Below are 46,273 nucleotides of genomic sequence, written 5' to 3'. Positions count from 1 at the left end.
CTTGAATCAATCCTCTCGCGCCTCGTCAATCGTTCTCAGCGTAAGGCGTTGCCGGGACTGGCCAATATTGCAATTATGCCTGCACGGAGGACTTTATGGCTTTGGTGGAAGTGTTTGAGGGCGAGGATCCGGAAAAGCTACTATTCGTAGCCGACTTCGACTTCCTGCCGCGCGTTGGCGAACACCTTGCCCGAGATACGGAAGGCTTTTTCGAGTATTATAACGTCGTCAAAATCTGGCACCGGCAGGACACTGCGGAAGGCACCTTTCGGGCGTGCCTGCTTGTGACGCTCGATGATTGAGAACCCCAAATTTGTCCACGCCGCCTAGTCATTGACAAAGTTGATTGTCAAGTTTGCGTGTAAAGAGTAAATATTGATAAATGCAGATCGTATGTCGAACATATATTTCGTAAATTGAAATTACGTATTTGCACTTAATATTGCATGGGGCGATTATACGCCGGATTACTGGCTGGGCCGGCGTGGGCCGGCGTGGGCCGCTTGGCGTCACCTCGATTGCCGGCCCCGCTGATGCGGTTCCACGTGTTGCGATGATGGCGCAGCACAGACCGCGGCGGTTATCGCGATTGCCACACCCGCCTTGCCGTAACGGCAGGGCCGGCCGGCATGTTTTGTGCACTTGACGCTGACCCGCAACGCTGCACGATGGGCGCGGTGTGGTGGCGCGAAAAGGGTGCAGGGGATGACTTTCAACGGGGCAGAGGCGTTTGTCGCCACGCTGGGCGCGTGCGGGGTCGACACCTGCTTTGCCAACCCCGGAACATCCGAAATGCAGTTGGTGGCCGCGATCGATCGCCAGCCCGGGATGCGCGCGGTGCTCGGCCTGTTTGAAGGCGTGGTGACGGGCGCGGCCGACGGCTATGCCCGGATGGCCGACAAGCCGGCGGTGACGTTGCTGCATCTGGGGCCGGGGCTGGGCAATGGACTGGCCAATCTGCACAATGCGCGCCGTGCGGCATCGCCGGTGATCAACATGGTGGGCGATCATGCGACGTATCACCTGCATTTCAACGCCCCGCTCACCTCGGACGCGGCAGGGGTGGCGCGGCCGATGTCCGACTGGGTGCGGATGGCGCAATCGCCGCGCGATCTGGCGCAGGCCGGCGCCGAAGCCTATCTGGCGGCGATGGAATGGCCGGGCAAAGTTGCCACGGTGATCGTGCCCGCCGACCATGCCTGGAACGGCGGCGCGGCGCCGGTTGCGCCGCGCCCTTTGCCGCCTGCGCCCCGCGTGCCCGATGCCGCGATTGCCGCTGCCGCACGGGCGCTGCGATCGACCCAGCGCCCGGTGCTGCTGCTGCTGGGCGGGCGGGCCTTGCGCGAAGAGGCGCTGGTTGCCGCCGGGCGGATTGCTGCGGTGACCGGTGCGCGCCTGGCATGCGAAACATTTGCCGCGCGGTTGCAACGCGGCGCAGGCCGGATGGCGATCGACAAATTGCCCTATTTCGGGGAACAGGCGGCCGATTATCTGGCGCCGTATCGCACGATCGTGGTCTGCGGCACCGAGCCGCCGGTGGCGTTCTTCGCCTATCCGGGAAAGCCCGGCGCGCTGTCGCCGCCCGATGCACAGATTGTGCGGCTGGCGGGTCTGCGTGAAGATGCGCTCCACGCGCTGACCGCGCTGGCCGATGCGCTGGGCGCCCCGGCGGACCCGGTGGGCATTCAGGCGCGCGATAACCCGCCGGCCGGAGACCGGTTGGACGCGCAGGCCATCGGCGCGGTGCTCGCCGAACTGATGCCCGCAGATGCGATCGTATCGGACGAAGGGCTGACCGCGGCTGCGGCGCTGTTTGACGCCACAAAAGGTGCGGCGCGGCATGACTGGCTGATGGTGACGGGCGGTGCGATCGGGCAGGGGCTGCCGGTCGCGGTGGGCGCGGCGGTGGCGGCCCCTTTGCGCCAGGTCATCGCGTTGCAGGCCGACGGATCGGGCATGTACACGCTGCAGGCGCTGTGGACGATGGCGCGCGAGCGGCTGAACATTGTTACGGTGATCTTCAACAATGCATCCTATGCCATTCTCAACATTGAACTTTCGCGTGTCGGCGTACAAAACGCGGGGCCCAAGGCGCTGTCGATGCTCAGCCTGGATCATCCGCGGCTCGACTGGTGTGCGATGGCCGCCGGGATGGGTGTGCCGGCGCAGCGGGTCGTGACGGTCGCCGAATTTCGCGATGCGCTGGAACACGCACTGGCCGCCACGGGCCCGGTGCTGATCGAGGCGATGCTGTAACCCGGATTACCGGGATCGGTTTGGGAGAAAACGATGACTCTGGATGAAGCCCGCGCCATGCTGTGCGCCCCGGGCGCGCCGTTTGAAATGGTCGAGGTGGCCGCGCACGGCCGTACGTTCCGCGCGTGGAAGAATGCGCCTGCGCATTTGCGCGCGCTGGCACAAATCGGGCGTGGCCACGGCGATCGCACGTTCCTGGTGTTCGAGGATGAACGCGTGACGTTCGCAGGCTGGTTTCGCGCGGTGGCGGCGCTGGCACAGCATCTGCGCGATCTGGGCGTGGGGCCAGGCGACCGGGTGGCGCTGGCGATGCGCAATCTGCCCGAATGGCCGGTGGCGTTCTTTGCGGTAACCACGCTCGGCGCAATCTGCGTGCCGCTCAACGCGTGGTGGACGACAGGTGAACTGGCCTATGGCCTGAACACCGCAGGCTGTAGCGTGCTGATTGCCGATGGCGAACGTATCGATCGGGTGCTGCCTTTGCGCGGCGACATTCCCGCGCTGGCGCATGTGCTGGGCGCGCGGCTGGGTACGGTGCCGACGGGCGTGGTCGCGTTGGAAAGCGTGATCGGCACGCCGCACGGCTATGGCGCGTTGCCCGATCGCGATCTGCCCGCGGCGGATCTGGCGCCGGATGACGAGGCGACGATTTTTTATACCTCGGGCACCACCGGCCATCCCAAAGGCGCGTTGGGCACGCATCGCAATCTGACCACCAATATCCTGTCGAGCGCCTATGTCGCGGCCTCGGCCGTTCTGCGCCGCGGCGAGGTGCCGCCACCGCCCAGCCCCAAGACCGCGCTGGTTTCGATCCCGCTGTTCCATGTCACCGCGTGCAGCGCGGTGCTGATGGGATCGGTCTATGCCGGCAACACGCTGGTGTTCATGCGCCGCTGGGACGCGGGCGCCGCCCTGGCGCTGATCGAGCGCGAACGTATCAATCTGGCCGGTGGCGTGCCGACGATCGCCTGGCAATTGCTCGAACATCCCGATCGCGAAAAATACGATCTGTCGTCGCTTGAAACCGTGTCTTACGGCGGCGCGCCCTCGGCGCCCGATCTGGTGCGCAAAATCAGCGCGGTGTTCGGCGCCAGGCCGGGAAATGGCTGGGGCATGACCGAAACGATGGCCACGGTGACCAACATCGTGGGCGAAGACTATCTGGCGCGGCCCGACAGCTGCGGCCCGGCGGTGGCGGTGGCCGATCTGCGCGTGGTCTGTCCCGATCGGCTGGTCGATATGGCGCCGGGCGAAGTGGGTGAACTGTGGGCCCGGGGGCCGATGATCGTCAAAGGGTACTGGAACAATCCCGACGCCACGCAGGCCACGTTCGTCGATGGCTGGGTGCGCACCGGCGATCTGGCCCGGCTCGATCCCGAAGGGTTCTGCTATATCGTCGATCGCGCCAAGGACATCGTGATCCGGGGCGGCGAAAACATCTATTCGGCCGAAGTGGAAAACGCACTTTATGACCATCCGGCGGTGATGGATGCGGCGGTGATCGGCATTCCCCACCATACGCTGGGCGAAGAACCGGCGGCGATTGTGCATCTGGCGCCTGGCCATCACGCCAGCGAAGCCGAATTGCGCGCCTGGGTCGGCGAACGGCTGGCCGCGTTCAAGGTGCCGGTGGCAATCCGTTTCCACCCCGAAACGCTGCCGCGCAACGCCAATGGCAAGATCCTCAAACGCGAACTCAAGGCGCTGTTCGCCGATCGATCCTGATGCGTGCAAATTGCGCAACTGTGAAAGCTTAACGTGCATTTGCCACGAATCGATGGCGTGGGCACACAGGGCGGGCCTTTCAGGCATCCTCTCCCAAACTTTTTTCAGGCCGGCGTTTTCGCCGGCCTTTTTTTTGACCGGCGTGCCCTTGCGCCGGAAATTGCCCCATGCGCAAAGCATGGGGCGGCCTTCAGTGGCCTTTACTGATAATGGTACGACAGCTTGATGCCGAAAAACTGCGGCCGGATTGTGAATGTGCGCGATGAATTGGCGCAGAAGGTGATCGAACAGAACGTGTTCTTGGTCAGCGCGCCGCGTTCGTCAAAGGCGTTTTCGATGAACAGTTCCAGACGGTACGGGCCCTTTGACGCGCCGGCCGAAAAATCGAAACTGGCAAAGCCCGACGTATCGCCCAGCAGCGCATCGAGCGATGTGTTGAGGTTCTGCGTAGCGCCTGTCTGGTACAGCGCGGCGCCCTGGACGAAGGCCTTGTATGCGCCGATCGTGGTATCATAGCGGATCGTGGTGGTGCCCTTGAACATCGGCTGACGCGGCAGACGGGTGCCACCGTTGGCCGCAACCTGCGAAACCAGCGGCATCTGCAGCGATCCGTCGGCATTGTGCACGTATTGTCCTTCGGTGCAGGTGGGCAATTGCCCGATCGACAAATTCGACGAATTGAACGCAAAGTTGCAGAAATCTCGCGCCAGCCGCGCATCGTTGTACGCGCCCGAAGTCGACAGCGTGACGTTGCCCAGTTTCAGGTCGGCATCGTATTCCACGCCTTTCACATGGGCGGTGCCGGCGTTTCCGGTGATGCCTGCACCCTGCGTTCCGGCCACGACAACGCTGTACTGGATATTGTTCCAGGTTTCGTAATAGGCGGCCGCGTTGAACCGGAAGATATTGTTCCACTTGGTTTTTACGCCGAATTCAAAATTCGAGAGCTTTTCCGATTCAAACGGACTGACCGTGGCCAGGCCATAGCCGCGAATGCGCAACGGCCGGTTGAAACCGCCGGGGCGGAACCCGGTCGAATAGTTGGCATAGATGTTTTTGTCGGGATCGACTTGCCAGTCGACCACCAGCTTGTGCGTTTCACCCTTTTCCTTGTAGCGGCCCACTTCATCGGGCGCCGCGGGATTGGTGTTGAGGCACGTCAGCCGCGCATCGGTGGGCAACGGCGTGGGGCAGCCATACGTCCCGGTCGGCAGATAAAGCGAACTCGATGTGCTGTGTGCCGAGGCCATGACGCCCGCCAGACCCAGTGTTTCGTAATCGGTCCAGAAATAGCGGATCCCGCCAGTCACTTTCAGATTGGGCGTGATCTTGTAATGCCCTTCGGCAAACACCGCTTCATCATGGTAATATTGATTGTTTTCATTGATATAGAACGTATCGCCTTTGACCGCCGGGGTGCCCAGCACCATGGTGCCGCCGGCCGTTGTGGGAATGCCGAAACCGCCGGGGTTGGCCTCTTGCCCGCCAGCCGCCGTATAGCCGGCGATGTTGTCCAGGCCGTGGATCGCATAGTTGCTGTTGTTTTCGTTGAACTGGCTTTGGAAAAAGCCGCCGATCGTGGCATCGAATGGCCAGCTTACCGGGGTTTTCAGCCGCACTTCCTGCGTAAACTTGCTCTGTGTGGTCCACGAATGATAATATTGCGTGGGGTTGATCAGGGTGCTGCATTTCATCGTGGCGCCCGAGCCGGTGCAGCCATTCTTGTCAAAGAACTGCAGATAGTTTTCGTAGCCCGGGCCGAACCGGTCATAGGTGACCGTGTAATACGTGTAATCGTTGTTGAGATAGGTCCGGCGATAGAAATACCCGGTGGCCGACGTCAGATCGAAATCGCCGATATGCCCGTGGATCGACAGTTCGGCCTGGTACCAGCGGTCGTCCTGGCGGGTCAGGTCGTAATCGTGAACCTGCAGATCGCCGACGCGCGGGTCATAGCCGAAATAACCATAGGCGGTCTGGCGCTGCGCGGTCACCTCGGGCATGATCTCCCAGTCGGGCGCGGGTTCCCACAGCGCCTGCAACCGCGTGCCGTATTCATAGATCGGGTTATAGTTGTTTTTGGCAATATTGGCGTTATTCAGCGTATAGGTGGTTGATGGCACATTATCGCCCAGATTGAGCGTCGACGAGCTGCCATCGTTAAATGTGCCGTTGTTGGGGGTGTTGTTGATAAACCCGCCATCTTTGCGATAATAGGCGATCACGCGCACGGCGAAATTGTTGCTGACCGGCAGATTGAGATAGCTTTCGATCAGGCCGCCTTCGCCATGGCCGCCATATTTGTTGGCCTCGATGTCGATGCCATATTCCAGCTTGCCGATCTTGGGCTTGTTGGTGACGAAACGGATTGTCCCCGCCAGCGATCCCGCGCCATACAGCGTGCCCTGCGGGCCCGACAGCGCCTCGACGCGATCAATGTCATAAATGTGGATGTCGGGCACACCGGTGCCGGTGATCGGAATGTCATCCAGGTAATAGCCGACCGAGGCATAGTTGCCACCGGCCGGCACGATCCCGCGGAAATAGGGTGTGACGCGGCCCGGCCCAAGCCCTGCAAACGACACCGAAGGCAGCAATGCCGCCAGATCCGACAGGCCCTGAACCTGTCGTTCGTCAAGCGAAGCGCTGCTGAGCGCCAGCATCGAGATCGGCACTTTCTGCACGCTTTGTTTTTCGTGAGTCGCGGTCACGACGATTTCGGTCAGGCCATCGCCCGCGGGTGCGGACGGCGGTGCGGGGGCAGGGGTCTGTTGCGCCCGCGCGATCCCCGGCAGTGCCGCTCCGGCCAGAATGGTTGTGGCCCCCAACATGCCCAGAAACCGTGACCGCCGATCAGATTGTCGTGCCATCGCTTGCGCTCCCCTGCGGTAAACAAACCCCCTGGCCCCGCGCGGCCATCGCCCGGGCGCCTTGTTGCAAAAGATGCGAGTCATCGCGGCCATGCTGCAATGCGGCATGGTGCGCCGTGCTAAGGCAGGGGAGGCGAAAGGCGGCACGGCCTGTGCGTCGCCAAAAACCGGTTTCCCGCTTTAGCGCCGTGCACCAAAGTGCACGCCAATGACTCGTCGTATAGGTCCCATGAAGGCGCCTGTTCATTCAACATTCATGACAAGCGTCCGGGATTGATAATGCGTCATAGCCAAAGTGAGTCAACACCCTTGTCACACGCCTGTAAAAAGGGGGTTCGAAGCCGCCGAATCGTTGCGCACGATTCCGTTGACGCCCGTGTTCATCACGGCCAGCTGCAATGTGCGAAAGCCGGATCGGCGGGGGCACCACATTGGTCAGCCTGGCCCCGTAATGCATTGTGCGCTGCGGCATAACGCTGACGCGCGTGTAAAAAAAGGGGCTGTTAAGGCCCCTTTCTGACAGTTGGCGTGTGGCGTGGCTGATCAATATTTGAACGCCGCCTTCAGGCCGAAGAACTGTGGTTTGGTGGGATAGCTGCGCGACGATCCGGAACAGTACTGGATCGAACAGAACGTGTTCTTTGACAAAATCCCGCGTGAGTCGAAGGCGTTTTCGATAAACGCCTCGATTGACACACCCCTGATCGTGGTGCCCGCCGAAAAGTTGAACGTGGTAAAGCCCTCGGTATCACCCAGCAGCGCATCGTTCGACACGTCGAGGTCGGACGTGCTGCCCGACTGGTGCAGGATCTGGCCCTGGAGGAAGGCCCTGGTTGCGCCCGCGGGGAAATCATAGCGTGCGGTGGCATTGGTTTTGAAGCGGGGCTGGCGCGGCAGGCGGGTGCCCTTGGCGGCGGCAAGGTCCACCCCGTAGGTCGAACAGGTCGGCAACAGTTCCAGATCCTTGTTCGACACCAGATCGCAGAAGTTCGACGTCAGCCTGGCATCGTTATAGGCGCCATTGGCCGACAGGGTCAGGCCGTTGACCGGTTTCCATTCCACATCGGTTTCGATGCCATAGACGCGCGCATCGCCGGCATTCACCGTAACCCCGGCGCCCTGGGTACCGGCGGGGATCACGACATACTGGATGCCTTTCCATTTTTCGTAATAGACCGCGCCGTTCCAGCGCAAGGTGTTGCCCCAGGTGGTTTTCCAGCCCAGTTCGAAATTGGCCAGCGTGTCCGCCTTGTACGGTCCGGCATTGGCCAGCCGGTTGCCACCGCCGGGGCGGAACCCGGTCGAATACGTGGCATAAACCATTTTGGACGGCTCGAACTGCCAGGTCAGGCTGAGTTTGTGGGTTTGGCCGGTCTGGTGGTACTGCGTGTTGGTGTTGATGCAGCTTAACCGCGTGGGGTGGATGAACTTGCCATAAAGGACGCCGGGATCTTCGTTCCAGCAGCCCGGTGTGCCGTTGGCCTGCGTCGCCTTGGCCGCATTGTCGGCGCTGCTCCACGTGCCGGCAAACCCGTAGGTGCCGTTGTCCGACACGAAATAGCGGATGCCGCCGGTCGCCTTGAGCGTGGGCGTGATGGTGACATTGCCTTCGGCAAACGCGGCCCCGTCCTTGAAGTGACGGTTTTCTTCGACCAGGTAATAGACGTCGGTCGAATAGACCCCGTTCAGCGCGGGCGAAAACGGCGGATACGTGTCGGGCACGCCCGTGTTCAACGCCGTGCTAAGCCCCGGTATATAATAATCATCGTCATAGGCCAGGCCCTGGTATTGATAGAACCCGCCCAGCGTTACCTGGACCGGCCAGGATCTGGGGGTGCTCAGCCGGGTTTCCTGGGTAAACTTGGTGTCGTGCTCGTGGCCGAAATACTGCTGCGTCGGGTTGATGAAATTGCCGTTCTTGTCGGTGAAATTGGAATAGTAGTTGCCCACTTTGCCCGCAGCGACAAGCTGGTCATAAGTGACCGAATAATAGGTATAATCATTCGCGTTGGAATTGGTCCGCGAAAAATAGCCGGTGGCCGAGACCACGTCGAAATCCCCAATGTGCCCATGGATGGCAAGTTCGGCCTGATACCAATGGTCTTTGAGATACGTCGGGCTGTAATCGTGCACCGCCAGATCGCCGACGCGCGGGTCAAAGTTGTAGCTGCCTTGCGCGTTCAGGTATTGATAGGTGATCTCGGGCGTGATGGTCCAGTCGGGTGCCACTTCCCAACTGAGCGATGCACGGCCGCCATATTCCTCGTCGGGGTTGTAGGCGTTCTGCACCAGCGCGGCGTTGTCGATGGTGATCGGCACCGATTGGTAATGGTACACGCCGTGGGTGTTGTTGATATAGCCGCCGGTCTTGTCATAAAATGCCATCAGGCGGATCGCCAGGTTCGACGTGATCGGCAGGTTGACAAAACCTTCAACGGTGCCGCCGGCATGGCCTTTGCCGAATTTGTCGACCTGCACGTCCATGCCCGCCTCGATCTTGTCGAATTTGGGCTTGGCGGTGATGATGCGGATCGTGCCGGCGAGCGAACTGGCCCCAAACAGCGTGCCCTGCGGCCCCGACAGCGCTTCGACGCGTTCGACATCATAGATGTGCACTTCGGGATTGTTGCCGGTCGAGGTGATCGGCATATCATCCAGATACATGCCAACCGTCGAGGCCTGCCCGCCGCTGACCGAAATGCCGCGGAAAAAGGGTTCGCTGCGGCCGGGGCCCAGCGTTTCAAACGAGACCGAGGGCAGCATATTGGCATAGTCGGCGAAACTGGCGACGTGGTTCTGTTCCAGCTTGGCCGCATCGAAGGCCTGCAGGCTGATCGGAACCTTCTGCAGGCTTTCAGACTTGTGCGTGGCGGTTACCACGATTTCGCCCAGCGCCGTATTCCCGGCGGGCTGCGGCGCGGGCTCGGGCGCCGCCTGATCGGCGTGCGCCAGGCCCGGGATCAGTGCAAACGTGCCCGACAGCATGGTCGACGCCAGTATGGCGGCAAGGCCGCGCCGAGCGCTGCGGGCCGGCGCGTGCGACGAAATTGCGGCCTGTGTCATGTCGGTCCCCTGTTCCTTGTGTGCGACCCCGGGGCAGTTTTTCACCCGCTTGCACGCACAAACGCGCCCGCCCGCCGGCGATACCCGGCGACCGTTGCCCCGCACGGGGCGGCAATCTGGCAAAACAAAATCCCCATCGGATTGGCGCCCGACGTCGGTGCGCGTGTCCGGCTGCGAATGTGTCAAAGCCGGAAAAAGTGTCAACGGCCTTGCGCCCGGGCGCGCAAAAAGGGTGGCCCGCGGGGCAATCGGGCGCGGGCGCAGGACTCGACAATCGGGGGCGGTTGGCGCAGGTGTTGGCGCATAATTGACCCCCGGGCAGGAGCGTACGGACCATGGCAGACCCCCATGCAGCACAGGAAAGGACCGTTTCCCTTGATGCTGCACTGGCCCATGCCGCCGCGATGCTGGGTCGTGATCCCCGCCTGGCGCTGGCGCAAACGCGCGAGATCCTGAATGCCGTACCCGGGCATCCGCAGGCCATCCTGATCGAAGGCCAGGCGCTGCACACGCTGGGCGATCTGCCCGCAGCGCGCGCGGTGCTGACCCGGTTGAGCGCCGAACAGCCGCGATCGGCGCTGACCGCGTTCGAACTGGCGATGGTCCACGGTGGCCTTGGCGAACATGATCTTGCGGTGATCGCGCTGGAACGGGCGGTGGCGCTGAAGCCCGATCTGCTGGCGGCGTGGCATGCGTTGCCGGTGGCGCTGCGTGCGGCGGGGCGCGAACGCGATGCGCGGCGGGCCGAATTGCGCGGCGTGGCGGCCTCTGCCCGCGATCCGATCCTGGTCAAGGCGGCGATGGCGATGCACGCCAAGGACTTTGCCGCGGCCGAGGCGCTGCTCGACGAACGCATGCGGCTGATGCCGCGCGACGCGGCGGCGATGCGGCTGCGCGGCGAAGTGGCATGGCGGCAGGGCCAGATGAGCGAAGCGGTCGAGCTGTTGAAGCGCACACTGGATATTGCACCGGGGTTTGGCGCGGCGCGCGAACTGCTGGTCCGGATCGTACAGATGGGCCACGACGTGGCGGGTGCGCTTGACCACGCCACGATCCTGCTTGACGATGAACCCGACAATCCCGGGCACGCGCTGCTCAAGGCGTCGTTGCAGGTGCGGCTGGGCGAACAGGACGCGGCGGCGGCGATCTATCGCGATCTGATCGCGCGTGGCCTGGGCAATCCGCGCGTGTGGCTGAACCTGGGGCATGTCGAAAAGACGCTGGGCAACCAGGCCGATTGCATTGCCGCCTATCGGCACGCGCTGGACCACGATCCCGCGCTGGGCGAGGCCTGGTGGAGCCTGGCCAATCTCAAGACGGTCAAGCTGGGGCCTGACGACATTGCCGCGATGACCGCCGTGCAGGATACGGTGGAGGACGACGAACAGGCCAGCCAGCTGCATTTCGCGCTGGGCAAGGCCTATGAGGATGCAGGCGATGTGGGCGAAAGCTTTGCCCATTACGCGCGCGGCAATGCGCTGCGGCGCAAAGGCGTCGATTATGACGAGGCGCGCATCCTGAATGGCGCGCAAGAACACGCCGCGCTGTTTGCGGCGCCGTTCCTGGCCAGCCGGGCGGGGCAGGGATGCCCCGACCACGATCCGATATTCATCGTCGGCCTGCCACGCGCCGGATCGACGCTGGTCGAACAGATCCTGTCGAGCCATTCGCAGATCGAAGGCACGATGGAACTGCCCGATCTGATGATGATCGGCGACCGCCTGCATTCGCGTGTGGAAGACGGAGAATTTGCAAGTTTTGCCGATGTCGTACGGTCGCTTGCGCCGGCCGATCTGACGCGGCTGGGGCAGGAATATCTTGATCGCACGCGCGTCCATCGCAAAGAGGGCAAGCCGCGCTTTATCGACAAGATGCCCAACAACTGGATGTATGCCGGACTGATCCGGCTGATCCTGCCCAACGCGACGATAATCGACGCGCGGCGCCATCCGATGGGCTGCTGCTTTTCAGGGTGGAAGCAGTTTTTCGCACGCGGCCAGCTGTTCAGCTATGATCTGGCGGAAATCGGCCGCTATTACCGCGCCTATGTCGCGCAGATGGCGGCGTTCGATCGCGAAGCGCCGGGTGCGGTGCACCGGGTGATCTATGAAGACATGGTGGCCGATACCGAAGGGCAGGTGCGCCGCCTGCTCGATCATGTCGGCGTGCCGTTTGAAGAGGAATGCCTGGCGTTCTATCGCAACCGCCGCGCGGTGCGCACCGCCAGTTCGGAACAGGTGCGCCAGCCGATCTTTACCGACGGGGTTGATCACTGGCGGCAATTCGAACCCCACCTTGGCCCGTTGCGCGACGCGCTGGGCGCGGTTGAAGCAGCCTATCCGCTGGTGCCTGCCGATCTGGTGTGAACGGGCAGACATGAAATGGGGGCCGGCGTTGCCGCCGGCCCCCACTGCCATCCGCCTTTGCCGCCCCGGCTGACCTTGCGATCATCCCCCCTGCAGCACCGTTTCGGGCGCTGCGCCTGCGCATTTGCGCCGTGCCTGCCGCGGGGGGCAGGCGGGCGATGATCGGCCATGCGGACCGTCCCCGCAGGAACAGGCCGCGCTGGCCCGGCTGTCAAAGCACGCGTGTCCTGCCGTCCTGCGCTTTCGCGCAAGGCTGCAACCCATCGCCGCGCCGACGGATATAACCTGAACCTTGCTTTGTATGACATCGCTCCTGGCTTTGGCCCCGGATGGGGCCTGGGCCAGACGAAATCCCGCACGCAGCAGGATCAGGCTCGGGCATCGTCTGATCGGCACCGGACCGTGGCATTGACCTGGGCCCATGGATTGCTCCGATGGGTTGGGCAAGGCGCAATGCCGCGTTCGTTGTCATTCGGCAGATACCCTATTTCCGCCCGTTGCCCCCATCGCGCACCTCGCCAATGCCCGGGGTCGCCGCGAGGCACCCGTGCAGGTCCGGATTGTGAAAATGGATATGCAAATGGTCGGATCGAGAGCGATTTTTTGCTTGTGCAATCAGACACTTGGTCTGGTTGTTTCAGCGCCATTCCGCTTGCTCGATGTCCCAAGGCTGCGCTTCGAAGGCGAGTCGATCAAGATATTTTCAGCAAAGTTATCCACAGGCCGGCATGTTCGCGGTGGACAACTGGACAAGTGTTTGACGGTGATTTGAAAATTCTCGCCTGCAAAAAAGCCCTCCCGTTTGCGGGGAGGGCTTTTTGCCCGATCAGCGGTCGCGCTGGGCGAGCAGGCGCAGGCGCAGCGCGTTCAATTTAATGAACCCGGCCGCATCCTTCTGGTCATAGGCGCCGGCATCGTCTTCAAACGTGACATGGCGTTCGGAATACAGGCTGTCGGGCGACTTGCGCCCCACCACATAGGCCTGGCCCTTGTACAGCTTCAGCCGCACGGTGCCGTTCACTTTGGCCTGGCTGTGGTCGATCGCAGCCTGCAGCATTTCGCGTTCGGGCGCGAACCAGAAGCCATTGTAGATCAGTTCGGCATATTTGGGCATCAGCTCATCCTTGAGATGGGCTGCGCCGCGATCGAGCGTGATCGATTCGATGCCGCGATGCGCGATGGCATAGATCGTGCCACCCGGCGTTTCGTACATCCCGCGGCTCTTCATGCCGACATAGCGGTTTTCCACCAGATCGAGCCGCCCGATGCCATGCTTGCGACCATAGTCGTTGAGCGCGGCCAGCAGCGTGGCCGGGCTCATCGCCTGGCCATTGACCGCCACCCCATCGCCCTTTTCAAAATCGATGGTGATGTATTCGGCCTGGTCCGGCGCGTCTTCGGGGTTGACCGTGCGCGAGAACACATAGTCGGGCACTTCGGCCCAGGGGTCTTCCAGCACTTTGCCTTCGGACGAGGTGTGCAGCAGGTTGGCATCGGTCGAAAACGGGCTTTCGCCGCGCTTGTCGGTCGGCACCGGCACCTGGTGCGCCTCGGCCCAGGCGATCAGCGCGGTACGGCTGGTCAGGTCCCATTCGCGCCACGGCGCAATCACCTTGATACCCGGATCAAGCGCATAGGCCGACAGCTCGAAACGCACCTGGTCATTGCCTTTGCCGGTGGCGCCATGGGCCACGGCGTCGGCGCCGGTTTCGCGCGCAATCTCGATCAGCCGCTTGGAAATCAGCGGGCGCGCGATCGATGTGCCCAGCAGATAGTCGCCTTCGTAGCGCGCATTGGCGCGCATCATCGGAAACACGAAATCGCGCACGAATTCTTCGCGCAAGTCGTCGATATAGATGTGTTCGGGCCTGATCCCCATCAGCTGCGCCTTGGCGCGCGCGGGTTCCAGCTCTTCACCCTGGCCCAGATCGGCGGTGAATGTCACCACTTCGCAATTGTAGGTGACCTGCAGCCATTTGAGGATGACAGAGGTGTCGAGCCCGCCGGAATAGGCAAGAACGACCCGCTTGATATCGGACATGGACGACTCCGCTGGAAGTGGGGCGCAAGGGATGTGGGCGCGCGGGTATCAGGGCCGGGCACGCGACGCAAGGCGACGGCGCAACGCGGCCACACACCGTGGCCGGGCGCGGGCGGGCACGGCGCGGTCGCGCGCGCGGCGTGGTCAGAGCGGACGATAGGGCCGTTGTGCAAACCAGATCAGGTGGTTGTCGCCTTCGCCATCGGCCTGTTCGCGCACCACCGTCTCGGTCACGTTGAAGCCGGCCTCGACCAGACGCACGGTGAATTCGCGGTCGGGCCAGGCCGACCATACCGCCAGAACGCCGCCGGGCTTCAGCGCGTTGCGCGCCGCCTGCACACCTTCGTCGGTGTAGAGATGGTCGTTGATCCGGCGGGTGATCCCTTCGGGCCCGTTGTCGACATCGAGCAGGATGGCATCATAGCCTTCGTGCGCGGCATCGATCAGCATGGCGACATCGTCGGTAACCAGTTGTACCCGCGGATCATCGAGGCATCCGTCGGTCAGACGGTGCATCGGGCCACGCGCCCACTGGATGATTTCGGGCACCAGTTCGGCCAGCGTGACGCAGGCGTCGGCGGGCAACACCGACAGCGCCGCCCGCAAGGTATAACCCATGCCGTAGCCGCCGATCAGCATTTCGGGCGCGGGGCGTCCGACCAGCCGTTCCCAGGTCAGCGTGGCCAGCGCCTCTTCCGAGGCGCTGGCGCGCGTGCTCATCAGTTCGGTGCGATCGAGCAGGATGGTGAACGCATCGCCGCGCTGGACCAGCCGCAACAGCGCGCCATCGGGTACGCGCGCGGTCGCAATTTCATCATGGCCGTCGAGCGTGATGCGCTCGGGCGGGGCGGGCGGGGTGCCGGCCTCTACGATGACTTGCGCGCCTTGCGTGCGGCATATTTGGCGTCGCGGGCGGCCTTGCGTTCGGCCTCGGTCGGCGGCGGCACGATCGCGGCCAGGGCCTTGGCCTTGGCCAGTTCGGCTTCGGCGGCGCGTTCGGCACGCTCGGCGGCGCGCTGCGCGGCACGTTCGGCAGCGGCGACTTCGCGCGCGCGTTCCTTTTCGATGCGTTCGGCGACCACTGCCGGATCGATCGGCGGTTTTGCTTTCAACCGGGCCAGTGCGGCTTCACGCGCCTTTGCGGCGGCTGCGACCCGATCCTGAAAAGCCGGTTCCTTGTATCCTGCCATGTAGTTGTCTTGAAACCCTTCCGCCCATATCAGCGCGAGGCGTTGCGCATCCGGCCACCACAAGGGCCGGTTGTCGGGCGCCTAGCACGCCATCTGCGCAAAAGCGAGTTAATGACGCGATGTTTCCTTGCTCAATCGTGTCATCAGCAGTGCCGCGCGCTTGATCTGGCGGGGAAAGCTCGACAGGTCGACGCGTTCTTCCGGCGTATGATCGCCCCGGCTGCTGGGCCCCAGGCCGACCAGACCGTCGACATACCGGGCGACAAAGCTGATATCGCCAGCACCGCGTTTCAGCGGATCGAGCGCGGGCATGACAGGCAGGTTCAGATCGGTGTTGATCGCGTTCAACCGGTCGAGCAGCGCCTGATTGCCGGGTGTCGGGGCCATCGGCGGATAGGCCTCGTGAAACACGATCTGCGCGTCCGTCTGGGGCAGGTGGCGTGCGACGATGGCGATCATCCGGTCTTTGACCCGGTCGATCTGACTTTCGGTCAGTGCACGGAAATCGCCGCTGGCCATGGCGATCGGGGGCACGATATTGGTTTTGCCGGTGGCGCCGATCTGTGCCTCGTCAGGGGCCATGGTAACGGTCGCGCCGCCCGCCATCAGCCCGATGTTGAAGGTCAGATCGGGTTCGGGCAGCTGGTCGTGAAACGCGGTGATGATCCGCGCCAGTTCATAAACCGCACCATCGCCCACGCCCGGGGCAAAGATCTGGCCCGAATGCGATGATTTGCCCGTGGCCGTGATGGTATAGCTGCCCGCCGAGCGCCGCGCGATCGATCCGTAGTCCTGACCGTTCTGCACCGACAAGCCTTCGAAATCCAGCGCGACATCGGCGTGGTGCGCCGCCTCGATCAGATCGGCGCGCGACACGCTGATCGGATCACCCGCCGCCTCTTCATCGCCGGTCAGCACCACCTCGATATTGGCGTGCGCCAGCGTGCCGACCGTTTTCATCGCGCGCAGCGCCGCGATCATCACCACCACGCCGCCCTTGTCATCCGATGCGCCGGGTCCGTGCAGGATATCGCCTTCGCGCGTTGCGGTCTGGAATGGCGACGCGGGTTCGAACACAGTATCGAGATGCCCGATCAGCAGCATGCGCGTGGTGCCGGGCCGACCTTTGTGCGTCGCGATCAGATGGCCTGCCCGATGCACCGCATCCATCGGCACCCAGCGCGTGGCAAAGCCAAGTGCGGCCAGTTCGGGTTCAACCAGATCGCGCACTTTCTTGACGCCGGCAATATTGCGGGTGCCGCTGTTTTGCGCAACCAGCCGTTCCAGCAGGCCGATCGCCAGGGGGGTATCGGTGTCCGCCTGGGTGACCAGGGTCTGTTCGATCCCCGACAGCCCGGCAAACGCGGGGGTTGGCAAAGCCAGGACAAGCGGGGCGAGCAGCGCGAATTTGCGGGTCATCATGGCCGATGATACCCGCAGCACCACGCGGTGCAAGCCCTGGCCGGTCTGCCGCGGCGCAACAAGGGGTTGGACGATGGCGGGCTGGATGTGTACGGCAGGTGGCCAAGTCGGCATTTCGTTCGAGACGCTGGCGACCGGGGGACCGTTGCAGACCCCTGCTTGCACTGGAGCGTGATCGATGCCCTGCCATACCCGCACCCAGGCTGTGGACGCCGGTTTTGCCTGATCGCCTGACCGGTCAGACTGCGGCGCTGCGCCCGGGCCGGTTTGGACCGTTTGCCGGGGCAGATCTCGATGCCTTTGATGCGGCGTACACCGACATGGTGGCAGGCTGCCGGTTTCTGATCGCGCGCGGTGCCGATCATCACCGGCTCGCCCTGCCGCCGGTGATCGCGGTGCGCCGCGCGTGCAATTGCCTCAAGGAACTCGATCGGTTTCTGGTGCTGATGGTCGATGCCGCCAACGCAGCGCTGGCGCCACCGCATGGCACCCGCGCTGTCTATGTGCGCGAAGGCGACGCCGCGATGCGGCTGGGCCGCAATGGCGTGTTGCGCCAGGCGTTTGCGCTTGACGCCCCGCGCCTGCGCGCGATCGGCCGGATCCGCGCGCTGGCCACGGGCGACGCCCCGGCCGAGGCGGGCAGCCGCCCGCGCGCCGATCTGGCGCTGGCGACAATGGGCGATGATCCTGCCGATCAGGCGCGCCATGCGCCATTTGTGCTGGGCGATCGGGCGCTGGCCGCAATCGCCGCCTATTACCTGGCGCTGGCCGAACGTCTGCACACCATGGTGGCGCCGGCCGCATGACACTGCCGCCCTGTCCGGACCACCGCGCGATGGCCCGGACAGGCGCTGCGCCCCACATTTGGCCAATCTGTCCGGGCTTCGAACCTGTGCACCGGCCATCATGCACGACGGCGCCAGGCCGTTCCCTTGCCGGATCGGGCCCTTTGCCTGTTCGGGACAGCGGGTCGGGAATGCCGCATGACGGTTCCCGACGGATAGCAGCTGCCAGGACACCCCATGCCCTGTGCAACCCTCCGGAGCTATGGCCAATCCGCCTGTCGCACTGATGCCGCTGCACCGGTTCGAAACCGGCATAACCCCGGCCTCGTCATGGTGACGCAACGGCAATGAAACAGGGACTTTGCCTTAGGGCATCTCCAGATCACTGGACTTTGGACCGACAGCCCCGTGCAATGCCTAGGGAAAAAGCCCTAGATGGGTGACAACATCCTGACAAAATTGACATAATTTCAAAAACCCGGGGTCTGCCCGAACTGGATGCATTTGGGGTGCAGCGCAACAAGACGCTGCGTCACGCAAGCGCTGCTTCACGCAGGCGTGGCACCATGCCCAGCCCATGGGGGCCTGCGTTCAGCCGGTCCTCGGTCGCCTGGATGTAATCGCGCGTGATCGGCACGGCATCGCGGTCGCGCACCAGTTGCAGCTGGAAATTGACCAGACTGGCATGTTCAAAGCCGGTGGCGGCACCCACCAGGTAAAACAGCCACATCCGGTAGAACCGTTCATCGAACAGTTCGACGATGCGGTCGTGCTGCGCCACGCATCGGTCATACCACGCGCGCAGCGTCGGTGCGTAATGGCGGCGCAGCACTTCGCAATCGGCCAGCATCAGCTTGCACGGTTCGATTGCCGCGATGGTTTCGGACAACGAGGGGATATAGCCGCCCGGAAAAATGTATTTGCGCGTGAAATCATCGGTTACCGCCGGGGGTGCTGCCCGGCCGATGGTGTGCAGCAGCATCACGCCATCGGACGCCAGCCGGTTGTGCACCTGGCGGAAAAACGCCGGAAAATTGCGCGTGCCGACATGTTCGAACATGCCCACCGACACGATCCGGTCATATTTGCCTTCGACATCGCGAAAATCGGTCAGGCTGAAGGTCACCGCGTCGGCCACGCCTTCGCGCTGTGCCCAGGCCCTGGCATAACCGATCTGTTCCTTGCTGAGCGATATGCCGTGGACTTTGGCGCCCGATACCTTGTGCAGATGGATCGCCAGACCACCCCAGCCGCAGCCGATATCGAGCACGCTTTGCCCCGGGGACAATGCCAGCTTGGCTGCAATATGGTTCATCTTGGCGATCTGCGCCTGTTCCAGCGTGGTGATCCCGTCGGCCCAGTAGGCGCACGAATATTGCCGATTTGGATCAAGGAACAGATCGTACAGCCGATCGTCGATGTCATAGTGATGCGCGACGTTGCGGCGGCTGGCAGCGCGCGCGTTGATCCGGTTCAACCGACCGACAATTGCCAGCCGCGCTTTGTCGATCAGGCCCAGATTGTCGAGATCGCGCCCGCTGTTCCAGGGGTTGTTGCGCCGCACAAAGCCGATGAATTCCATGATGTCGCCACCTTCGACATCCAGCCGGCAATCCATATACGCCTCGGCAAAACCCAGGCTGGGATTGCGCGCAATCTTGCCCGGCACACCCTTGTCGTGCAGCACCAGGCCCAGATCGGGCCAGCCGGGTGTCGCGCTGCCATAGACGCGTTTGCGTCCGCCGGCTTCGGTCAGGGTCAAGGTGCCGTGGTGAATCAGGCGTTTGAGTGCAGCATCCAGCAACAGCATCGACATCGGCAGCAGCAACCTTTCCAGCATGAATTGGCGGCGTAACCTGACGCTAACGTTGCTTTACTTGGCGATCCTTTGCAAGCCACGATGGTTGCCGACCATCTGCGCCCGGGCTATGCGCCGGCCATGGAACTTGATCTGATCGATGTCTTTGCAAACGGTTCGTTGTCGGGCAATCCGCTGGCGGTGGTGCGCGGGGGCGATGCGTTGACCACTGCGCAGATGCTGGCGCTGACCCGCTGGCTGGGCTTTTCGGAAACAACCTTTCTTTTGCCGCCAAGCGATCCGGCTGCGGATTACCACGTGCGGATATTCTATCCGGCGGGCGAACTGCCGTTTGCCGGGCACCCTACGCTGGGCAGTGCGGCGGCCTGGCTGGCAGCGGGCGGGGTACCGGCGCGCCATGGCGTGGCGGTGCAGCAATGCGGGGTGGGACTGGTCGACGTGCGTGTCGCGGGCGAAACGCTTGCGTTTCGCGCGCCACCCTTGCGCCGTCACGGGCCGCTTGACCCGGTCGAGCGGGCCGAGGCCATAAGGGTGGCAGGCGTCGATCCGGCCGATGTGATCGCGGCGGTGCACGGCGACAACGGCCCGGGCTGGCGATTGCTGCATCTGGCGAGCGCGCAGGCCGTGCTGGCGGCAATGCCCGTGGCGACTGCGCCTGTGCCGACCGATGTCGGGCTGGTCGGTGCCTGGGGGCATGGCGCGCAGCGGCAATTCGAAGTGCGGGCCTTTTTCACCGATGCCAATGGCCGCCTGAAAGAAGACCCGGTGACCGGCAGCCTCAATGCCGCGGTCGCGCAATATCTGGTTGGCGCGGGCCATGCCGCGGTGCCCGGCTATGCCGCGGGACAGGGGCAATGCATCGGCGCCGACGGGCATATCGCCGTCACGATTGAAACCGATGCGGTGTGGATCGGCGGAACGGCGCGGATTGTCGCGCGCGGGGCGACACTGGCGCTTTGACCCGGCGCGGTTCAGCGCCCGGTCACCTTGGCTGTGGCAGGCCGCCTGTCTGACCCGGTCTGCCATCGCGCCCCATGCGCGTCGGGCCGGGCACGGAACAAGGAGTGCCAATCATGCCGGGAACCGGAACGCGCCGACGCGCGCTTGTGTCGATGACCGCCACGCTTGTGCTGACCAGCGCGCTGGGTGCGTGCAACGGTGGCGGCACGCCTGCGCCCACGGGCAGCGCCGACGCGCTTGCGCCGCCGGTGGCGCTGCCGCTGAGCACGACCGTACCGGCAACGCTGGCCTCGGCCCCGCCTGTCACGGCCTTGCCCGCCGGGCAGCCGGTGCGTGTGTCGCACCTGTCGGACCGGCGCGCGGGGTATCGTTATCTCGATCGCGGGCTGTACCAGGAAGACGCGGTTGAGGATGCACCGCCCGATTACAGCTTTGACGATGGCGGGGTGCGCCCCTGGACCTGGGCGACGGGCGATGGCGCGCGGGTGATCAGCGAACCGGTCGCCGGGGGCTATCGCACCTATTATTACGACGCCGGGTCCGACACGCCCTATCTCGTGCGCGATCCGCAATATGCCTATGCCTATGACAACGGTGCACTGGTTACGGTGTTTACCCTGGCCGGCGTGCAGATCGATCTGAACGCGGGCGGCGACGCGGTGCAATATGGCGGGCGCTATCTGGCGCGCGGACACCGCCTGTGGAGCCGGGCAAATTCGGGCCCGCATCTGGCGGTCAATGCCTATGCGTGGAGCGACCGGCGTGCCGATCTATCGGCGCAGCGCATGGCGTGGCAGCGCCACATCGCCGACAACCCCGACTGGTCGGCCTGGAACAGCGCCCACCAGAGCGAGGAACAGGCCCCGTGGAACGATGTGCGCGCCCAGCACCAGCAGGCCGCACAGCAGTTCGTGACCTGGCAGCAGCAGCGTTTCCAGGGTGCGCCGCCGCAACTTTATGCGGCTGATGGATCGGCTCCGCCCGCGCCGGACCATCGCGATCACACCGGCGCGGTGGTTGGCGGTGTCGTGGCCGCCGGCATTGTCGCCGGCGCGCTGCATGGCGCAAACGGCCACCATGCCCCGCCGCAACCAACCATGGGGCCCGCTGCCAGGCCGATGCCTGTGGCCAATCCGCACCTTGCACCCGACGAACAGCGTCGGCAACCCGGGCTTCGACCGGTGCCGGTTGCACCGGCGCAGCCGACCTATCGCGCGCATCCGGTTGCACCGGCGCAGCCGGCCTATCGCGCGCACCCAACAGAACCTGCCGCGCATGTCTACCACCCGCCGGTCTACCACCCGCCGGTGGCCGCAGCGCGCGCCAATCCGCAACCGCAGATGCACGCACAGCCCCGCCCGACAGAACCCATGCCGCCGCGCGCGGCTGCGCCGCACAACGCCCCGCAACCTGGACGGCACGAGGAACCGCATGGCCACGGGCATGATCGGCCCAACGCCGGTTGACGTGAGCCAGTCCTAGGCCAGCGCCTGATCGACCAGCGCGCGGGTCTGCGCAATCGCGCTGATCCGCCGCTGCCCGCCGCTGCGGTCAAGCTGCACCACCCAGTCGATGACGCTGGCGGCATAGGCCAGCGTTTCGCGGCGCGACAGGCCCAGGCCCGCCTGCATCACCATCAGCCCGATCTGTTCCAGCGCGCCGATCGGCGAATTGGCGTGGACCGTCGAAAACGAACCCGGGTGCCCGGTGTTGATTGCGCGCAGGAAACTGACCGCCTCGCGCCCGCGCAATTCGCCCACCACGATGCGATCGGGACGCAGGCGCAGCGCCGCCTGCACCAGATCGTCCGTGGTTACCCGTGCTTCGCCCTGGTCGCCCTTGACCGCGATCAGCCCGACGCCGTTCGCAGCGTGTCCATCATGATCGGGCAGCGTCAGTTCGGGCGTATCCTCGACCAGCACGATGCGTTCGCGCGCCGGAATTTCGCGCAACATGGCATTGAGAAAGGTGGTCTTGCCGGTGGAGGTGCCGCCCGAAATCAGGATCGTCTGGCGCGCGGCAATTGCAGCGCGCAGCGCGGCGATCGGCCGGGCCATCGGATCGGGCATGCTGGTCGCGGCCAGCGGTGCCAGTGGCCCGTGGTCATAGGCATCGAGCGACAGATCGAGCAGCCGTTGCCGCCGGATCGCCATCGCCCAGTGCGCGCGGGTGGCGGGCGGGCCGCACAGCTGGATACGCGCCCCGCCGGGCACCAGCGCGGCGGGCAAGGTTGCCGCCAGCAACGGATTTTCGCGATTGATCGCCTGATGCGTGACGCGCGCCACCTGTTCGGCCAGCCGCGCCATTGTGACATCGGTCACGTGCGGTGCGTCAAAGCGGCGCATCGCCGGCCAGTCGGCATCCTCTACCCAGATCTCGCCGGGCCGGTTGACCAGGATCTCGGTGACGCCGGGGCTGGCCAGCCACGGCCGGAACGGCGCCAGATAGGCGTCGAGATAGACGCTGCGCGGTTCGGGCGCCGGTGCCGGAAAGGGCGTCGGACCGGGCATGCTCAGTGCGCTTCGACGCCGGCAAAATCCAGGTCGCGCGCGGTGAACACGCGGATCGGCTCGCCCGGGTGCACGCGGATGGTCGGGCCGATCTGGCCGGTCTGGCCCACGGCGGCAGCGGCGGCCGATTGCCCGCCGCCCGCGATCACCACACTGGTGCCGCTGCTGCCGATCGCGCTCAGCCCGCTCATCACGGTCAGCAGCATGGCCGATCCGAACCGTTCGAAGAAATGCGAATCCACTTTGCCGCCCAGTCCGGATTCGCCGTTGAACCCGGTTCCGGGCGATCCCAGCGCCACCGCCACGCCATCGGGGCGGATCAGCCTGGTCCAGATCACATAGACCCGCCGCTGGCCCGCCTGCAGCCCGCTCTTGTACTGCCCGACCAAGCGCGAACTGCGCGGCACCAGCACATGGCTGCCGTCAAAACTGCGCACGTCGGCCGAAACGATCGCGCGGGCATAGCCCGGCACGTCGGTGTCGATCGCAGTTTCCAGCACGGCGGGGATCAGCGTGCCTTGCGCAATCGTGGTGCGCGGGTTCAGCGCCACCGCTGCGGTGGCGCCGCCGCTGCCGGTGGCGCCCAGCCGCGCGGCAAAATCATCGCCACCATTGGCAGGCGGTGCACCGGGTGCCGGCTTGGGAGCGGGCGCCGGCTCGGTCACCGGGGCGGCGGTCGCGGGCGGGCCCGCGTTGTAGACCAGCGCGGGGGTGGCCAGCGGATTGCCGGTATTGGCCATGCCGCCGCGTCCGGTGTCGAGCGCGGGCTGGGGCAGGGGCTGGACATTGCCAAGCGGGGTGATCGCGGCGGGCGGGATTGCCGGCATCGGCGCGGGGGCATAGCCGCGCACGGGCTGCACCGGGGCGCTGCTGGCGGCCGCTGCCGGGCGTTCGGCGCGGCTGTGGCTCATGGACCAGAACGTGGCCAGCCCCAGCACGCCGACCAGCGCAGTACCCAGCAGCAGCACCACGGTGTCGGTGCCCTGCCGCCGCCGACCGACCACCGGCAGCACATGGCGCAGCGCAAGGTCGTGATCGGGATGGCCCAGGCGCGGATCGTCGTCGTGCAACGGGGCCGGGCGCGGGGCGGGGCGAAGCGGGCTGTCGGTCATGGGGTGGCGGCCTGCGGGGTCTGATGCTGGTGTTCGATCGTGGCGACACGTTTGCCGGTACGCAGCACCACGGTATCGGGAACACCCTCGATCACGATCATGTCGTCGCGCATGGCATAATTGATCGGCCCTTCGCCGCCGCGCGCATCGCGACCCAGCACCGCGGGCAGCGCCACGCCCTTGGGCCAGGCGACATACGTATCATGGCCATCGGCAAAGACCCGTGCGGGCAACAGATCATGCGCACCGCGCAGCACGAACCCGGTGTCGAGCCTGGCCGGATCGACCGGTGCCGCTGTCGCCTCGCCATGGATCAGCGCGGCTTCTTCTCCGGTCAGCGGCGCGGGCGGGGGTGGTGCCTCGGCCTTGTGCGGCACCTCGGGATAAGCCAGATGCAGGCCATAGATCGCCCGCGCGCCGGGTGCTGCAACCAGATCGAAGAAATACGTGTGGTGATCGGTTACCACCGTCAGATTGGTGCGCGCGCGCTGGCCCAGCGGTTTGAGAAACAGCATGTTGGCGCGCCGGTTGGGGGTAACCTGCCAGGCATTGGCATCGCCGATCGCGACATTTTCGATATGTTCGTCATCGGCCAGCAGGATGGTCGATTCCACCCCGGCGCGCCCGATCAGCCGCACCACCGCGTTTTCGCGATAGGGCACGGTGACCAGCCGCGGATCGCCGGGCAATGCCGGGACGGCCTGGGCCAGAACAAGCGCAAGCAGCAGGCTCATCGGATCACCTGACGGACAGAGGCGGGGCGGAAACGGCTGCCAATGCCCGAAGCGCGGCGCGGACCGGCCGCGCGGTCGGTGCCGGGCAGCGCGGTGGGCATGGTGCGGGCGTCGCGCGATGCCGTCATTGCGGTCATGCTGGTGCTGCGCGCCGTGCCCGGCATCGCCTGGGTACCGCGCTGGCTGGTGGCGGTGGCGCTGCTGAAGGCGGTTGATCGGGCAGGCATCGGCATGATCATGGTGGCCGGATCGGCAGGGCCGCCGGGGGTAAACCGGTAGGGCCGCGCCGGTCCCCGGGGTTTCCACCCGGCGGTCAGGCTGGACATCGCGCGCAAGGCCATGACCATCAGCGCGGCATGGACCGTGGCGATCAGGAAAAATCCGGTCGCGGCACTGCCATCGATCCCGTCTGGGCCCAGCAGACGCGACACCGCCGGTACCGCCAGCTCGAGCGAAAACGCACCGCCCAGCACCACCAGCAGCGGCGCAAATGCCGCCAGCGCCACCGTGCGAACCCACCCGGCAAACAGCCCGCGCGCCATCGGAAACAGCGCCATCACGACAAACACCGGACCGGTCAGCAGCAATGCCGCCAGCACGATGCGGGATGTCACCAGCACGCCGACGGTCGACAACAGCAGGATCATCGCCCCGGCCGAGGCCACGCTGGCCGGCGCAAACCCGGCGTTCTGGCTCGACGGGGCGCGGACCGGCGCCGGAGCCACTTGGCCCGGCGTTGCCTGTGCGGCGGCCGCGGCCTGGGCATTGCGTTCGGCCTCGTCCTCGGCGGCGCGCTGCGTTGCCTCGTTCACCGCGGCAAACACCGTATCGATGCGTGCGGCAAAGGTGGCGGTGGCCGATCCGCGCGTGCCCAGAATGGCACCCGCCAGATCGTCGGGCGCGCGCGTGGCCAGCGTCGTAACCAGCGGGCCATAGACCGCCCAGCTGGTCGAAAACGCCAGCACCAGCCCCAACGCCAGCATCCGCCCCGACAACCCGCCCAGGCCCAGCCGCACCCGCCCGGTCATCAGCCCCAGGCCATAGGCGGCGACATAGATCGTCAGGGCCGCGGTCAGCGCGGGCGCCAGGACCCCGGCCGGGCCGAACAGGTGTGCAAAGCTGCCCGCGCCGGCGTTGGCGGTCATGCAATCGACCGCCTGCAGCGTCGGGGCAACGCCATTGCCCGCCTGCGCCACCAGATTGGCACAATCGGTCATTCCGCAGCCTCGACCATCGCAGCGGCCTCGCCCGGCCAGGCCGAACCGGTCAGGACAGGGTACCAGTCCGCCGGATCATCGCCCAGCCTGTCGCGCACGCTGTCGAGCCGCCGCACGGTCGTCTCGCGCCCCGACAGCACGGTCACCAGATCGCCCATGCCGTCGAGATCGAGCCGCAGCACGGCCGACTGTTCGCCCTGCCGCCACAGGAAACACCGCCCCGCGGGCGGCAAACTGCGCACGATGTCGAGTTCGTGTTCGGACAGGCCGAACCCGGAGCAATAGTCTTCGGCGCGCGCGCGGGGGTTGGGGGTAAAGATCATGGTTGCGGTCTGTTCGACCAGTGCTGCGGCGATCGAGCTGTCGAGCGCATCGCGCGCCGACTGCGTGGCAAAACCGACCAGCGCGTTGCGTTTGCGCAGCGTTTTCAGCCAGTCGCGGATGCGTGTGGCAAACACCGGATCGTCCAGCGCCTTCCAACCTTCGTCAATCAGGATCATCGTCGGGGTGCCGTCAAGCCGTTCCTCGATGCGGTGAAACAGGTACATCATCGTCGCGGTGCGCAACGCCGGGGCATCGAGCAGCGCGGTCATGTCGAACCCGAGCACGCGCTGCGTCAGATCAAGCGCATCGACCGGATTGTCGAACAGCCAGGCATGGGGTCCTCCCGTGACCCAGGGATCGAGCCGGCTGGCCAGGTCGCCGGGCACCGGGCGGCGGCTGCCTGCCAGCAATTCACGAAAATGCGCAAGGCGGCGCAGCGACGGATCATGCGCAAATGCGGCATCGACCGCGCCGGCGATAATCGCGGCCTCGTCCGGCCCGCGCGCGTCAAGCAGCACGCCCAGCCAGTCGCGCAGGAATGCGCGTGTACCCGCGCCGTCGGACAACGCCAGCGGATTGAACCCGGTTGGCGCGCCCGGCACGATGCGTTCGTACCGCCCGCCGATCGCGCGGATGAACACTTCGGCACCGCGGTCCTTGTCGAACAGGATCGTGCGCGGGGCAAAGCGCTGCGCCTGTGCGGCAAGGAAATTCAGCACCACGGTCTTGCCGCTGCCCGACGGGCCGATCAGCGTAAAATTGCCCAGATCGCCCTGGTGCAGGCTGACAAAGCACGGCGTGGCGGCGGTGGTGGCCAACACGGTGACGGCATCGCCCCAGTGGTTGCCGTGCGCACGGCCCATCGCATGGCCGTGGCACGCGGCAAAGCACGCCATGTTGGCGCTGGAAATCAGCGCACGGCGCACGATGAACTGTTCGTTGCCGGGAAACTGCGCCCAGAATGCCGGTTCCAGGTTTACATCTTCGCGCACCGCAATTGCGCCGGCCTCGGACAGCGCACCTGCAACCGCGGTTACCCCGGCATCGAGCGCGGGCAGCGTATCGCCGCGCACCAGCACCGACAGGTGATGATCGCCATAGGTTGCCGCGCCCATGCCCAGCGCATCGCGCGCGGCGTGCAGTTCGGCGCGTTCGGCCATGGCATCCTCGTCGGCGGCGCGCAGGCGGCGCAGCGCCAGATCGATGCGTTCGCGCGCGATCTGGCGATCGGTCGGCGCCCAGGTTTCGGTCAGTACAAGTTCGGTATCGGTCGCCAGCAGCGGATCGATCAGGCCGGGCGCGGTGGCCTCGGGATAGTCCTTGACGCTGACCAGCGCGGCAAAGCCATGGCTGGCCGGTCCGCGCAATTCCAGCGCGTCCAGCCCGAAGCTGGCACGCACATAAGGCAGCATATGGCCGATGTCGGTGCCTTCGACCGGGCGGCGCACGGGGCGCATTTCGCCGTTGTAAAGGCACGACAGCAGTTCCAGAACTTCATTGCAGGTGCCGCCCGCACCCTCGTAATCGCCCAATATGCGCGCGCCCGCCGGCGCCATTGCCGCGGCAAGCCCGGCCGCCGCCGCCATCAACGCACGCAGATCGCCCTGGTCGACGCCGGTTTCGGCACCGCGCAGGCGGCGGCGCAGGCCGTCGATCCAGCCGGTCTTGCCGCGCGCCGGGCGGCGCAACAGCGTGATGAACTGGTCATTGACGTAGATTTGCCCTTCGCCGATGCGGGCCCGCCAACGCGCGTCGATATGCCGCGACATCGGATCGTCGAACGTTCCGGGAAAATCCAGCGCAACCCGCCGCCGCACCACATGGTGGCCAAACACGAACCGCGCATCAAGCCCGGCGCGCAGCCACACATCGCGCTGCGCAGCGTGGGCATTGATTTCGGCCACGTCGGCGGTTTGCGCAGGCCAGCCCGGCACGTGCAGCGCCACCAGCAGCGATCCGTCGCGCAAGACGACGCAATGGCTGCCATCCATCCGGGCATAAGGCAGGCGGTCCCCGGCGCGGGCCTGTCGCGCGCGCCATCCGGCCAGCGGCCCGCCATCACGGGGCATAGGAATTGCATCCCCAGTGGCGCCAGCCCGGCACGCGCGGGCAGCGCTGCACTTTGGTCAGCCACAGATCGAACACGCGCGGTTCGCGCAGGCACGCCAGGTAACCTGCGCCATGCACCACCAACGCAATCCCCAAGGCAAGAAATGTGCGTGTAATCAGAAACACTTCGGTGGTGATCATCAGGTTGATGATGAAAAAGCTGTAGGTCACCCCGGCAAACATCTGCGGCCGGGTCAACGGCTTGCACACGCGCGGGCGAACCAGTTCCATGTTATCCCGCCGCCTGCCGGATACCGGACACGATTGCCGCCGCGCCGAACAGCACGAAGCAGCCCACGATCACGGTAACGCCCATGCGCCAGTTCAGCCGGCCGGTGAGCATCATCAACCCGCAGGCGGCCACCGCCATGACCGCCACGGCGGTTGCGACATTGCCCATCAGCGTGCCCTGCAGCCACAGCAGCGCGGCCAGGATCGGCCCCGACCCTTGCGGATCGGTGGCGGCCTGCGCCAGCGCATGACCGGGCGCAAGGGCAAGGGCGACAATCAGGCCAAACGCGGCGGGGCGGGGCATCGCAATCATCTCCTGTCAGTGGACCCTTGGGCCAGGCGCGCCATGATGGCGGCCACATAGGCGCGGGTTTCGGCAATCGGCGGCACGCCGCCGGCGCGGGCAACCCGGCCCGGCCCGGCATTGTAGGCCGCCAGCGCGAGTTCCAGATTGCCGTGAAAGCTGTCGATCAACCGCCGCAGATAGCGCGCACCCGCGGTGACATTCTGCACCGGATTGTCGGGATCGGCGCCCATTGCACGCGCGGTCTGCGGCATCAGCTGGGCCAGGCCGCGCGCGCCCTTTGGCGAAACGGCATTCACGTGCCAGCGGCTTTCCTGCCAGATCAACGCCTCGATCATTGCCGGGGCAAGGTCATAGCGCGCGGCCAGCGCATCGATCGTGGTGCGCCATTGTGCGGGCACCGTGGTCAAACGCGGGGGCAGCATGGGTGCGGTGGGGGCGTGGGCCGGGCCACCGCTGATCCATTGCGGCCCGTTTGCATCGATCGCCATGACATCGGCGTGCGCCGGGCCTGCCATGGCCAGCGCCGCAGCCGCACCGCAAAGGGTCAGCGCCGCCGTGGGAATCTGCAAAAGCACCCGCATGGTGCATGCATGCCACAGGAAACGCGCCGGTTGGCAGTGCAAATAGATGACGCGTGCGATTTTTTGCGTGGACAACCACCCATGTCGCCGCGCCATCGGTTACGCGACAGTGTCGGGTGCGGCCCATTGCTGCATGTCGCCTGCCTGCCCGATCAGCGCCAGGCCATGCGCGATCGAGGTCAGTTCGCCGCCGTCGGCAATCCGCCCCTCGCCAAAGCGCCGCACGAACAGATCGCGCACCGCCGGGATCAATGACGATCCCCCGGTCAGAAACACATGGTCGATGGCATCAGGGGCAAGGCCCGCATCGGCCAGTGCCGCATCGACCGTTTGGGCGATGCGGTCGAGATCGGGCGCGATCCAGCTTTCGAACTGGGCACGGCTGACGTCGGCGTCGATCGCCAGGCCTTCGCCGCGAAACGTGAAATGGGCGTGGTCGTGCGATGACAGCGCGCGTTTCAGGCCGCCCACCGCTTCATAAAGGCCGTGGCCCAGTTCGTTTTCGACCACCGCGATCATTCGCCCGATCGCGGCGGGATCGGTGGCGCTGTGCTGCAGCCGAGCCAGCGCCTCGCGCGTGCGGCGATTGCGCAGCATGGCCAGGCGCGACCAGTCGCCAAAATCGGCAAAGTGCCCCGGCGGGATTTCCAGCACTTTGTCGAACGACCGATACGTACCACCTTTGCCCAGCATCGGCAGGACCAGTTGATCCATGATGCGATAGTCAAAGCGGTCCCCGGCGATGCCGATGCCCGCCGCACCAAGCGGTTCGCAGCGTTGCGCCGCGCCGGGTGCGGCCACGCGCACGATCGAAAAATCGCTGGTGCCACCGCCGAAATCGGCCACCAGCAGCACTGCCGGATCGGTCAGCCGCGCGGCGAAGCTGAAAGCGGCGCCCAGTGGTTCGTAGACATAGTGAACCTGCCGGCCAAGCGCTGCAAACATTGCGTCATACCGTGTGCGCGCCAGCGCCGCATCGGGCCGCGATCCGACAAAACGCACCGGGCGCCCCACCACCACGCGTTCGGGCAGATCGCGCAAGGGCGCCCCGCCCTTGGTCTGCAAATGATTCAGAAAAATCCGGCCCAGTTCTTCAAACCGCAGGCGCTTTTCAAACAGCGTCGCATGTTCGAATGCGGGGTTGGCCGCGACCGACTTGAACGACTGGATAAACCGCGAGCCCGATGGAAAATCCAGGAATTCGGCAATTGCCCAGGGCCCGGCTGCATTGGCCAGCCCATGGCGCACGGCCTCGTCCTGCCAGAAACACAGCGCCGAACGGAACACCTGCGCCGGGCCGTCGGGCGTGGCGAAATCGACCAGGTTGACCGCGCCTGTGGCATCGGCGCGCGCGACCACCGAATTGGTCGTGCCGAAATCGATGCCGATCGAACCTGGGGCAGGCATGGGGGAATGAACTCTTGCAAAGGGGGGCGGGCGGCCGGCTATGGCAGTGTGCGCCCGATGCCGCAACCGGCGCGCGGATTTGGGTTCTCAAGCCGGAAAAAAAGCGCAACACTGCCCACGGTGACCACGCGCAGCTATTCCGCAGCCCACTGGGGCATTTACGAGGTGACCGGCAATCCCGGGCAGGATCCGGTCTTGCGCGCCTTGTCCGACGATCCCGATCCGACCCGCATCGGCCTGGATCAGCTTGATCCCGCGGTGCGGCGATTGCGCGTGGCGCGTCCGGCGGTGCGGCGCGGCTGGCTTGAGACGCGCACGCGCGAAGGGCGCGGGCAGGACGGGTTTGTCGAAGTCGACTGGGATGTCGCGTGCCAGCTGGTTGCAGGCGAAATCGCGCGGGTGCGCGAAAGCTTTGGCAACCGGGCGATTTTTGCCGGGTCGTATGGCTGGGCCAGTGCCGGACGGTTCCATCACGCGCAAAGCCAGCTGCACCGGTTCTACAACACCATCGGCGGCTATGTGCGCAGCGTCGACAGCTACAGCCTGGGCGCGGGCCGGGTGCTGATGCCGCATATCGCCGCCGACATGGACAGCGCGATCGCATCGCACACCAGCTGGGACCGGCTGGCGCAGGCCTGCACGCTGTTTGTCGCATTTGGCGGGGTGCCGTTGAAAAACACGCAAGTCGCGTCAAGCGGGGCCGGGCGCCATCGCGCACGCGCCGGGTTGCAGGGGCTGGTCCGCGCCGGCGTCAGGATCATCAACATCGGCCCGGTGGGCGACAATTGCGAGGCGGGCGATTGCGTCGAATGGATCCGCCTGCGCCCCAACACCGATACCGCGTTGATGCTGGCGCTGGCCCACACGGTGTTGCACGATGCGCGGTTCGATCGCGGTTTCATCGACAGCCACACCGTCGGGTTCGACCGGTTTGTGCCCTATTTGCTGGGCACGACCGACGGCGTGGCCAAGACGCCCGAATGGGCCGCGCCGATCACCGGGGTCGATCCGGCGACGATCCGCATGCTGGCCGACGCCATGCTGTCGCATCGCACGATGCTGTCGGCGGCCTGGGCACTGCAACGCGCGGCGCATGGCGAACAACCGTTCTGGGCGCTGATCACGCTTGCGGCGATGCTGGGGCAGATCGGATTGCCCGGTGGCGGCTATGCCATCGGCTATGGGCCGATGAACACGATGGGCAGCAGCCATGTGAAACTCCCGGGCCCCGTCCTGCCGCAGGGACGCAATGCGGTGGCCGATTTTATTCCGGTGGCGCGGCTGGCCGACATGCTGCTGAACCCCGGGGGCCCGTTCCGGTACAACGGCGGGCATTATCATTATCCCGATATCCGCCTGGTGCACTGGGCCGGTGGCAATCCGTTCCACCACCACCAGGATCTCAATCGCCTGCGCCGCGCCTGGGCCCGGCCCGAAACGATCATTGTCCAGGAACCATACTGGACGGCGGCGGCGCGCCATGCCGATATCGTGCTGCCCGCCACGATCGCGCTGGAACGCAATGACATCGGCTTTGCCACGCGCGAAGGCCATGTGATCGCGATGAAGGCCGCGATGGCCCCGCAGGACCAGGCGCGCAACGATGGCGATATCCTGGCCACCATTGCCGAACGGCTGGGCGCGCGTCGGGCCTTTGACGAAGGCCGCGGCGAAATGGAATGGTTGCAGCATATCTATGCCGAAAACCGCGCGCGTGTGGCGGCCATCGGCATCGACCTGCCCGAATTCGATGCGTTCTGGCAGGCAGGGCTGATCGACCTGTCGGTCCACGATGCGCCGCATGACATGCACGGCGCGTTTCGCGCCGATCCCGTGGCGCATCCGCTGGGCACGCCGTCGGGGCGGATCGAAATCTTTTCCGAACGTATTGCCGGGTTTGCGCTTGACGATTGCCCGGGCCATGCGGCGTGGCGCGAACCGTTCGAATGGCTGGGCGCGCCGCTGGCGCAGCGTTATCCGCTGCACCTGATTTCCGATCAGCCCGCGCGCCGCCTGCACAGCCAGCTTGACCCATCGCCATGGAGCCGCGCCGGCAAAGTGCAGGGGCGCGAAGGCGTCCATATCCACCCCGACGATGCAGCGATGCGCGGCATTGCCGATGGCGAGGTGGTCGAACTGTTCAACGACCGCGGGCGTTGCCTGGCGGGCGCGGTGCTGAACCCGGCGATCATGCCGGGCGTGGTGCGGCTGTCGACCGGGGCGTGGCACGATCCCGACGGCATGCTTGACCGGCACGGCAATCCCAATGTTCTGACGCTCGATCGCGGGGCTTCATCGCTGTCGCAGGGGTGCAGCGCGCATTCGTGCCTGGTGGATATCCGTCGGCTGACCGAACTGCCCCCGCCGGTGCGCGCGTTCGACCCGCCCGTGCTGGATCAGGGCTGAGCATGTTCCAGCGCATACAACTGATAGACCACCCCCTCGGCGGTTTCGCGGCCTTCGCCCACGGCCACGGTACGGTTCAGCCAGGCGTAGCGCGTGTCACTCGTTTCAAACTGCGCCTGCACCTGGAACAGGGTGTCGCCAAACTGGCATGACCCACCACTGGCCAGACAAGCATTCACCGCGTCGCTGACCTGATAAAGCCCGATATAGCGGACATCGATCAGCGCTCCGTCATCGGTCTCAAACGTCTTGCGCACGTCAAGCCGGCACAGGCCGTCTGCGCCTTCGAGCATCCAGTCACCCCCGCCGGGCAGGATCCGCCCGCGCAACCGTGCGCCGGTGAATTGGCCTTCGCCGATCACATACGTCGTGCGAGTGCCGAACGGTGTGCGGCCGATCGCCTGGACGGTGATCGGATTGGTGAACGACAGCAAAGGTTCGAGCGTGATCATGGCCAAAGTGTCGCGCAAGCGTGCCGTTTGGCACAAACGAGATTTTCACTCCCGTGGGTTAGCTTGATTCATGCTTGGCGCGGGGCAAATTCGCGCACCAGCCCGGGGTCGCGCCGCGGTGCCAGATCCGGATCGTGTTCGACCTGTTCGACCAGCCATCGGACAAACGCGCCGGCGCTGGCGGACTTCATCCGGTTGTCGATATGGCTGATGTACCACACCCCGCCGGCTGGCACCTCGCAGTCGGGGAACAGCGGCACCAGCGCGCCATCAGCCAGGTCTTCGGCCGCATAAGGTTGCATTGCAATCGCCGCGCCAAATCCGCGCGCCGCCATTTTCAGTGCGTGGTCATAACTGTCGAAGTGCAGCCCCCCATCGAGGTCAATGCCAGTGACGCGATGCGCCGCCAGCCACTGCCGCCAATCTGAGGCTGAGGGATGTACCTGCAGGATCGTTGTTTGCGCCAGTTGATCAGGCCGTTCGATTGCTGCGGCCAGTTGCGGGCTCGCCACCGGAAACAGTGTGGGCGAAAACAGATAGACATTGTGCAGCAGCGGGTTTGCTGGCCAGCCGATCATCAGGGCCAAATCAATGCTGTCGTCATCGAAATCGGGATCAACCTGGGTGGTGATCACGCGCAGATCAATCCCGGGATGACGCTGCCGAAACGCACCCAGCCTGGGAATCAGCCAGCGCACCGCGATCGTCGAATAGGTCTGCACCGACAACACGTCGCTGCGTTGGCCGGTGCGGACCGCGCGCGTGCCGGCCCAGATGTGGTCGAATGCATCCTTAAGGTAGGGAAAGTATTTTTCTCCCGCAGGCGTCAGCGCGATCGACCGGGCGCTGCGCCGGAACAGCGCCATGCCCAGCACCTGTTCCAGATGTTTGACCTGATGCGAAATGGCCGAAGGCGATACGTGCAATTCAGCCGCCGCCAGCTTGAACGACTGGTGCCTTGCCGCCGCCTCGAACGCGCGCAGGCTGGCCAAAGGAGGAAAATTGCGCGCCATCAGCCGATATCGATAACGGTGTTTCCGATTAGCGATCCGCTTTCCACAGCGTCATGCGCCCTGGCGGTGTCTTTCAGCGGCACGCGCAGCGCTATGCGCGGGTTCAGCGCGCCGGCCTCCATCGCCGCAGCCAGGCGTTCGACCGCGCGCGCGCGGTCGGCTGGCCCCAGCAGATAAACCAGCAACATGCGCACCGTGGCATTGGCAAACATCAGCGGATAGAACGGCAGTTCGGGCGTGGGCACCGCCATCGATCCATAGGTCGCGATGACCGCGCCGGGGCGGATGATCCGGGTGGTGATGGGCAGGTTGCCGCCGAATTCGACCTCGATCACGCGGTCGACACCGGCACTGCCGATATGGCCGCGCACAGCTTCTACCACGTCTTCGCTGCGATAATCGATCACGTGATGCGCGCCTGCCGCGCGCGCCACTTCGGCCTTGGCCGCATTGCTGACAGTGGCGACCACCCGCGCTCCGGCCCAGCGCGCCAACTGGATCGCCAGTTCGCCCACCGCGCCGGCACCGCCTGTTACAAACACGGTCTGCCCTGCGATGTCACCATCGCAAAACAGCGCGTGGGCGGCAGTCATCGCCGGAATGCCAAGGCAGGCGGCACCGGCAAAATCCATCGCATCGGGCAGGGCGACGGCCTGGTCGGCAGGCAGGCACACGAATTGCGCTGCCGTGCCCAGCGACCTGCGCCATGCCGCGTTCCACACATAGACCCGCGTGCCGACACGCGCGCCCGGAACGCCCGTGCCAACCGCATCGATCACACCCGCGCCGTCGGAATGGGGGATCTGAAACGGCAGCGTCATCGGCCCGCGTGCGCCGCTGCGGTTTTTTACGTCCGACGGATTGACCCCCGACGTGGCCAGCCGCACGCGCACTTCGCCTGCCTGCGGCCATGGTTCCGGCCGCTCGCCAAAGCGCAGGACTTGTGCTGCAGGGCCGACTGCGTCGTACCAGACTGCTTTCATGATACCGGCTCCAGATCCAGCCACAGCCCCTCGGTATGGCCATCGACGGCCAGCGCCTGGCCCGAAATGTTGCGAGCGGCAGGCCCGGCAAGATACAGGGCCAGCGCGACGATCTCGTCGGGCTGGATGAACCGGCGCATCGAGCTTTGCCGCTGGTATTCGTTGGCCACCTGATCGTGGGTCAGCCCGCGCGCGGCCGCATCGCGGTCGATCACCCCGCGTATGCGCGGTCCTTCGACGCTGGCCGGGCAGATCGCGTTGACCGTGATGCCGTCCGGGCCCAGTTCCATCGCCCAGGTCTTGGTCAGACCGATCAGCGCCCATTTGCTGGCCACATACGGGCTGCGCAACGGGCAACCGAACAGTCCGGCATTGGACGACAGGGTGATGATCGTGGCCTGATCGCCCCGGCGCAGGCGCGGGATGGCCAGCCGCGTGGCCAGGAACGCACCGTTCAGATTGACGTCGATCGTGCGGGCAAAGTCGGCCGGCGCAATATCCTCGCACCGCCCGGTTGGCCCCGAAATCCCGGCATTGTTGATCAGCACATCCAGCGTATCGCCGATGCTGTCGAAAAACCGCACCATGTCGTCGTGGCTGCTGACATCGGCCAAAGTGGTGTGGAGCGCCGGATGCGCCTGTGCCACCGCGTCAATCGCTGCCGCGTCGGCATCGCACAGGTGCACGTCATACCCCAGCGCCAGAAACCCCTCGGCCAGCGCGCGTCCGATGCCCGAGGCGCCGGCGGTGATGGCAATGCGGCGTGATGTCATCGAACAGGCAGCCTTTCGTGTGATGCTGCCGTGCTTATCGGGCGACCAGGGCCACGACAAATGACCTGTTTGCCGCGATGGGTGAAAAAAATTCGCGTGTTGCAGGTGATCGGGCGCAGGCCCGGTTTCAGCCGGGCAGGGCCAGCGGCCGCGCATGGTGGGTGCGGTGCCAGTCGGCCGTGTCGGTGGTCAGCAGGGCGGTCAGATGTGCGATCCGGCGCTGCAACGTGTCGAACGCCAGGTCGTCTTCGTCCAGCGTGTGGCGCAGTGCCTGCATGCGGTCGTGCGTTTCGTGCGCGCGTTCGGCCACGCTGGCAAATTCGCCCTGCATGCGTATGCCATAAATCGCGGCACCCAGCGCGGGAAGGCCGGCGGTGATCATCGTCATGCCGACCAGAAACACGTGCGCGGTGGATTCGGACAGTTCGCTGCGCGTGATCGCCAACAGCGCCTCGACCGCCATGGCCACGATGCAGGCGATCGCCGTGGCGGCAAACAGCGCGGTTCCGGCCAGATGCAGGCGGTGTTCCAGCCGGTGCATGCGGCCTGCCTCCTTGGCCAGATAGGCGATCTGTCCGTCGATCAGGTGGACCAGCCCGTTGCGCACATCGGCCAACCAGGCCTGATCGATCCGCGCATCGGGCAATCCGCATTCGCGCGCGGTCTGGCGCAGCACATGGCGTACCCAGTCGGGGCTGGCGGCGGGATCGCTGCGCCCCGACATCGGACCCAGCCCGACTTGCGCAGCAATGGCCAGGCAGCGCAAACCTTCGGCCAGATTGCGGTTGTCAAGCCAGCGATGATGCCATCCGCTGCGATTGCCGGTGCGTGTCAGCGTCAGCACGGCGCCGATCGTGGCCAGTTCCAGCGTCACCATCACCGGCTTTGCCGCGATCGGCAGCGCCAGGCTGATCAGGGTCAGGATCACGGCAAGGGCCGACAGCGTGAAATTGGCGACATAGCCGCTGCGGAACAGTTGCGCAGCCTGTGCCGCGATCATGTCGGCCTGGACAAACTGCGGCGCCAGGACCGTGTTCAGACGATCGGCAAAAGCCCCGCCACGCATTGCAACCGGCGCGAAACACGCGTGCAGATCCGCATCGGCCGACGCGGGGTCGGGCGCCGCGCGCCAGCGTTTCACGCCGGCTGCCGCCAGCAACAGCGGATAGGCCACGGCAAAGCCCGTGCCGCGCGGGCGGGCACCGGACATGTTGGCCAGCATGGCGCGCCTGCCCCGATCGTCGGGGGGCAACAGGATTTGCGCGATCAGCCGTGGCAGGCGATCGAGCCCGCCGCGCGGCACGGTTTCGATATCCTGCTGGCCCAGATCATGTTCGGTCAGCCCATCCCACAACAATATCGGTGGCGCGGCGGCCTCGGGATCGAGGCGGATCACCGGAATGTCGCGTGCAACCGCTTCGGCCACGATTTGCGCGGTGCCGCCGCGCCCCTGCGCCGGCTGTCCATCCCATATCGCGATCAGGATATCGGCCTGGGCCAGCACAATGCGGCCCGCGCGTTCATAGGCCGCAGGTGCGGCATCGGGCCGGGTGGGGCCTGCAATTTCAAACACCCGCGTCGACGCTGCAATCAGGTGGTCAAACGTCGCCCGGTCGTGCCGGTCGGCAAAATCGGCGGCATAGTGTTCGCGCGCAAAGGGCAATACGCTTGACAGCATCCAGCCGCGCTCAAGCGCTGCTTCGGCAACCATGCTGTCGGCGCCATCGGCCAGCGCACCGACCAGATGAAACCGGGCATCGGGCGCAGCGGCGCGCCCGGCCTGTTCGATCCGGGCCAAGGTGGCAAGGACCGTATCGGCCACGTCCGGCCGGTCCAGGCGTGCGGCACGATGCCCGGTGACGCCGATCGACAGGATCGGGGGTGCGGTGCCCGTGGTTCGGCCCGGCGATGTGCTGCGCGCATTGCTGGGGGCGGGTTCGCTCATCAGGGTCAAGGCTAACGCCCCCCGGTGGCGCGGGTCAACCGGCAATCACACCACAATGGGCGGCAGGCATGAACCGTGCAAGGCGGCGTGGACAAATCCCCGCAGCTTTTGCTCCGGCCCCTGGGGGGCCCTGTAAAAAGCCCCGGCGGCGTTGCGGAATTTGTCCACGCCGCCTAAAAGCTGCGCCATGGATGCGCCGCCCGATACCGCCGCCCGCATCGTGACGGGCGAAGCCTTTGCCTGCAATCCGGAAACCGCAGCGGTGATTGCGGCACGCGCCCGGTTGCGCGATCATCCGGCGCACAGTGTGATCATCGGCATCGATCACCACCACGATCATGTTCACCTGCTGCTTGACGGACAGGCGCGGATGATGGCCTTTGCGATCGATGGCCGGCTGGTGGCGATCGAGGACTTTGCGCGCGGCGATCTTTTGGGTGAAGCGCACCTGTTCGACCCTGCGGCCCCCGGTCACGAGATTGGCGCCGTCACCCGCAGCAGTTCCGCCGCATTCGGCCAGGCGGTGTTCCTGGACCTGATGACCAATTACAGCTGTGTCGCGCTGGCTGTGTCACGGCGGCTGGTGGCGCGCCTGTCGCGGATTACCCAGCGCATGGTCGAAGGCGCCACCTTGTCGGCCAACGGGCGGATTCATGCCGAACTGTTGCGCCAGGCACAGGCCGGCACCGATCTGACCATCCGTCCTGCGCCGGTGCTGGCCCAGTTTGCGCTGCACGTGCAAAGCACCCGCGAAACCGTGTCACGCGCGATCAATGCGCTGGAAAAACGCGGGATTATCGTGCGCGACGAAACCGCCTTGCGCGTCGTGGCCCCGCACCGGCTGGAAGAACTGATCTTTTAGGGGCGGCACACCGGTGAAAGCGCATACAGCCGCGTGTCGCCGACTTCGCCGACGTGTTCGGCGATGATCTCGGCCGAACGGTTGATACACAGCGCCGACGCCATCGTTTCGCTGGCGGTCAGCACGCCGGGCATGGCGGCCGTGGCAATCGCCATGCAATCGGCGGTGGCGCGCCCGACCAGCGCCGGCGGCAGATCCAGCCAGTGGGCCAGGCCATGGTGTCCTGCAATGCGCAAGGGCAGCGCCAGCGGTGGCATCGCCAGCAGCGCCACAGCATAGTCCCAGGCCTTATCGGGATCGGCAAAGGCCACCAACAGGGCATTGCCCACCGGCATGGCAAGGTCGGGCTGGATGGCCATCGCGGCGCAGGCGGCGCGAAACGGCGCGATCACGCTGTCCACTGCATCGGCAAAGCCCGCCTCGTCAAAGCGATCGAGGCCGTCGAACAGGATCATCAGCATCGTCGCCAGCCGCCGGTCGGCGCGCCCCTCGGGCACCGGCGCGCGGCTCGACGCGGGCACCGGTGCCGTGCGCGGGCCGACGATGCAGTGCTGACGGCCCTTGTCGCGCCAGCGTTCGCCGATGCGCTGCGTGCCAAGGCCAGCGCCGAAACGGCCCGGGCCGCCGTCGGTCAGCAGCAATTGCCATGCCGCGCTGTGCAGCCGCTGCGCGTTGAGCGCGGCGGCCCCCATCGCCACATCAGCGGCCAGCTGCGTCGCCAGCGGTTCATACGCGCCCGACAGCGATGTCACGCACTGCACCGATTGCGCCGCATCAAGACAGGCGTAAAACCGGGGGTACCATGCCGGATCATACGGCGTGACCGACTGCGCAACAAAGGCTTCGACGCCGATCGGCAGGACCACGTGCAGTTCCCCTCCGCGCGCCAGAATGGCTTCTGCCAGCACGATATCGCCGCCTGCGGCCAAGGCGCCATAGCCAAAGCCGATCGAGTGGTCTTCCATCCAGCGATCGATCGTCTGGCGCAAATCCCCGCAGTCTGCCGCGGCAAGGCCAAGGTGCCCTGCATAGCTGAGCGAAACCGGTGGGCGGAACGGATCAAGCCAGTCCGGGGCCAGACCCAGGCCATCGCAGATCAGCGTCAGCTGGCGCAAGGTCGTCGCCCGATCGGCCCAGCCATCGGGATCGGCAGCGCATGCCTCGCGCATGGCCTGTGCCGCCAGGTCGACCGCGCCGCACAGCAAATGGGCCTCGGCCCGCGTCGCAGCGATGAAATAGGCGGTTTCGTCAAGGCGGGGTTGTGCCGCCATCCAGCCGGGCAGGGCCTGCGCCAGTGTCCGCGCGCGCGCGCGATCCCCCGCCAGAAATCGCATCGTCGCCTCGTTGATGCGGGTATAAGGTTGGGGGCGCAAGGCGTCGGCGGCGGCATAGGCCTGTGCTGCATCTTTGAGCAGGATCAGCCGGTCGGGCCCGCTGGCGCGCAGTGCTGCATCCTTCAACAGGCGCGCGCGTGTGGCCAGCGCGGCGGAATCATCGGTGCGCGTGCCCCAACCACCGGCTTCGAACAGGGCGTTGGCATAGCCGATGCTGCCTGCCCGGGCGGCGGTGATGATGGCGGCAAGGCTGGGCATGGGATCATCGCCTCATGGTGGTTTCGGCGTGGGCGATCAGACATCTATGCCCGATAGCAACGCGTGGCAATTTCAATGACGCCGGCCATGCGATCGGGCCGGGATCGCCCTCGTGCAAACTGGCGGCCATGGCCGACACTTTGCGGGACAAGAGCGACGCCGGCCCGTTTTCACATGCCGTGTCTGGTCAGTTGGCCGGCTTTGCTGCCGGATCGGCGGTGGCGACATGCACACCGCTGGCGCGCAAGGCCATTTCACGCTTGGCTTCGATCTGGGCCATGCCGGTCCGCACCGCCGCCTTGTAGCAATCGCGTTCGCTGTCGTTGGTCACCCCGTTGCCGAAATGATCGGGGGCGCAGATGGTGTAGGCCAGCCGGTGCAGGCGCTTTACCAGACGGTCGACCGAGGCCTGCGAGGTAAAATCGGTGGTCGAAACCTTGATTTCGCCCTGCGGCAGCGCGTCGGCATCGGCGGCCAGCGCCGGGGTCGACACAGCAACAAAACCCGATGCGATCACGGCCAGAGCGCCGGTGCGGACGATGGTGGAAATGGTGGTCATTGGTCGTCTCCTGAATGTTGTGTTCAGGCCCTGTTGCCTGACACACACCGGATTACGCCGCAGGTTCTGCGTTTGCGCGTGACGGCCATCACGCCTGCAGTTTTTTGTGATTTATCCGGGTTGTGGCCGGACACCGGACTTGCGCTCTTTCGCGCCCGCGCTGCTGCGCCTATGCGCAGGGCCAGTGTTGAGGCGGATTGAAGGAAATACCAGGGTGTCGGATCGATTGACCGCGTTGGCGCAGTCCATATTGCCGCGCCGCGCCCTGACCGAGGCGGTGGGGCGTGTGGCGCGCGCGCGGCTGGGCACGATCACCACTGCGATGATCCGGCTGTTCGTACGTCGGTTTGCGGTCAACCTGGCCGAGGCCGACGTGTCGGACCCGCGCGGCTATGCCTCCTTCAACGATTTCTTCGTCCGCGCGCTGCGCAGCGACGCGCGCCCGATCGATCCGGCATCGCTGGTCAGCCCGGTCGATGGCCGGATCAGCCAGTTCGGCGCGATTGCCGACGGCCAGATCTATCAGGCAAAAGGGCACGGTTTCAGCACGGTTGACCTGCTTGGTGGCGACAGCATACGGGCAGGACACTACCGCAACGGCCGGTTTGCCAATCTCTATCTCAGCCCGCGCGATTACCATCGCATCCACATGCCCTGCGATGGACGGCTGGTCGCGATGACGTATGTGCCGGGCGATCTCTATTCGGTCAGTCCGGCCTGTGCACGTGCGATCCCGGGCCTGTTTGCGCGCAACGAACGCGTGGTGTGCCATTTTGCCACCGATCATGGCCCGATGGTGATGGTGCTGGTCGGCGCGACGATCGTGGGCAGCATCGCCACCGTGTGGCACGGCACCGTCAATGCCCCGCGGCCCGCGCATCTGCGGCATTGGACGTATGACCAGGATACCGTCGCCCTGCGCAAAGGTCAGGAAATGGGCCGGTTCCTGATGGGATCGACCGTGATCATGCTGTTTGCATCAGGCGATATGCGGTTCAACCCCTGTTGGCATGCGGCGGGCGCGGTGCAACTGGGCGAAATGATGGCACACATCGATTGACAGTCAGTGCGCCGCTTCGGCCGCGGCTGCGGCCACATCGACGGTTTTTGACGCTGTGCCGGTCCTGACCAGCAGCAGCAGCGGGATCGCCGCGACGCAGGCCACGCTCATCGCCAGAAAATCGTCGAGATAGGCGATCATCGCCGCCTGCTGGTTGACCATGCCATCGACCGTGCCCAACACCATTGAACTGAACGGGGCAAAAGCCGAATGCATGTCGCCGGGAAAGGCGCTGGCCACAGATGGCAGGCGGCTGCCGATTTCGGCGTGGTTGATCTGCACATTGCGCGCCAGCAGCACGGTCACGCCGGCCACCCCGACCGAGGATCCGACATTGCGGAACAGCATGGTCAGGCCCGAGGCATCGGTGCGGTGGCGCGGATTGAGCGTGGCGAACGAAATCATGTTCACCGGCATGAACGAAAAGCTTAATCCCACCCCCTGGATCACGCCGCTGATCACGATCGGCCCGCGTGGCATATCGACCGACCAATGCGCCATCAGCCACAGCGACAGGCTCATCAGGCACAGCCCCATCGCCAGCAGCACGCGCGGGTCGACGCGGTTCATGAACCGGCCGAACAGCGTGATCGACAGCAGCATCCCCACCCCGCGCGGCGCCAGCAACAGGCCCGACTGCATCGGGCTGTATCCGTAGATCTGCTGCATCAGCCCGGGCAGCAGCGCCATGACCGACATCATCACCAGCCCCATCAGCAACGTGAACACCAGCCCGATCGAGAAATTGCGATCGCGAAAGATCTCTTTGGGAAACAGCGGTGTGCGCGCGGTGGCCAGATGGACCAGCGCCATCCACAGGCACGATGCCGCCACCACCGCCTCGATCACGATCTCGGACGAAGCGAACCAGTCGCGATCCTGCCCGCGATCAAGCACCAGTTGCAGCCCCGACACCGCCGTTGCGATCAGCAGCCATCCGAACAGATCGATCCTGCGTTCGCGACGCGGGGTGTTGGGCATGAACAGCCACAACAGCGCGAAACAGCCGATGCCCACCGGCAGATTGACATAGAACACCCAGCGCCAGTTGAAATTGTCGGTCAGATAGCCGCCGATGATCGGCCCGGAGATCGGCCCCAGCATCACGCCCTGGGTATAGATCGACATCATCCGCGGGCGTTCGGCGGTGGTGCTGGTGTCAAGGATCACGGTCTGTGCCAGCGGCGCCAGGAACGCACCGGCCAGCCCCTGCATGATGCGGAACACCACCATCTGGTCCAGGCTTTGGGCCGCGCCGCACAGCATCGAAGACACCGTGAACAGCGTGACCGAAAACAGCAGCATGCGGCGGATGCCCACGCGATCGACCAGCCACCCGGCCAATGGCAGCACCACGGCAGAGGCCAGGACATAGCTGGTCAGCACCCAGGTGATGGTATCGCGCGTCGCCCCGAGCGATGCGGCCATGTGCGGCAACGCCACGTTGGCGATCGTCGTGTCCAGCGTCTGCATGATCATCGCCGCCATCACGCCCGCCAGCAGCAGCGGGCGGTTGCGCACGATCAGCGGGGGCAGATCGGCCTGGGCCACGGCGGCGTCAGTCCTTGCCGGTGTGGATGGTGACGTTGGAACTCAGCCCGGCGATCAAGGGGCGATCGCTGTGGCTGTCGATGGCGATCCGCACCGGTACGCGCTGCACCACTTTGACCCAGTTGCCGGTCGCGTTCTGCGCGGGCAGCACCGAAAATTCCGATCCCGTGCCCGCGCCGATCGAATCGACGTGCCCCTTCAGCACCAGTCCCGGATAGGCATCGAGCGTGACCTCGGCGGGTTGTCCGGCGCGGATATGGCCAAGGTCGGTTTCCTTGAAATTGGCTTCGACGCGTGCGCCATCATCCTTGACCACCGACACCATCGGCACGCCCGGAAACGCCATCTGGCCAATCTGCAGGCGCGTGACCTGCGTCGCCACACCATCGGCGGGCGCGCGCACGACCGTCCGCGCCAGATCGAGCGCCGCGCGCGCGCGGGCAGCGCGCGCGGCCGCCACGCCGGGGTTCTGCCCGGGCACCTGGCTGCCGGTGGCCAGCTGCGCGCGCGCCTTGGTTACCGCCGCCTCCAGGCTGGCGACTTTGTCACGCGCGGCATTCACCGCGTGTTCGGCCTCGTCCATGGCGGCGCGGGTGTTGAACCCGCGTGCCATCAATTCCTTGCCGCGCCGGTAATTGGCCTCGGCCAGCGCAAGATCATCGCGCGCGCTGGCGATATCGATCGTGTTGGCGCGCACATCGGCCTGCAAGGCGGTGATCCGTGCCTGCGCGCCGGCTATCTGCGCATCGGACTGCTCGATGCTGGCTTCGAAATTGGCCGGGTTGATCGTGAACAGCACATCGCCTTTGTGCACATGCTGGTTTTCACGGACCCGCACCGAGGTGACCTGGCCGGTGATTTCTGCTGCGACCGAGACAATGTCCTGCTTTACATAGGCGTTGTCGGTATCGACTTCACCGGGATGGCCAAACCAGTACCACAACGCGCCGCCGATCAGCACCGCAGGACCCGCAATCATCGCGATGGCCCGCCACCGCCGCCGCTCGGTGCGCGCGACATGTGCCTGCGCCGCGACAACGGCGGCGGTACCGGGATTTTCGGCACGGAACGGATCGGCTTCAGCCATGGATCATGCTTTCAAGGGGCTCGTGGGGGGCGGATGGCATGACATCGTCGGGCATGTTGGCCGACAGGTTGGTCCGCACCCGTTCGAGCAGCGCCAGCAGCGTGGCATGGTCGGCCGCACTGAATCCCGTCAGGGCTTCGGCGAACACGCCATCGGCAAAACCCGCCAGCCGGTCCATCTGGCAATCGGCCTGCGCAGTAAGGAACAGGTGCCAGGTGCGGCGGTCTGCCGGATCGGCACGGCGTTCGACCAGGCCGGCCTTTTCCAGTCGATCGATCATCCGTCCGGCGGTAATTGCCTCAACCTCAAGCCAGGCGGCAATCGCGGCCTGGTTGATGCCGGGGGTGCGGCGGATCGCGGCGAGCATGCGCCATTGCGCGCCGGTCACGCCCAATTGCCGTGCGGCAACATTGAACCGTTTGCGGAACAGGCGTCCGACATCAGTTGCCAGAAAAGCGACGTTGTTCGACATGCGGTGGCGATAATAGCAGTGCTTATTGCCGTCAAGGATGGCCTCGCACCGCGCGGTGGCGCGTCATACCGACGATTCGCCGGAAATGGGGGGGCGGCGACGCGCGGCTGGGGCCAAACACGTTGGCAACGCGTCGCGACAATGCGCGCAATCCCACTGCAAAGCGGGAATATTTTGTGAATATTGCAAAAAAAATGCAAAATCCAATTGACCGTATGGAGGACGCTCCATATAGGCGGCTCCACCAAGACGGACTGGCCCGGTTGATCCGGTGTTGCTGTCCTGGTCGCCAAAAATGGACGGACAGTCATCCCCTCGAGAGTATCGAGGGAGGGTGATTGGCCGCCTACATTTGTCGGTGGTTCTTTGACATTGTTGATTAGATGAAGGGACATGTGGGCGACGGCGCCTGCTACCGGGGGTCTTTGGGCTCTGGATGGCAGTATAAATCAAGCCGAAGTCTGTATGTCCTTCGTATCCATTACGTTT

General features: G+C 65.3%; 37 protein-coding genes. 11 read left to right on the top strand and 26 right to left on the bottom strand.

Annotated elements, in window-relative coordinates:
- The first annotated feature begins 95 nt into the window (after window positions 1-95).
- The 3 genes from G404_RS0116035 to G404_RS19430 all read left to right on the top strand — a co-directional run bounded on the left by G404_RS0116035 (window position 96) and on the right by G404_RS19430 (window position 3,981).
- Entirely contained in the window at window positions 96-302 is a 207-nt protein-coding gene (locus G404_RS0116035) for a hypothetical protein (protein WP_028639520.1), read from the top strand.
- Window positions 303-705: 403 nt separating this feature from the next.
- A complete protein-coding gene (locus G404_RS0116030; RefSeq protein ID WP_028641979.1) occupies window positions 706-2,256 on the top strand; it encodes an acetolactate synthase large subunit in 1,551 nt (516 codons plus the stop codon).
- Window positions 2,257-2,289: 33 nt separating this feature from the next.
- Window positions 2,290-3,981, top strand: coding sequence for a class I adenylate-forming enzyme family protein (locus tag G404_RS19430; protein WP_051280858.1), 1,692 nt, complete (start codon window positions 2,290-2,292; stop codon window positions 3,979-3,981).
- Between the two features lie 200 nt (window positions 3,982-4,181).
- Here the strand turns inward: G404_RS19430 and G404_RS0116020 are convergent, their stop codons facing one another.
- Both G404_RS0116020 and G404_RS0116015 read right to left on the bottom strand, forming a co-directional pair.
- Window positions 4,182-6,812, bottom strand: a complete 2,631-nt coding sequence (locus G404_RS0116020; RefSeq protein WP_245584561.1) for a TonB-dependent receptor — start codon at window positions 6,810-6,812, stop codon at window positions 4,182-4,184.
- Window positions 6,813-7,394: 582 nt separating this feature from the next.
- Window positions 7,395-9,914: a TonB-dependent receptor gene (locus G404_RS0116015; protein WP_036521768.1), complete on the bottom strand. Its 2,520-nt coding sequence runs from the start codon at window positions 9,912-9,914 to the stop codon at window positions 7,395-7,397.
- A gap of 335 nt (window positions 9,915-10,249) precedes the next feature.
- Here G404_RS0116015 and G404_RS0116010 point away from each other — a divergent pair, with 335 nt between their 5' ends.
- Both G404_RS0116010 and G404_RS20430 read left to right on the top strand, forming a co-directional pair.
- Entirely contained in the window at window positions 10,250-12,280 is a 2,031-nt protein-coding gene (locus G404_RS0116010; protein ID WP_028641976.1) for a tetratricopeptide repeat-containing sulfotransferase family protein, read from the top strand.
- Between the two features lie 421 nt (window positions 12,281-12,701).
- On the top strand, window positions 12,702-13,052 hold the full coding sequence (locus G404_RS20430; RefSeq protein WP_156906336.1) for a hypothetical protein: 351 nt from the start codon (window positions 12,702-12,704) through the stop codon (window positions 13,050-13,052).
- A gap of 54 nt (window positions 13,053-13,106) precedes the next feature.
- On the opposite strand, the gene G404_RS0116005 is transcribed toward G404_RS20430, so the two are convergent.
- The 4 genes from G404_RS0116005 to G404_RS0115990 form a co-directional block, all read right to left on the bottom strand.
- A complete protein-coding gene (locus tag G404_RS0116005; protein ID WP_028641975.1) occupies window positions 13,107-14,321 on the bottom strand; it encodes an argininosuccinate synthase in 1,215 nt (404 codons plus the stop codon).
- Between the two features lie 144 nt (window positions 14,322-14,465).
- Window positions 14,466-15,098, bottom strand: a complete 633-nt coding sequence (locus tag G404_RS0116000; protein ID WP_342663726.1) for a spermidine synthase — start codon at window positions 15,096-15,098, stop codon at window positions 14,466-14,468.
- Window positions 15,099-15,187: 89 nt separating this feature from the next.
- On the bottom strand, window positions 15,188-15,511 hold the full coding sequence (locus tag G404_RS0115995) for a DUF6481 family protein (RefSeq protein WP_028641973.1): 324 nt from the start codon (window positions 15,509-15,511) through the stop codon (window positions 15,188-15,190).
- A gap of 108 nt (window positions 15,512-15,619) precedes the next feature.
- Complete coding sequence (locus G404_RS0115990) at window positions 15,620-16,930, bottom strand: M20/M25/M40 family metallo-hydrolase (protein WP_028641972.1); 1,311 nt, start codon at window positions 16,928-16,930, stop codon at window positions 15,620-15,622.
- Between the two features lie 221 nt (window positions 16,931-17,151).
- Here G404_RS0115990 and G404_RS0115985 point away from each other — a divergent pair, with 221 nt between their 5' ends.
- On the top strand, window positions 17,152-17,739 hold the full coding sequence (locus G404_RS0115985) for a hypothetical protein (protein WP_051280856.1): 588 nt from the start codon (window positions 17,152-17,154) through the stop codon (window positions 17,737-17,739).
- A gap of 511 nt (window positions 17,740-18,250) precedes the next feature.
- Here G404_RS0115985 and G404_RS19425 read toward each other — a convergent pair.
- The gene (locus G404_RS19425; RefSeq protein ID WP_051280864.1) at window positions 18,251-19,528 is read right to left on the bottom strand and encodes an SAM-dependent methyltransferase; all 1,278 of its coding nucleotides are present in this window, start codon (window positions 19,526-19,528) and stop codon (window positions 18,251-18,253) included.
- Window positions 19,529-19,657: 129 nt separating this feature from the next.
- On the opposite strand from G404_RS19425, the gene G404_RS0115975 reads away from it, so the two are divergent.
- Together G404_RS0115975 and G404_RS0115970 are read left to right on the top strand one after the other, a co-directional pair.
- The gene (locus tag G404_RS0115975) at window positions 19,658-20,497 is read left to right on the top strand and encodes a PhzF family phenazine biosynthesis protein (protein ID WP_028641970.1); all 840 of its coding nucleotides are present in this window, start codon (window positions 19,658-19,660) and stop codon (window positions 20,495-20,497) included.
- Between the two features lie 113 nt (window positions 20,498-20,610).
- Window positions 20,611-21,963, top strand: coding sequence for a hypothetical protein (locus G404_RS0115970; protein ID WP_169719724.1), 1,353 nt, complete (start codon window positions 20,611-20,613; stop codon window positions 21,961-21,963).
- Window positions 21,964-21,975: 12 nt separating this feature from the next.
- Here G404_RS0115970 and virB11 read toward each other — a convergent pair whose 3' ends face one another.
- The 9 genes from virB11 to G404_RS0115925 all read right to left on the bottom strand — a co-directional run bounded on the left by virB11 (window position 21,976) and on the right by G404_RS0115925 (window position 31,029).
- Window positions 21,976-23,007: a P-type DNA transfer ATPase VirB11 gene (virB11, locus tag G404_RS0115965; protein WP_028641968.1), complete on the bottom strand. Its 1,032-nt coding sequence runs from the start codon at window positions 23,005-23,007 to the stop codon at window positions 21,976-21,978.
- A gap of 2 nt (window positions 23,008-23,009) precedes the next feature.
- Complete coding sequence (locus tag G404_RS19420; RefSeq protein ID WP_051280853.1) at window positions 23,010-24,119, bottom strand: TrbI/VirB10 family protein; 1,110 nt, start codon at window positions 24,117-24,119, stop codon at window positions 23,010-23,012.
- A complete protein-coding gene (locus tag G404_RS19415) occupies window positions 24,116-24,853 on the bottom strand; it encodes a TrbG/VirB9 family P-type conjugative transfer protein (protein WP_036521744.1) in 738 nt (245 codons plus the stop codon). The genes G404_RS19420 and G404_RS19415 overlap by 4 nt, the downstream gene beginning before the upstream one ends.
- Complete coding sequence (locus tag G404_RS0115950) at window positions 24,850-26,070, bottom strand: TrbL/VirB6 family protein (RefSeq protein WP_028641967.1); 1,221 nt, start codon at window positions 26,068-26,070, stop codon at window positions 24,850-24,852. The genes G404_RS19415 and G404_RS0115950 overlap by 4 nt, the downstream gene beginning before the upstream one ends.
- The gene (locus G404_RS0115945) at window positions 26,067-28,463 is read right to left on the bottom strand and encodes a VirB4 family type IV secretion/conjugal transfer ATPase (protein WP_028641966.1); all 2,397 of its coding nucleotides are present in this window, start codon (window positions 28,461-28,463) and stop codon (window positions 26,067-26,069) included. Before G404_RS0115945 ends, G404_RS0115950 begins: the two co-directional genes overlap by 4 nt.
- The gene (locus G404_RS0115940; RefSeq protein ID WP_028641965.1) at window positions 28,453-28,734 is read right to left on the bottom strand and encodes a VirB3 family type IV secretion system protein; all 282 of its coding nucleotides are present in this window, start codon (window positions 28,732-28,734) and stop codon (window positions 28,453-28,455) included. Before G404_RS0115940 ends, G404_RS0115945 begins: the two co-directional genes overlap by 11 nt.
- Window position 28,735: 1 nt before the next feature.
- On the bottom strand, window positions 28,736-29,038 hold the full coding sequence (locus G404_RS0115935; protein WP_036521760.1) for a TrbC/VirB2 family protein: 303 nt from the start codon (window positions 29,036-29,038) through the stop codon (window positions 28,736-28,738).
- Between the two features lie 5 nt (window positions 29,039-29,043).
- Window positions 29,044-29,622 carry a lytic transglycosylase domain-containing protein gene (locus G404_RS0115930; RefSeq protein ID WP_245584560.1) on the bottom strand — a complete coding sequence of 193 codons (579 nt, stop codon included), beginning with the start codon at window positions 29,620-29,622 and terminating at the stop codon, window positions 29,044-29,046.
- Between the two features lie 99 nt (window positions 29,623-29,721).
- Window positions 29,722-31,029, bottom strand: a complete 1,308-nt coding sequence (locus tag G404_RS0115925) for an Hsp70 family protein (RefSeq protein WP_028641962.1) — start codon at window positions 31,027-31,029, stop codon at window positions 29,722-29,724.
- 120 nt (window positions 31,030-31,149) lie between these two features.
- Here G404_RS0115925 and G404_RS0115920 point away from each other — a divergent pair, with 120 nt between their 5' ends.
- A complete protein-coding gene (locus tag G404_RS0115920; RefSeq protein ID WP_028641961.1) occupies window positions 31,150-33,435 on the top strand; it encodes a molybdopterin-dependent oxidoreductase in 2,286 nt (761 codons plus the stop codon).
- Here G404_RS0115920 and G404_RS0115915 read toward each other — a convergent pair.
- The 5 genes from G404_RS0115915 to G404_RS19940 form a co-directional block, all read right to left on the bottom strand.
- Window positions 33,426-33,887 (bottom strand): DUF3237 domain-containing protein, encoded by a 462-nt coding sequence (locus tag G404_RS0115915; RefSeq protein ID WP_051280849.1) that lies wholly within the window; start codon window positions 33,885-33,887, stop codon window positions 33,426-33,428. The genes G404_RS0115920 and G404_RS0115915 overlap by 10 nt on opposite strands.
- Before the next feature lie 68 nt (window positions 33,888-33,955).
- Entirely contained in the window at window positions 33,956-34,900 is a 945-nt protein-coding gene (locus tag G404_RS19410; RefSeq protein WP_051280847.1) for a LysR substrate-binding domain-containing protein, read from the bottom strand.
- On the bottom strand, window positions 34,900-35,883 hold the full coding sequence (locus G404_RS0115905) for an NADPH:quinone reductase (RefSeq protein WP_028641959.1): 984 nt from the start codon (window positions 35,881-35,883) through the stop codon (window positions 34,900-34,902). Before G404_RS0115905 ends, G404_RS19410 begins: the two co-directional genes overlap by 1 nt.
- Window positions 35,880-36,656, bottom strand: a complete 777-nt coding sequence (locus G404_RS0115900; RefSeq protein WP_028641958.1) for an SDR family oxidoreductase — start codon at window positions 36,654-36,656, stop codon at window positions 35,880-35,882. The genes G404_RS0115905 and G404_RS0115900 overlap by 4 nt, the downstream gene beginning before the upstream one ends.
- A gap of 127 nt (window positions 36,657-36,783) precedes the next feature.
- Entirely contained in the window at window positions 36,784-38,601 is a 1,818-nt protein-coding gene (locus G404_RS19940; RefSeq protein ID WP_156906335.1) for a hypothetical protein, read from the bottom strand.
- Between the two features lie 187 nt (window positions 38,602-38,788).
- Here G404_RS19940 and G404_RS0115890 point away from each other — a divergent pair, with 187 nt between their 5' ends.
- A complete protein-coding gene (locus G404_RS0115890) occupies window positions 38,789-39,463 on the top strand; it encodes a Crp/Fnr family transcriptional regulator (RefSeq protein ID WP_028641957.1) in 675 nt (224 codons plus the stop codon).
- Here G404_RS0115890 and G404_RS19935 read toward each other — a convergent pair.
- Window positions 39,460-41,055: a hypothetical protein gene (locus G404_RS19935; protein WP_051280844.1), complete on the bottom strand. Its 1,596-nt coding sequence runs from the start codon at window positions 41,053-41,055 to the stop codon at window positions 39,460-39,462. The two genes, G404_RS0115890 and G404_RS19935, sit on opposite strands and share 4 nt — an antisense overlap.
- A gap of 187 nt (window positions 41,056-41,242) precedes the next feature.
- The gene (locus G404_RS0115880; protein ID WP_028641956.1) at window positions 41,243-41,614 is read right to left on the bottom strand and encodes a UrcA family protein; all 372 of its coding nucleotides are present in this window, start codon (window positions 41,612-41,614) and stop codon (window positions 41,243-41,245) included.
- A 235-nt stretch (window positions 41,615-41,849) separates the two neighbouring features.
- Here G404_RS0115880 and asd point away from each other — a divergent pair, with 235 nt between their 5' ends.
- Complete coding sequence (asd, locus tag G404_RS0115875; protein WP_028641955.1) at window positions 41,850-42,674, top strand: archaetidylserine decarboxylase; 825 nt, start codon at window positions 41,850-41,852, stop codon at window positions 42,672-42,674.
- A 3-nt stretch (window positions 42,675-42,677) separates the two neighbouring features.
- Here asd and G404_RS19395 read toward each other — a convergent pair whose 3' ends face one another.
- The 3 genes from G404_RS19395 to G404_RS19390 are packed head-to-tail and all read right to left on the bottom strand — an operon-like array spanning window position 42,678 to window position 45,784.
- Window positions 42,678-44,225 carry a DHA2 family efflux MFS transporter permease subunit gene (locus tag G404_RS19395; RefSeq protein ID WP_051280842.1) on the bottom strand — a complete coding sequence of 516 codons (1,548 nt, stop codon included), beginning with the start codon at window positions 44,223-44,225 and terminating at the stop codon, window positions 42,678-42,680.
- 7 nt (window positions 44,226-44,232) lie between these two features.
- Window positions 44,233-45,312, bottom strand: a complete 1,080-nt coding sequence (locus tag G404_RS0115865; protein WP_028641954.1) for an HlyD family secretion protein — start codon at window positions 45,310-45,312, stop codon at window positions 44,233-44,235.
- On the bottom strand, window positions 45,305-45,784 hold the full coding sequence (locus tag G404_RS19390; protein WP_051280840.1) for a MarR family winged helix-turn-helix transcriptional regulator: 480 nt from the start codon (window positions 45,782-45,784) through the stop codon (window positions 45,305-45,307). The genes G404_RS0115865 and G404_RS19390 overlap by 8 nt, the downstream gene beginning before the upstream one ends.
- Window positions 45,785-46,273 lie beyond the last annotated feature (489 nt).

The organism is Novosphingobium acidiphilum DSM 19966 (assembly GCF_000429005.1).
In the GTDB taxonomy this organism is placed as follows: Bacteria; Pseudomonadota; Alphaproteobacteria; order Sphingomonadales; family Sphingomonadaceae; genus Novosphingobium; species Novosphingobium acidiphilum.
This window is presented reverse-complemented; position numbering and strand designations above follow the sequence as displayed.

Bases quoted from the DNA above. Each gene is read 5' to 3' on its own strand.
- G404_RS0116035 (WP_028639520.1), top strand. From the start codon at position 96: ATGGCTTTGGTGGAAGTGTTTGAGGGCGAGGATCCGGAAAAGCTACTA.
- G404_RS0116030 (WP_028641979.1), top strand. From the start codon at position 706: ATGACTTTCAACGGGGCAGAGGCGTTTGTCGCCACGCTGGGCGCGTGC.
- G404_RS19430 (WP_051280858.1), top strand. From the start codon at position 2,290: ATGACTCTGGATGAAGCCCGCGCCATGCTGTGCGCCCCGGGCGCGCCG.
- G404_RS0116020 (WP_245584561.1), bottom strand. From the start codon at position 6,812: ATGTTGGGGGCCACAACCATTCTGGCCGGAGCGGCACTGCCGGGGATC.
- G404_RS0116015 (WP_036521768.1), bottom strand. From the start codon at position 9,914: ATGACACAGGCCGCAATTTCGTCGCACGCGCCGGCCCGCAGCGCTCGG.
- G404_RS0116010 (WP_028641976.1), top strand. From the start codon at position 10,250: ATGGCAGACCCCCATGCAGCACAGGAAAGGACCGTTTCCCTTGATGCT.
- G404_RS20430 (WP_156906336.1), top strand. From the start codon at position 12,702: ATGGATTGCTCCGATGGGTTGGGCAAGGCGCAATGCCGCGTTCGTTGT.
- G404_RS0116005 (WP_028641975.1), bottom strand. From the start codon at position 14,321: ATGTCCGATATCAAGCGGGTCGTTCTTGCCTATTCCGGCGGGCTCGAC.
- G404_RS0115995 (WP_028641973.1), bottom strand. From the start codon at position 15,511: ATGGCAGGATACAAGGAACCGGCTTTTCAGGATCGGGTCGCAGCCGCC.
- G404_RS0115990 (WP_028641972.1), bottom strand. From the start codon at position 16,930: ATGACCCGCAAATTCGCGCTGCTCGCCCCGCTTGTCCTGGCTTTGCCA.
- G404_RS19425 (WP_051280864.1), bottom strand. From the start codon at position 19,528: ATGCTGTTGCTGGATGCTGCACTCAAACGCCTGATTCACCACGGCACC.
- G404_RS0115975 (WP_028641970.1), top strand. From the start codon at position 19,658: ATGGAACTTGATCTGATCGATGTCTTTGCAAACGGTTCGTTGTCGGGC.
- G404_RS0115970 (WP_169719724.1), top strand. From the start codon at position 20,611: ATGCCGGGAACCGGAACGCGCCGACGCGCGCTTGTGTCGATGACCGCC.
- virB11 (WP_028641968.1), bottom strand. From the start codon at position 23,007: ATGCCCGGTCCGACGCCCTTTCCGGCACCGGCGCCCGAACCGCGCAGC.
- G404_RS19420 (WP_051280853.1), bottom strand. From the start codon at position 24,119: ATGACCGACAGCCCGCTTCGCCCCGCCCCGCGCCCGGCCCCGTTGCAC.
- G404_RS19415 (WP_036521744.1), bottom strand. From the start codon at position 24,853: ATGAGCCTGCTGCTTGCGCTTGTTCTGGCCCAGGCCGTCCCGGCATTG.
- G404_RS0115950 (WP_028641967.1), bottom strand. From the start codon at position 26,070: ATGACCGATTGTGCCAATCTGGTGGCGCAGGCGGGCAATGGCGTTGCC.
- G404_RS0115945 (WP_028641966.1), bottom strand. From the start codon at position 28,463: ATGCCCCGTGATGGCGGGCCGCTGGCCGGATGGCGCGCGCGACAGGCC.
- G404_RS0115940 (WP_028641965.1), bottom strand. From the start codon at position 28,734: ATGGAACTGGTTCGCCCGCGCGTGTGCAAGCCGTTGACCCGGCCGCAG.
- G404_RS0115935 (WP_036521760.1), bottom strand. From the start codon at position 29,038: ATGCCCCGCCCCGCCGCGTTTGGCCTGATTGTCGCCCTTGCCCTTGCG.
- G404_RS0115930 (WP_245584560.1), bottom strand. From the start codon at position 29,622: ATGCGGGTGCTTTTGCAGATTCCCACGGCGGCGCTGACCCTTTGCGGT.
- G404_RS0115925 (WP_028641962.1), bottom strand. From the start codon at position 31,029: ATGCCTGCCCCAGGTTCGATCGGCATCGATTTCGGCACGACCAATTCG.
- G404_RS0115915 (WP_051280849.1), bottom strand. From the start codon at position 33,887: ATGATCACGCTCGAACCTTTGCTGTCGTTCACCAATCCGATCACCGTC.
- G404_RS19410 (WP_051280847.1), bottom strand. From the start codon at position 34,900: ATGGCGCGCAATTTTCCTCCTTTGGCCAGCCTGCGCGCGTTCGAGGCG.
- G404_RS0115905 (WP_028641959.1), bottom strand. From the start codon at position 35,883: ATGAAAGCAGTCTGGTACGACGCAGTCGGCCCTGCAGCACAAGTCCTG.
- G404_RS0115900 (WP_028641958.1), bottom strand. From the start codon at position 36,656: ATGACATCACGCCGCATTGCCATCACCGCCGGCGCCTCGGGCATCGGA.
- G404_RS19940 (WP_156906335.1), bottom strand. From the start codon at position 38,601: ATGAGCGAACCCGCCCCCAGCAATGCGCGCAGCACATCGCCGGGCCGA.
- G404_RS0115890 (WP_028641957.1), top strand. From the start codon at position 38,789: ATGGATGCGCCGCCCGATACCGCCGCCCGCATCGTGACGGGCGAAGCC.
- G404_RS19935 (WP_051280844.1), bottom strand. From the start codon at position 41,055: ATGCCCAGCCTTGCCGCCATCATCACCGCCGCCCGGGCAGGCAGCATC.
- G404_RS0115880 (WP_028641956.1), bottom strand. From the start codon at position 41,614: ATGACCACCATTTCCACCATCGTCCGCACCGGCGCTCTGGCCGTGATC.
- G404_RS0115865 (WP_028641954.1), bottom strand. From the start codon at position 45,312: ATGGCTGAAGCCGATCCGTTCCGTGCCGAAAATCCCGGTACCGCCGCC.
- G404_RS19390 (WP_051280840.1), bottom strand. From the start codon at position 45,784: ATGTCGAACAACGTCGCTTTTCTGGCAACTGATGTCGGACGCCTGTTC.